Annotated in this window: 60 protein-coding genes (1 of these 60 cut by a window edge); 35 read left to right on the top strand and 25 right to left on the bottom strand. The window is 60.9% G+C overall.

From position 1 onward, the window contains the following. Window positions 1-298, top strand: partial view of a DinB family protein gene (locus tag QLG10_RS09980; protein ID WP_110750822.1) — the 3' portion only. The gene continues 296 nt to the left of window position 1, outside the view; the window shows 298 of its 594 coding nt (coding positions 297-594); its start codon lies beyond the left edge, outside the window; it ends in the stop codon at window positions 296-298. Here the strand turns inward: QLG10_RS09980 and QLG10_RS09975 are convergent. From QLG10_RS09975 to QLG10_RS09965, 3 genes are all read right to left on the bottom strand, one after another. Then, on the bottom strand, window positions 219-1,139 hold the full coding sequence (locus tag QLG10_RS09975; protein ID WP_110750821.1) for a LysR substrate-binding domain-containing protein: 921 nt from the start codon (window positions 1,137-1,139) through the stop codon (window positions 219-221). The two genes, QLG10_RS09980 and QLG10_RS09975, sit on opposite strands and share 80 nt — an antisense overlap. A gap of 165 nt (window positions 1,140-1,304) precedes the next feature. Beyond that, window positions 1,305-2,381 carry an RHS repeat-associated core domain-containing protein gene (locus QLG10_RS09970; protein ID WP_110750820.1) on the bottom strand — a complete coding sequence of 359 codons (1,077 nt, stop codon included), beginning with the start codon at window positions 2,379-2,381 and terminating at the stop codon, window positions 1,305-1,307. A 260-nt stretch (window positions 2,382-2,641) separates the two neighbouring features. After that, a complete protein-coding gene (locus QLG10_RS09965; protein WP_110750819.1) occupies window positions 2,642-3,538 on the bottom strand; it encodes a LysR substrate-binding domain-containing protein in 897 nt (298 codons plus the stop codon). Window positions 3,539-3,645: 107 nt separating this feature from the next. On the opposite strand from QLG10_RS09965, the gene QLG10_RS09960 reads away from it, so the two are divergent. The 3 genes from QLG10_RS09960 to QLG10_RS09950 are packed head-to-tail and all read left to right on the top strand — an operon-like array spanning window position 3,646 to window position 5,899. After that, window positions 3,646-4,662, top strand: a complete 1,017-nt coding sequence (locus tag QLG10_RS09960; RefSeq protein WP_282487223.1) for an aldo/keto reductase — start codon at window positions 3,646-3,648, stop codon at window positions 4,660-4,662. Between the two features lie 2 nt (window positions 4,663-4,664). After that, on the top strand, window positions 4,665-5,462 hold the full coding sequence (locus QLG10_RS09955) for an SDR family oxidoreductase (RefSeq protein ID WP_110750817.1): 798 nt from the start codon (window positions 4,665-4,667) through the stop codon (window positions 5,460-5,462). 26 nt (window positions 5,463-5,488) lie between these two features. Next, window positions 5,489-5,899: an SRPBCC family protein gene (locus tag QLG10_RS09950; protein ID WP_110750816.1), complete on the top strand. Its 411-nt coding sequence runs from the start codon at window positions 5,489-5,491 to the stop codon at window positions 5,897-5,899. A 226-nt stretch (window positions 5,900-6,125) separates the two neighbouring features. Here QLG10_RS09950 and QLG10_RS09945 read toward each other — a convergent pair whose 3' ends face one another. Continuing rightward, window positions 6,126-7,520 carry a HAMP domain-containing sensor histidine kinase gene (locus tag QLG10_RS09945; protein ID WP_282487220.1) on the bottom strand — a complete coding sequence of 465 codons (1,395 nt, stop codon included), beginning with the start codon at window positions 7,518-7,520 and terminating at the stop codon, window positions 6,126-6,128. Then, window positions 7,498-8,181 carry a response regulator transcription factor gene (locus tag QLG10_RS09940; protein WP_020796732.1) on the bottom strand — a complete coding sequence of 228 codons (684 nt, stop codon included), beginning with the start codon at window positions 8,179-8,181 and terminating at the stop codon, window positions 7,498-7,500. Before QLG10_RS09940 ends, QLG10_RS09945 begins: the two co-directional genes overlap by 23 nt. 278 nt (window positions 8,182-8,459) lie before the next feature. On the opposite strand from QLG10_RS09940, the gene QLG10_RS09935 reads away from it, so the two are divergent. Next, on the top strand, window positions 8,460-9,389 hold the full coding sequence (locus tag QLG10_RS09935) for a hypothetical protein (RefSeq protein WP_282487218.1): 930 nt from the start codon (window positions 8,460-8,462) through the stop codon (window positions 9,387-9,389). A 221-nt stretch (window positions 9,390-9,610) separates the two neighbouring features. On the opposite strand, the gene QLG10_RS09930 is transcribed toward QLG10_RS09935, so the two are convergent. Continuing rightward, on the bottom strand, window positions 9,611-10,222 hold the full coding sequence (locus QLG10_RS09930) for a glutathione S-transferase (protein ID WP_282487216.1): 612 nt from the start codon (window positions 10,220-10,222) through the stop codon (window positions 9,611-9,613). 362 nt (window positions 10,223-10,584) lie between these two features. Here QLG10_RS09930 and QLG10_RS09925 point away from each other — a divergent pair, with 362 nt between their 5' ends. The 3 genes from QLG10_RS09925 to QLG10_RS09915 all read left to right on the top strand — a co-directional run bounded on the left by QLG10_RS09925 (window position 10,585) and on the right by QLG10_RS09915 (window position 13,152). Beyond that, on the top strand, window positions 10,585-10,989 hold the full coding sequence (locus QLG10_RS09925) for a TraR/DksA C4-type zinc finger protein (RefSeq protein ID WP_007935965.1): 405 nt from the start codon (window positions 10,585-10,587) through the stop codon (window positions 10,987-10,989). Between the two features lie 228 nt (window positions 10,990-11,217). Beyond that, window positions 11,218-12,822 carry a methyl-accepting chemotaxis protein gene (locus tag QLG10_RS09920; protein WP_110750807.1) on the top strand — a complete coding sequence of 535 codons (1,605 nt, stop codon included), beginning with the start codon at window positions 11,218-11,220 and terminating at the stop codon, window positions 12,820-12,822. A 120-nt stretch (window positions 12,823-12,942) separates the two neighbouring features. Then, window positions 12,943-13,152, top strand: a complete 210-nt coding sequence (locus tag QLG10_RS09915; RefSeq protein ID WP_110750805.1) for a hypothetical protein — start codon at window positions 12,943-12,945, stop codon at window positions 13,150-13,152. A gap of 2 nt (window positions 13,153-13,154) precedes the next feature. Here QLG10_RS09915 and QLG10_RS09910 read toward each other — a convergent pair whose 3' ends face one another. The 3 genes from QLG10_RS09910 to QLG10_RS09900 form a co-directional block, all read right to left on the bottom strand. Next, entirely contained in the window at window positions 13,155-13,394 is a 240-nt protein-coding gene (locus tag QLG10_RS09910; protein WP_110750803.1) for a DUF2789 domain-containing protein, read from the bottom strand. A gap of 140 nt (window positions 13,395-13,534) precedes the next feature. Next, window positions 13,535-13,765, bottom strand: a complete 231-nt coding sequence (locus QLG10_RS09905; RefSeq protein WP_008064250.1) for a hypothetical protein — start codon at window positions 13,763-13,765, stop codon at window positions 13,535-13,537. 151 nt (window positions 13,766-13,916) lie between these two features. Continuing rightward, entirely contained in the window at window positions 13,917-14,165 is a 249-nt protein-coding gene (locus tag QLG10_RS09900; RefSeq protein WP_110750801.1) for a hypothetical protein, read from the bottom strand. A gap of 409 nt (window positions 14,166-14,574) precedes the next feature. Here QLG10_RS09900 and QLG10_RS09895 point away from each other — a divergent pair, with 409 nt between their 5' ends. The 4 genes from QLG10_RS09895 (at window position 14,575) to QLG10_RS09880 (ending at window position 16,924) form a co-directional block, all read left to right on the top strand. Continuing rightward, window positions 14,575-15,045 (top strand): hypothetical protein, encoded by a 471-nt coding sequence (locus QLG10_RS09895; protein WP_110750799.1) that lies wholly within the window; start codon window positions 14,575-14,577, stop codon window positions 15,043-15,045. After that, on the top strand, window positions 15,045-15,248 hold the full coding sequence (locus QLG10_RS09890) for a hypothetical protein (RefSeq protein WP_188264856.1): 204 nt from the start codon (window positions 15,045-15,047) through the stop codon (window positions 15,246-15,248). Before QLG10_RS09895 ends, QLG10_RS09890 begins: the two co-directional genes overlap by 1 nt. A 118-nt stretch (window positions 15,249-15,366) precedes the next feature. Further along, window positions 15,367-16,380 carry an ABC transporter substrate-binding protein gene (locus QLG10_RS09885; RefSeq protein ID WP_188264857.1) on the top strand — a complete coding sequence of 338 codons (1,014 nt, stop codon included), beginning with the start codon at window positions 15,367-15,369 and terminating at the stop codon, window positions 16,378-16,380. 106 nt (window positions 16,381-16,486) lie between these two features. Then, window positions 16,487-16,924, top strand: coding sequence for a DUF3995 domain-containing protein (locus tag QLG10_RS09880; RefSeq protein WP_020796720.1), 438 nt, complete (start codon window positions 16,487-16,489; stop codon window positions 16,922-16,924). Window positions 16,925-17,089: 165 nt separating this feature from the next. Here the strand turns inward: QLG10_RS09880 and QLG10_RS09875 are convergent, their stop codons facing one another. The 7 genes from QLG10_RS09875 to QLG10_RS09845 all read right to left on the bottom strand — a co-directional run bounded on the left by QLG10_RS09875 (window position 17,090) and on the right by QLG10_RS09845 (window position 24,401). Continuing rightward, window positions 17,090-17,452, bottom strand: a complete 363-nt coding sequence (locus QLG10_RS09875; RefSeq protein ID WP_008063389.1) for a Na+/H+ antiporter subunit G — start codon at window positions 17,450-17,452, stop codon at window positions 17,090-17,092. Further along, window positions 17,449-17,727 carry a K+/H+ antiporter subunit F gene (locus tag QLG10_RS09870; RefSeq protein ID WP_008063386.1) on the bottom strand — a complete coding sequence of 93 codons (279 nt, stop codon included), beginning with the start codon at window positions 17,725-17,727 and terminating at the stop codon, window positions 17,449-17,451. The genes QLG10_RS09875 and QLG10_RS09870 overlap by 4 nt, the downstream gene beginning before the upstream one ends. Next, window positions 17,724-18,212: a Na+/H+ antiporter subunit E gene (locus QLG10_RS09865; RefSeq protein ID WP_110750795.1), complete on the bottom strand. Its 489-nt coding sequence runs from the start codon at window positions 18,210-18,212 to the stop codon at window positions 17,724-17,726. Before QLG10_RS09865 ends, QLG10_RS09870 begins: the two co-directional genes overlap by 4 nt. Then, window positions 18,209-19,894, bottom strand: coding sequence for a monovalent cation/H+ antiporter subunit D (locus tag QLG10_RS09860; protein WP_110750793.1), 1,686 nt, complete (start codon window positions 19,892-19,894; stop codon window positions 18,209-18,211). The genes QLG10_RS09865 and QLG10_RS09860 overlap by 4 nt, the downstream gene beginning before the upstream one ends. Next, window positions 19,891-20,235 carry a Na+/H+ antiporter subunit C gene (locus QLG10_RS09855; protein WP_007986256.1) on the bottom strand — a complete coding sequence of 115 codons (345 nt, stop codon included), beginning with the start codon at window positions 20,233-20,235 and terminating at the stop codon, window positions 19,891-19,893. The genes QLG10_RS09860 and QLG10_RS09855 overlap by 4 nt, the downstream gene beginning before the upstream one ends. Continuing rightward, entirely contained in the window at window positions 20,235-23,153 is a 2,919-nt protein-coding gene (locus QLG10_RS09850) for a monovalent cation/H+ antiporter subunit A (protein ID WP_282487206.1), read from the bottom strand. The genes QLG10_RS09855 and QLG10_RS09850 overlap by 1 nt, the downstream gene beginning before the upstream one ends. Window positions 23,154-23,396: 243 nt before the next feature. Further along, entirely contained in the window at window positions 23,397-24,401 is a 1,005-nt protein-coding gene (locus QLG10_RS09845; RefSeq protein WP_282487270.1) for a DMT family transporter, read from the bottom strand. A 15-nt stretch (window positions 24,402-24,416) separates the two neighbouring features. Here QLG10_RS09845 and QLG10_RS09840 point away from each other — a divergent pair, with 15 nt between their 5' ends. From QLG10_RS09840 to QLG10_RS09790, 11 genes are all read left to right on the top strand, one after another. Then, window positions 24,417-24,980, top strand: coding sequence for an XRE family transcriptional regulator (locus QLG10_RS09840; protein ID WP_020800954.1), 564 nt, complete (start codon window positions 24,417-24,419; stop codon window positions 24,978-24,980). A gap of 157 nt (window positions 24,981-25,137) precedes the next feature. Continuing rightward, window positions 25,138-26,340: an SfnB family sulfur acquisition oxidoreductase gene (locus QLG10_RS09835; protein WP_110750787.1), complete on the top strand. Its 1,203-nt coding sequence runs from the start codon at window positions 25,138-25,140 to the stop codon at window positions 26,338-26,340. A gap of 10 nt (window positions 26,341-26,350) precedes the next feature. Then, window positions 26,351-26,803: an acyl-CoA dehydrogenase gene (locus QLG10_RS09830; RefSeq protein ID WP_110750785.1), complete on the top strand. Its 453-nt coding sequence runs from the start codon at window positions 26,351-26,353 to the stop codon at window positions 26,801-26,803. Further along, on the top strand, window positions 26,803-28,206 hold the full coding sequence (locus QLG10_RS09825) for an LLM class flavin-dependent oxidoreductase (RefSeq protein ID WP_282487202.1): 1,404 nt from the start codon (window positions 26,803-26,805) through the stop codon (window positions 28,204-28,206). The genes QLG10_RS09830 and QLG10_RS09825 overlap by 1 nt, the downstream gene beginning before the upstream one ends. Window positions 28,207-28,396: 190 nt before the next feature. Continuing rightward, window positions 28,397-29,302 (top strand): AMP-binding protein, encoded by a 906-nt coding sequence (locus tag QLG10_RS09820; protein ID WP_282487200.1) that lies wholly within the window; start codon window positions 28,397-28,399, stop codon window positions 29,300-29,302. Then, window positions 29,299-30,075: an ABC transporter ATP-binding protein gene (locus QLG10_RS09815; protein WP_020800960.1), complete on the top strand. Its 777-nt coding sequence runs from the start codon at window positions 29,299-29,301 to the stop codon at window positions 30,073-30,075. Before QLG10_RS09820 ends, QLG10_RS09815 begins: the two co-directional genes overlap by 4 nt. Beyond that, on the top strand, window positions 30,075-30,956 hold the full coding sequence (locus tag QLG10_RS09810) for a branched-chain amino acid ABC transporter permease (RefSeq protein WP_110750780.1): 882 nt from the start codon (window positions 30,075-30,077) through the stop codon (window positions 30,954-30,956). The genes QLG10_RS09815 and QLG10_RS09810 overlap by 1 nt, the downstream gene beginning before the upstream one ends. A gap of 4 nt (window positions 30,957-30,960) precedes the next feature. After that, window positions 30,961-32,010: a branched-chain amino acid ABC transporter permease gene (locus QLG10_RS09805; protein ID WP_282487195.1), complete on the top strand. Its 1,050-nt coding sequence runs from the start codon at window positions 30,961-30,963 to the stop codon at window positions 32,008-32,010. 26 nt (window positions 32,011-32,036) lie between these two features. Continuing rightward, window positions 32,037-33,377, top strand: coding sequence for an ABC transporter substrate-binding protein (locus QLG10_RS09800; protein WP_110750776.1), 1,341 nt, complete (start codon window positions 32,037-32,039; stop codon window positions 33,375-33,377). Window positions 33,378-33,380: 3 nt separating this feature from the next. Further along, complete coding sequence (locus QLG10_RS09795) at window positions 33,381-34,148, top strand: ABC transporter ATP-binding protein (protein WP_282487192.1); 768 nt, start codon at window positions 33,381-33,383, stop codon at window positions 34,146-34,148. A 14-nt stretch (window positions 34,149-34,162) separates the two neighbouring features. Beyond that, window positions 34,163-35,608 carry an FAD/NAD(P)-binding protein gene (locus QLG10_RS09790; protein WP_248678608.1) on the top strand — a complete coding sequence of 482 codons (1,446 nt, stop codon included), beginning with the start codon at window positions 34,163-34,165 and terminating at the stop codon, window positions 35,606-35,608. A gap of 77 nt (window positions 35,609-35,685) precedes the next feature. Here QLG10_RS09790 and QLG10_RS09785 read toward each other — a convergent pair whose 3' ends face one another. The 3 genes from QLG10_RS09785 to ppnN all read right to left on the bottom strand — a co-directional run bounded on the left by QLG10_RS09785 (window position 35,686) and on the right by ppnN (window position 39,102). Further along, on the bottom strand, window positions 35,686-35,898 hold the full coding sequence (locus QLG10_RS09785) for a hypothetical protein (protein WP_020800966.1): 213 nt from the start codon (window positions 35,896-35,898) through the stop codon (window positions 35,686-35,688). Window positions 35,899-36,003: 105 nt separating this feature from the next. Further along, window positions 36,004-36,744, bottom strand: coding sequence for a response regulator (locus QLG10_RS09780; protein ID WP_110750769.1), 741 nt, complete (start codon window positions 36,742-36,744; stop codon window positions 36,004-36,006). 984 nt (window positions 36,745-37,728) lie between these two features. Then, window positions 37,729-39,102, bottom strand: a complete 1,374-nt coding sequence (gene ppnN, locus QLG10_RS09775; RefSeq protein WP_020801060.1) for a nucleotide 5'-monophosphate nucleosidase PpnN — start codon at window positions 39,100-39,102, stop codon at window positions 37,729-37,731. 236 nt (window positions 39,103-39,338) lie between these two features. Between ppnN and QLG10_RS09770 the strand changes: the two genes are divergently transcribed. Both QLG10_RS09770 and QLG10_RS09765 read left to right on the top strand, forming a co-directional pair. Continuing rightward, window positions 39,339-39,866 carry a DUF3087 domain-containing protein gene (locus tag QLG10_RS09770; protein ID WP_282487186.1) on the top strand — a complete coding sequence of 176 codons (528 nt, stop codon included), beginning with the start codon at window positions 39,339-39,341 and terminating at the stop codon, window positions 39,864-39,866. Between the two features lie 49 nt (window positions 39,867-39,915). After that, on the top strand, window positions 39,916-41,469 hold the full coding sequence (locus QLG10_RS09765) for a sensor domain-containing diguanylate cyclase (RefSeq protein ID WP_110750765.1): 1,554 nt from the start codon (window positions 39,916-39,918) through the stop codon (window positions 41,467-41,469). 3 nt (window positions 41,470-41,472) lie between these two features. Here the strand turns inward: QLG10_RS09765 and QLG10_RS09760 are convergent, their stop codons facing one another. From QLG10_RS09760 to dapA, 3 genes are read right to left on the bottom strand one after another with little or no spacing between them, the layout of a single operon-like run. Then, window positions 41,473-42,390, bottom strand: a complete 918-nt coding sequence (locus QLG10_RS09760; protein WP_282487183.1) for a LysR family transcriptional regulator — start codon at window positions 42,388-42,390, stop codon at window positions 41,473-41,475. Window positions 42,391-42,414: 24 nt separating this feature from the next. Continuing rightward, on the bottom strand, window positions 42,415-42,789 hold the full coding sequence (locus QLG10_RS09755; RefSeq protein ID WP_282487181.1) for a DUF2784 domain-containing protein: 375 nt from the start codon (window positions 42,787-42,789) through the stop codon (window positions 42,415-42,417). 60 nt (window positions 42,790-42,849) lie between these two features. After that, window positions 42,850-43,725: a 4-hydroxy-tetrahydrodipicolinate synthase gene (dapA, locus tag QLG10_RS09750; RefSeq protein ID WP_282487179.1), complete on the bottom strand. Its 876-nt coding sequence runs from the start codon at window positions 43,723-43,725 to the stop codon at window positions 42,850-42,852. A gap of 408 nt (window positions 43,726-44,133) precedes the next feature. On the opposite strand from dapA, the gene QLG10_RS09745 reads away from it, so the two are divergent. From QLG10_RS09745 to QLG10_RS09735, 3 genes are all read left to right on the top strand, one after another. Continuing rightward, complete coding sequence (locus QLG10_RS09745) at window positions 44,134-44,832, top strand: AzlC family ABC transporter permease (protein WP_020801067.1); 699 nt, start codon at window positions 44,134-44,136, stop codon at window positions 44,830-44,832. Further along, window positions 44,832-45,143, top strand: a complete 312-nt coding sequence (locus tag QLG10_RS09740; protein WP_177411632.1) for an AzlD domain-containing protein — start codon at window positions 44,832-44,834, stop codon at window positions 45,141-45,143. The genes QLG10_RS09745 and QLG10_RS09740 overlap by 1 nt, the downstream gene beginning before the upstream one ends. 68 nt (window positions 45,144-45,211) lie before the next feature. Continuing rightward, window positions 45,212-45,355 carry a hypothetical protein gene (locus tag QLG10_RS09735; RefSeq protein WP_177411630.1) on the top strand — a complete coding sequence of 48 codons (144 nt, stop codon included), beginning with the start codon at window positions 45,212-45,214 and terminating at the stop codon, window positions 45,353-45,355. A gap of 116 nt (window positions 45,356-45,471) precedes the next feature. Here QLG10_RS09735 and QLG10_RS09730 read toward each other — a convergent pair whose 3' ends face one another. Further along, window positions 45,472-45,741, bottom strand: coding sequence for a hypothetical protein (locus QLG10_RS09730; RefSeq protein WP_282487266.1), 270 nt, complete (start codon window positions 45,739-45,741; stop codon window positions 45,472-45,474). 179 nt (window positions 45,742-45,920) lie between these two features. Further along, window positions 45,921-46,604 (bottom strand): SOS response-associated peptidase family protein, encoded by a 684-nt coding sequence (locus tag QLG10_RS09725; protein ID WP_282487175.1) that lies wholly within the window; start codon window positions 46,602-46,604, stop codon window positions 45,921-45,923. A 199-nt stretch (window positions 46,605-46,803) separates the two neighbouring features. Here QLG10_RS09725 and QLG10_RS09720 point away from each other — a divergent pair, with 199 nt between their 5' ends. The 3 genes from QLG10_RS09720 to QLG10_RS09710 all read left to right on the top strand — a co-directional run bounded on the left by QLG10_RS09720 (window position 46,804) and on the right by QLG10_RS09710 (window position 49,096). Then, entirely contained in the window at window positions 46,804-47,751 is a 948-nt protein-coding gene (locus tag QLG10_RS09720) for an ABC transporter substrate-binding protein (protein ID WP_110750755.1), read from the top strand. Between the two features lie 95 nt (window positions 47,752-47,846). Continuing rightward, complete coding sequence (locus QLG10_RS09715; protein WP_282487172.1) at window positions 47,847-48,746, top strand: polysaccharide deacetylase family protein; 900 nt, start codon at window positions 47,847-47,849, stop codon at window positions 48,744-48,746. 110 nt (window positions 48,747-48,856) lie between these two features. Further along, entirely contained in the window at window positions 48,857-49,096 is a 240-nt protein-coding gene (locus QLG10_RS09710; protein ID WP_282487170.1) for a DUF1652 domain-containing protein, read from the top strand. A gap of 91 nt (window positions 49,097-49,187) precedes the next feature. On the opposite strand, the gene QLG10_RS09705 is transcribed toward QLG10_RS09710, so the two are convergent. Continuing rightward, entirely contained in the window at window positions 49,188-50,084 is an 897-nt protein-coding gene (locus QLG10_RS09705) for a LysR family transcriptional regulator (RefSeq protein ID WP_110750870.1), read from the bottom strand. 127 nt (window positions 50,085-50,211) lie between these two features. Here QLG10_RS09705 and QLG10_RS09700 point away from each other — a divergent pair, with 127 nt between their 5' ends. The 4 genes from QLG10_RS09700 to QLG10_RS09685 all read left to right on the top strand — a co-directional run bounded on the left by QLG10_RS09700 (window position 50,212) and on the right by QLG10_RS09685 (window position 53,827). After that, entirely contained in the window at window positions 50,212-51,357 is a 1,146-nt protein-coding gene (locus tag QLG10_RS09700; RefSeq protein WP_188264900.1) for a muconate cycloisomerase family protein, read from the top strand. A 10-nt stretch (window positions 51,358-51,367) separates the two neighbouring features. Further along, the gene (catC, locus tag QLG10_RS09695) at window positions 51,368-51,658 is read left to right on the top strand and encodes a muconolactone Delta-isomerase (RefSeq protein ID WP_008029082.1); all 291 of its coding nucleotides are present in this window, start codon (window positions 51,368-51,370) and stop codon (window positions 51,656-51,658) included. 54 nt (window positions 51,659-51,712) lie between these two features. After that, complete coding sequence (gene catA, locus QLG10_RS09690; protein ID WP_033041573.1) at window positions 51,713-52,642, top strand: catechol 1,2-dioxygenase; 930 nt, start codon at window positions 51,713-51,715, stop codon at window positions 52,640-52,642. 225 nt (window positions 52,643-52,867) lie between these two features. Next, on the top strand, window positions 52,868-53,827 hold the full coding sequence (locus tag QLG10_RS09685) for an AraC family transcriptional regulator (RefSeq protein ID WP_110750747.1): 960 nt from the start codon (window positions 52,868-52,870) through the stop codon (window positions 53,825-53,827). Window positions 53,828-53,938: the final 111 nt, after the last annotated feature.

Below are 53,938 nucleotides of genomic sequence, written 5' to 3'. Positions count from 1 at the left end.
ACGGCAAACCGATGCCTCGCTGGACAAACCCTTGAGGTTCACTTTCGTTTCCGGCGAAAGCGGCACCATGACGGCCGGCGCGATGTTGCTGCACGTGGTCAATCACGCCAGCTATCACCGTGGCTGGGTGATCCAGATGTACTTCGAAATCCCGGCCATGCCGCCGATGACGGACCTGCCGATCTACCTGCGCGAGACCGACCCGCACTTCAACGCGCTCAATGCCCCGGCAGTGGCGCCGACATGTGCTCCACTATTCGCGAGCGCAACCAACGTTCTGCCGGATCGTTATCGTTGACGCCGTTCCACACCATGGACAGTTCCGACGGCACGATCTCGAAGGGCGGGTCGTCGGCGCGCAGCTGGCTGCTGCCATCGATCAGCGCACAGGCCGCATAGTCGGGCACCGAGGCCAGCATGTCAGTGCCCGCCAGCAAGGCGCGCAGGCCCGAGAACTGTGGCACTGCCAGGACCACACGCCGGGAGCGGCCGATGCGCGCCAGGTCATTGTCGATAGCGCCGCTCAAGTCCCCGGAAAACGACACCAGCGCATGGGGACGCTCGCAAAATTCATCCAGGGTCAGGGCGCCCGGCCGGTCATCGCCACGCAGCACCTTGACGCTCAGGTCCCGTAGCTTCTTGCGCTTGGCGTTGGCCGGCAGCTCCGTGGTGTAGCTGATGCCCACGGAAATCTCACCGCTGGCAAGCATCGACGACATCAACAGGTAATTGACCCGGCGCACCACCACCACGACGTTCTGCGCTTCATCGCGAATCTGTTTGAGCAATGGCGGAAACAGGCCGAACTCGGCATCGTCGGACAGGCCGATGCGAAACACATCGCGGCTGATGGACGGGTCGAAATCCTTGGCCCGGCTCACCGCGCCGGAAATGGTGTCCATGGCCGGTTGCAACTCCTTGAGAATCACCAACGCCCGCGGTGTCGGCTCCAGCACACGCCCGTTACGCACCAGCAGCGGGTCGTCGAACAGATCGCGCAACCGCGCGAGTGCCGCACTGACGGCAGGCTGGCCGAGGAACAGCTTCTCGCCGGCCCGAGTGAGGTTCTTCTCGAACATCAGCGTTTCGAAAATCACCAACAGGTTCATGTCCACGCGTCGCAGGTCGTTGCGGTTCATGGTGGATTCTCACAGGTTGCATAATCTTTTCAGTAAAGCACTAAACCTTTGGCGAGAGGGTTGGTAAGCGCTCGACCGTGCCCTGACTGTAAATCGTTCGAGCGCGGTATCAATGATGTCTTGCCCTCCGGTTTGCGTGTTCAAAATTCCCCAACGATACAAAAACTAAATGCGCTCAAAGTGGGCGTGTCTGATTTGATTCGCTTTAAACCTAAATGCTTCGGCATTCGGATTTTTATGGGTTGCAACGATTGCATGAAAAGCATCCAGGTACTGTAAAATTGTTGATTGAGCTTGTTGGAGGCCGATTCCATTTGGCCGGGCGTCGGGGAGTTCCTGTTTCGATAGGCGAAGAAGCTCATTGCTTGCGAAATTGCCACGCATAGGGGTTGTGGTTGAATCGTTTATTTTCCTATACAGGTGTTCGACCAGCCAGCGACGCTCATTTTGGCTGGGAGAGCGTTGTGCTGGTGGAATATTCAGTTCTTTTTGTAATGCAATGTTTTGAGCAAGGCTTGTAGAGGTCTCATACTGCAGGGCGTTAATTTGCGAATGAGCTTTTATGGCTTGTTCAGGAGACACACCCGTTTTTAATATATGTGGCGAGGGAGTAGTTTCTCGGTGTAAGTCGAATATGCCATTGCGCTTTAATACTTTTGTTTTCGCCCGTCTTGCCCACTGTAAGGCTTTCAGGCCCGGACCTAACGCTATATGCCCGTCGGGATCTGTTTTGTTAACTGGATCCCCGGCGCAGTATGCATACGAATTCAATCCACCCTTGTCAAACGGGCTCAGATTGTCCGGACTGTTAAATCGCATCAAGAAAGGATTGAATGCCCGATACCCATTCCCCAACAGGTAACGCCTGGTGACCGGGTCAGGTCGCTCGCCGTTGAATCCAAGCAGGCTGGTCAATTCGCTCTCATCAGGGCGATGACCGTAAGGTGTGTAAGCAATGGCGTATCGGTGATTGTCCGGAGCGAACGTTTGCAATACCGAGCGCTGCTGATCAATGGCTAGCAGCGTGGTGCTGTCTGAGCCGCCCTCGCTCTGCTGTTGTGCCAGCAACAACTCACCATACTGGACAATGGAATGACGAAACGTTTCTTGTATCTCGGTAACCAGGCGGCTTTTGCAATAGAACCGTTGATGCTGTGCTTCGTTCGCTGGCGCATGACCGATCAATTGGTCGAGAGCGTCATAGTGATACTGGCATAGCAGGGATTCGTCTGGCGATAGCATGGGTGAGTGCTCCAAAGGCCCAACAGGCAGGTGCTCAGTATTGGTTTTTACGCAGCGAGTTGGAACTATCAAAACTGCTAGGTTTTTTTCGGCCAATGATTCCCCGTGGGCATGGCGCAGAGGCCAGCAGATTGGCGATTTCTTCTTCGGAAAAATCAAACGCCAGCAATACCGCCCGAATGCTCACCCTTGTCGATGCGGGAGACGCGAGGACAGGCGTTGCATTGATCGCGATCGCGAGCAGGCCCACTCCCACAGTTTTATGCGCTGGGTTCAGAGTCCGTCAGCACCTTCCTGAAATTCTCCACCAACGGCCGCAGATTGATTCGGTGCCACGCCGCCCATAGCGGCCGGGTGAGGGGAATCCATGGCACTTCCCGCAGCACCACGCCCGGCGGTGCGTTACGGCTCAAGCCTTTCTGAATCATGGCGATGCCCAGCCCTGACGCTACCAGCGCCATCGCAGTGAAAGGGCCGGTGGCTTCCATGCGGATATCAGGGGTGAAGCCTGCGCGGATGCAGGCGCTGACGAAGTTCTCGCGGCCGGTGACATTCTGGTGCTGAACGCCGATCCATTCCTGTTCGGCGAGGTCGGTGGCGGCCAGTTGTGCCTGTCTGGCCAGCGGGTGATGTTCGGGCAGGGCCAGCAACATTGGGTCATCCAGCACCTGGAAACCCAGCAGGTCGGGGTCGTCATCGGTCGGCGGCTCACTGACCAGGGCGATATCCAGACTACGCTGACGCAGGCCTTCGAGTTGTTCGGCGGAGCTCTGGTTGTACAGCGCGACATGCACATTCGGGCGGCTTACACGCAGCACGCGCAAGGCATTGGGCAAGATGCCGGCGTGCATGGCGTTTTCGATGTAGCCGATGCACAGGCCGCCTTCTTCGCCACGCCCCAGGCGTTTACCGAGGGATTCCAGGCGATTGGCGTGGGTCAGCAGGGCGCGGGTTTCGGCTAGGAAGGTCTGGCCGTCGCGCGTCAGACGGATGCGTTGCTGGCTGCGCTCGAACAGGGTCAGGCCCAGGCGTTCCTCGAGCTGGGCGATCTGCCGGCTCAGGGGTGACTGGGACATATGCAAGCGTTCGGCGGCGCGACCGACGTGTTCTTCCTCGGCGACGGCGACGAAGTAGCGCAATTGACGGATGTCAATCATGTAAGACCTCCAGGGACTCAAGTGCTGCATATTATGTCTTGGACGGTCCGAACGTCGCAATCTAGGATCTGCTCCTACAGGTTTTCCTGATTCGAGAGGTTTCACTTATGAGCTTGAAAGACAAACTGCCCGGCGCGCTGGGCTTCGGTACCGCCCCTCTGGGCAATATGTTCCGCGCCATCCCTGAAGAGGAGGCGCAAGCCACCGTGCACGCCGCCTGGGATGCCGGCGTGCGTTATTTCGATACTGCGCCGTTCTACGGTTCGGGCCTGTCGGAAATTCGCCTCGGCCAGGCGCTGTCGCGCTACAACCGCGATGACTATGTACTGAGCAGCAAGGTCGGCCGGGTGATTCTCGACGAGGTCGAAGACGCCGCCGCCCGCGATCTGGGGGAGAAGAGCGGGGTGTTCGAGCATGGTCGCCCGAACAAGATCGTCAACGACTACAGCGCCGATGCGACCCTGCGTTCGATCGAAGACAGCCTCAAGCGCCTGGAAACCGATCGCCTGGACATCGTCTGGGTGCACGACATCGCCCAGGACTTCTACGGCGATCAATGGCTGGAATACTTCAACCAGGCCCGCACTGGTGCCTTCAAGGTGCTGACCCGCTTGCGCGAAGAAGGCGTGATCAAGGGCTGGGGCCTAGGGGTGAACAAAGTCGAGCCGTGCGAATTGACCCTTGATCTGAGTGAAGCGCAGCCGGACGGTTTTCTGTTGGCCGGTCGCTACACTCTTCTCGACCATGATCGTGCCTTGCAGCGTCTGATGGACGCGGCACTGGCGCAGAACGTCGAAATCGTGGTTGGCGGGCCATACAGTTCGGGCATTCTGGCGGGTGGCGAACACTTCGAATACCAGAAGGCCAGCCCGGCGATTGTCGCCAAGGTCGAGCAGATCAAGCGCATTGCGCTGGCCTATGGTGTCGACATCAAAGCGGCAGCATTACAGTTTTCGTTGGCCAACCCGGCCGTGGCAGCGGTGATTCCAGGCGCCAGTCGCCCGCAGCGGATTGCCGAAGATGTGGCCGCACTGTCGGCGGTGATTCCCGCCGCTTTCTGGCAAGCGTTGCGCGACGCGAAGCTGGTGTCCGAGCGCGCACCGTTGCCGATCACTGGAGCTTGAGCATGAAAATCGATCTGAGTGGAAAACTGGCCATTGTCAGCGGCAGCACTGCCGGCATTGGTCTTGGCATCAGCAAGGCACTGGCTGAATCCGGCGCCACGGTGGTGGTGATCGGCCGCGAGGCGGCCAAGGTCGAGCAGGCGCTGGCGAGCATTCGCCAGCAGGTGCCCGGCGCACAAGTGCGCGGGCTCACGGCGGATCTCGGGACGGCTGAAGGCGCGGAAAAACTGTTCGCCGCCGAACCGCGGGCAGACATTCTGGTGAACAACCTGGGGATCTATGCCGCAGTGGATTTCTTCGACACACCCGATAGCGAGTGGGCGCGCTTCTATGAGGTCAACGTGATCTCCGGTGTGCGCCTGGCACGGCATTACGTGCCGGACATGGTCAAGCAGGGCTGGGGGCGGGTGATTTTCCTGTCTTCGGAATCCGGAATCGCGATTCCTGCGGACATGCTCAACTATGGTGTGACCAAAAGCGCCAACCTGGCGGTGTCCCACGGACTGGCCAAGCGGCTGGCGGGCACCGGGGTAACGGTCAATGCGATCCTGCCGGGCCCGACATTGACCGACGGCGTGGAGCTGATGCTCAAGGATGCCATTGCCGCGTCCGGGCGCAGCGTCCAGGAAGAAGCCGACGCCTTTGTACGCAAGGAGCGGCCGACGTCCATCATCCAGCGCGTGGCGAATGTCGAGGAAGTGGCCAACCTGGTGGCGTATATTGCTTCGCCACTATCCTCGGCTACCACAGGCGCGGCGCTTCGAGTCGATGGCGGTGTCGTCGACAGCCTGGCCATCTGACCCCGACAATCAAGAGAGAGCATTACATGGCAACTGCATCAGCATTCATCGACATCCCGGCCTCGGCCGATCAGGTCTGGCACTTGATCGGCGGTTTCAATTCGCTGCCGGACTGGCTGCCGTTCATTCCCAAGAGCGAGCTCAGCGAAGGCGGGCGGGTGCGCAGCCTGCAGACGGCGGACGGCGCGGTAGTGATCGAACGTCTGCAAGCGTTCGACAACGATGGCAAGACCTACAGCTACTCGATCTTGCAGGCGCCGTTTCCGGCCACTGATTATCTGGCGACGATCCGCGTTGAAGCGCAGGGGCAGGGCGCCCGGGTGACCTGGTCCGGTCGGTTTGAGCCGGTGGGTGTGAGCGATGAGGAAGTGGTGGCGTTGTTTACCGGGATTTATCAGGGCGGGCTTGAGGCCCTGCGGGCCAATTACCCGGCCTGACAAACACTACAGATCCGCTGTGGGAGATTCTATGGTTGAGGGGAAGCCCTCAACCATAGAATGTGGCGAGGGGATTTATCCCCGTTCGGCTGCGAAGCAGTCGCAGAGCCAGCCAACTCGGTATGCCTGAAGGAATGCCGGGGCCGCTTCGCTGCCCAACGGGGATAAATCCCCTCGCCACACAAGCCCGCTCCCACAGGTCCTGTGTCAGTTCTGCAGATTTGTATCAGGTCGGGGCAATCAGGCTCTCCCGACAATCGATCGCCAACCGTGCGCCACCCAGTTCGCTGGTGCCGACCTCCAGGGTAAAGCCGTGCAGGCCGACAATCGCCGCGACGATCGACAGCCCCAAGCCGAAACCGCTTTTCTGATTGCCCGCCTCTGCGCGGTAGAAGCGCTGGAACACCGCCTCGCGTTCAGCCTCCGCAATGCCGGGGCCGGAGTCGAGTACTTCGATCCGGGTGTGCCCGTTCTCATTGACCCCACGCAGAATCACCTGGCCACCGGGTGGGGTGAATTTGATCGAGTTACTCAACAGATTGGCCACCGCTTCGAACAGCAGGGCGCGATCGCCATTGAGCGAAGGCAGCGATGTGGGCAGTTGCAGTTCAAACGTCAGGCCATCGTCCTCGGCCAACGGCAGATAAAACTCATGCAGTTCCTGTAGCAAGGACACCGCGTCCAATTGCACGAAACCGGACCGGCGCTGGCGATCCTCCAGTTCGGAAATCCGCAGCAGCCCGCGAAAACGCGCCATCAGGGTATCGGCCTCGGCCAACACCGCGTCCAATTGCGTCGCTTGCGGCGAACCTTCGCCGGCCTGTTGTTGCATGCGATAGAGCTGCGCGCGCAGGCGGGTCAGCGGGGTGCGCAAGTCATGGGCGATGTTGTCGCACACGCCCTTGACCTCGTTCATCAAGCGCTCGATGCGTTCGAGCATGGCGTTGACGATGGCGGCCAGCATGTCCAGTTCATCGCGGCGGTTGGACAGCGGCAGACGCCGGGTAAGGTCCCCGGCGACGATGGCTTCGGCGCTGCCCTGGATCGCGCGAATCCGCCGTAGCGGTCGGCGGCGCAACAGGTGCCAACCGACGATGCCCGGCAAGATGGTCAGGGTCACGCCCCAGAACAAGGCATGGAGGATGATCCGGGTCACGGCAAACAACGAACCGTTGTCCCGCACCAGGATCAGCCAGCGACCATCTTTCGTCTGGGTTGCCACCGCGTCGCAGCTGTCGACGGGCAGGGTCGGGTCGTCGGACTCGGCGCAGTCGTTGAGCATGTGAATCTTGCCGTCCAGCGGCAGGCCTTTGGGAATGTGGCGCAGGGCGCCACTGAGATAACGATGTTCGGCATCGAACAGGCCGTAGGCGTCAATGCCGCGGATGTCGAAGGTCATGCTGACGGCAAGGGCGTCCGTCAGTTGATCACCCTGGAAGTGCGAGAACAGATGCTGGCGTTGCATCAGCGAGTGCTTGGCCAGGTTGTCGAGGTAAGCGGACACCTCGTAATACATGACCCCCATGAGAATCCCGCTCCAGGCCACGAACAACGCACTGTAGAGGGCCAGCAGGCGACTGGTCGAAGAACGCCAGCCTTTAGACGGGTTCGGCAATGACATAACCCGAGCCTCGCACCGTTCGAATCAATGGAACATTGCCAGGTGGGTCGATTTTCTTGCGCAGGCGGCCGATATGCACGTCGATCAAATTGGTGCCGGGGTCGAAGTGATAACCCCAGACCTCTTCGAAAATCATCATCCGCGAGAGGATCTGCCCGGTGTTGCGCATCAGGAATTCCAGCAGTTTGTATTCGGTGGGCAGCAGGGTGAGCAACTGGCCGTCGCGGCTGGCTTCGTGGCTGATCAGGTTCAGCTCCAGGTCTGCCACCCGCAGCGTGGTCGCCTGGGCCGTCACGGTGTTCTGCCGGCGCAGCAGGACTTCGACCCGGGCGGCCATTTCATCGGTGGCGAAGGGTTTGGTCAGGTAATCGTCGCCCCCGGCGCGCAAGCCGCGTACACGTTCGTCGACGTCGGAGAGGGCGCTGATCATCAGGATAGGCGTGGCCACGCCCATGGTGCGCAAGGTGGTGACAATCGCCAGGCCGTCGAGCTCGGGCAACATGCGGTCGAGGGTGATCAGGTCATAGTTGCCGCTGACCGCACGCTCAAGTCCCTCTCGACCGTTGTCGACCCAATCGACGTCGAGCCCGTGGCTGCTCAGTTCGGCGACAATTTCCCGTGCGGTCACGGCGTCGTCTTCGATGGTCAAGATGCGGGTCATAAGGCAGGCCTGATTAGGTATTCACAACGTAGTGCAGCATTTTGCCAAGAAATGATCGAAGGCTTACTAAATAAAAGTTCATGGACAAATCCATCGTCGGTCAATGCATAAAACCCGCTGCATCCAGCCGTTCATTGCAATTTGCATGGGGTTGGGAAGTTCAAAGTTTCTAAGCTGTTGAAATAAAAGGATTTATTGAAAGCCCGCGACTGGCACGGCGACTGCAATTGCTCTTTCGAGACTTGTAACACCATCTTTCTGCCTGGAGCGATACAACAATGAATAGATCCTCTGAGGGTTTCTATCCCGCCACGGATGAATCGAGCACAGTGTCGGGCGTGTCCTGGGGGGCGATCTTCGCCGGGGCCGCGGCGGCGGCGGCGTTGTCGCTGATCCTGGTACTGCTTGGATTCGGCCTTGGTTTTTCGGCAGTTTCGCCGTGGGCCAATGAAGGCATGAGCGCCAAGGGCCTGGGCATATCGACGATTGTCTGGCTGGCTGTCACGCAAATCGTCGCTTCCGGCGCCGGTGGCTATATCGCCGGTCGGCTGCGGGTGAAGTGGGCTTATATGCACGGCGATGAAGTTTATTTCCGCGATACCGCCCACGGTTTTCTCGCCTGGTGCGTGGCGACGCTGGTGACGGCGACGTTGGTCGCCGGTTCGGTCAGCAGCATCGTCAGTGGTGGCGTGCAGGCCGGGGCGCAGGTCGCCGGTGGCGCCGCCACTGCCATGACAGCAGCAGCGGGCACCGCGGCAGCCAACACTGACAGCGATCAGTACGGCTACTACATCGACAGCCTGTTTCGTAATGACCAGCCAGCCGCCCTCAGCGACGACGCCGCCCGAGGCACAGTGACGCGCATTTTCGTGCGCTCACTGAAAGACGGTCAGTTGGCCGCTGAAGACCGAACTTACCTGGCACAACTGGTGGCGCAACGGACCAACATGACACAAGCAGATGCTGAACGTCGTGTCGACGAAGTCTATGCCCGCACGCAAAAAGCCGTGGCAGACGCCAAGCTGGCTGCGCAACAAGCGGCCGACACCGCCGCCAAAGTAGCAGCCTGGACCACCTTGTGGATGTTCGTCGCCCTGCTGGCCGGTGCGTTTTTCGCCAGCCTCGCTGCCACCTTCGGCGGTCGTCGTCGGGATGCCGTGGTGTATCTGGAAACCGACACTTACGTCACCACCGCACCGATTCGTTAACCCAGGAGAAACATCATGCGTTCATTACTACTGTTCTTTCTCGGCGTACCGATCCCGATCATCATCCTGATCGCCTTGTTCATGCACTGATAGTTCCTGGCCTCGTGCCTGTGCCGCTTCTGCCTTTTTGGCAGAAGCGGCGTTTTTGCTGGTGGATGTAAGGTGTGAAACGCACCTGTAGGAGCCGGCTTGCTGGCGATGCGATGGTGGCCGTAACGCCGTCAGTCAATCGGCGTGTCGATAAACACCTCAAGCCCCTCGGCATAGCGGGTGAACGCAGCGATTTTTGCGAACCGCTCAACCGGAACCTGATCCGGCACCACATACTGGGTAAAGCTCCACGCAACAGCGAGGGTAATACCAGCCTGGTCAATCGAGCCGTCATTTTTCAGCGGCTGCTTTTCCAGCTCTCGTTCCAGCGCCGAATAGGCGGCTGCCAATTGCCCCTCGACCCGTTTAACCCAAGGCTCGTATTGAATCTCTGCCGGGCGTAGGTTGCGTTCATAATAAAGCTGCACCGACTTTTCGCTGGCAGCCAATGCCAGGCCAATCAGGCGCAGTGACCGCAGGCGATGTTCGATACCCGCAGGCATCAAGCTGCGATCCGGGCCGGCCAATGCTTCCAGGTAATCGATGATCAGCGTCGAATCCATCAACACTTCACCGTCATCCAGTATCAGGGTCGGCGCCTTGACCACCGGGTTGATTTGCCGAAATTGCTCGAAGGTCCTGAACACCGACACCGATTCGTGCTCCAGGGCGATGCCCAGGCGCTTGGCAGAAATGGCGACGCGTCGCACGTAAGGTGAATCCAGCATGCCGATCAGCTTCATTTACCGCTCCTTGAGATAGCCATTACGCGAGCGACAACCTTAGCTGAGCCCGGTCGACCTGCAAACCGGGGCATGCAGCTCAGCGGTTTGTCTTTTATATAAGCTTCGCAGGATTGAATTTCTTGCTATAAACGCACTCCGATATCCGCCTGGATGCCTGTCTTAGAGCATTTTCGAGGCTTTGTCGGACAAATTCGCTGTCTTTTCAGTTGCTGAGGCCTCAAGTCGGCCTTAGACTGCCGCCCCTCGTAAATTGAGTGCCGGGTGGCGCTTGGTATAGACGGCGCCGTTGCGATGACCTTCGATGGTCCGCCGCAACGCTCCCTAATTCGCTTAATGCACGTTTTTTTATAGAGATATCAATGACAAAGGACAAGTTGCTGGCCATGCCGGCGGATGACTACATGAATGCCGAGCAACATGCTTTTTTCTCTGAGCTGTTGCAAAACATGAAAGTCGAAACCCATGAGCGCATCGAACAGAACCGCATCGCCATCGAAAGCCTGGACACCCCAGCCGACCCGGCGGACGCCGCTTCCGTCGAAGAAGAGCGCACTTGGCTGGTGAACGCGATCGATCGTGATCAGCGCATGCTGCCTCAGTTGGAACAAGCCCTGGAACGCATCAAGGAAGACAGCTTCGGCTGGTGCGATGACAGCGGCGAGCCTATTGGCCTCAAGCGCCTGCTGATCAGCCCGACCACCAAGTACTGCATCGAAGCTCAAGAACGTCACGAGCAAATCGACAAGCACCAGCGTCAGGCCTGATTCTGTTGGGTAGCCCACTTAACCTGGGCTGCCTGGAAAAGATCGCAGCCGTCGGCAGCCCCCTGTAGGCGCTGTCGCAGGCTGCGATCTTTGCTTTTCGACGTCTACACAATCCCCCCGAACTTCTATTGATCTGCTGCAACGTCCCCGACTAAAGGCTCATGGATAATGGCCTTGTGCTGGCGTTTAATGCGAAGACAACAACTAGAAATTGGCGGGGTGATAACGATGACGAGAGACGGATCTCGGGTGGCGGCCGTGCCTGCACCCACGCTTTTGCCGAACAACCGCTGGTTGACGCCGACACTGCAAAGCATCGCCCTGATGCTGCTATTGTGTGGCATGACCCTGGGCGGCTGGTCGCTCTACCTTGGCCTGCCGATGGCCGTGCTGATCATTTGGCTGCCACGCCTGCGCTCGCGCGCAATGCCTGAAGCCGTGCCTGCCGATACGTCCGGCACACTCTCGGCGTTAACCCGCGAACTGTCCTACACCACCAGTCATAACGCGTTGTCCGCCGCTGGCGTGGCCTTTTCAGTCAAGCAACTGGCCGACAAGTTGCAATCGCAACTGGGGGCGGCAGCACAAATCGTTGGCAATGCCGAAGTCATGATCGCGACCGAGCAGGCCACCTCGGCCCTCAGTCACCAGGCCCTGAGTGCCGCGAGTGAAGCGCATCAAAGCGGCGTGGCCGGGCGTACCGAGTTGATCGAATCCATTGCCCGCATGCACCAACTCAGCCAGCGGGCCAATAACAGCCGTGAGCTGATCGAAGCCCTGAGCTTGCGCAGCGATGACATTCAGCGGGTCACATTGGTGATCCAGTCCATTGCCAGCCAGACAAACTTGCTGGCCTTGAACGCGGCCATCGAAGCGGCGCGAGCCGGTGAGCACGGTCGTGGCTTTGCGGTGGTGGCCGATGAGGTTCGCGGGCTTGCCGCGCGCACGGCCACGGCCACCGGAGAGGTCGGCGACATGGTGGCCGATATCCAGCAGCGCACCGCACAAGTGGTCGAGCAGATCCGCCAGTTGTCCAGCGACCTCGACACCGGCGTAGGCCAGGTCGAACAGACGGGCCAGCACCTGGAAAACATTGCCCGCCTGGCTGCCGGTGTCGAAAGCCAGGTCGGGGCAATCGCTCGCGGTGCCGAAACCAACCGTGAACAACTCGATAGCCTGTTTCACGCCATCGAGCAGATGCGCAGCGACCTTGCGATCAGTGACCAACAGACCCAGCGCCTGGCCTTGGCAGCGGTGCAGATGGAAGGCCAGGCCGAGACCATCAGCGAGCGCCTTGCCGAAGTCGGCCTGGATGACTATCACCAGCGGATCTATGACCTGGCCAGGGAAGGCGCGAGCCAGATTGCCGCGCGCTTCGAAGCAGATATCGATGCGGGGCAGATCAGCCTCGAAGACCTGTTCGACCGGCATTACCAGGCGATTCCCGATACCCACCCGGCCAAATACCGAACGCGCTTTGATCGTTACACCGATCAGGTCCTGCCGGCGATCCAGGAGCCGCTGCTGCCACGCCACGAAGGCCTGGTATTCGCCATTGCCTGTACCCAGCAGGGCTATGTGCCGACGCATAACCAGGCGTTCAGCCAACCACTGACCGGCGATATACAACACGATACCCTGCACAACCGCAGCAAACGCAAGTTCGCCGACCGGACGGGGATCCGCTGTGGCAGTCATCAGCAAGCCGTGCTGTTGCAAACCTATACCCGTGACACTGGAGAGCTCATGCACGACCTGTCAGTGCCGATCATGCTCAAGGGGCGTCATTGGGGTGGTTTGCGCCTGGGCTACAAACCGCAAAACCCTCGATAATGGATTGCGACTGTTACAGTTTTGGTAACGAATCTGTACAAAGCCGATATTGTTTGCGCGCCCACGGAGTCGTTACCATACCTCTATTAGTTAGGTTGCTAACGGAGTTGGAGGCGCAACATGCACAGTAAAGTTGATGTCGCGGTCATGATCGGGAGCGGAGTACCCGCCAGTTTGCGGGCGTTGGGGCAAAGTATCTGCTGGGTGGTGCTGCTCAATGGCGAACGCCGTGGCACGGCCTATTCCAGTCGCAATGAAGCTGAAGCGTGCAAGGCCGCCTGGCTGGCGCAATTGCACGCCGAATCGCCAGGCAACCTGCACTGTGCCTGATCCTAGTGAACCTGATGCATGCGCAGGTTCAGGTCGTCGACCACTCGCGCCCAGTCGGCGTCTTCACGCAATTGTTCTTTGAGGAAGCCTGCCTGCTGGGGGGTCCAGAACTCGGCATCGATGAGTTTCTTGTCGTCGGGCAGGGGAGAATGGCTGGCAATGAAATCGTCAATGGCTCGCTGGCTCGAATCCAGCCCGAGCTGGTCGAACAAGCCTTTCAGGTCGTGGGTCGGTGATTCCATCTTGATCTCCTTGCAGGTCATCTGTCGTGTCGAGTGATAGAGATGAAGAACGTCTCTGTTGCATCTGAGGGAGCCGTGCTTCATTAAGTTCGAAAACGATGTTCCAACGCAGCAGTGAGCATAGACCGCAATGGCGCGTGTCAGGTTTTCAAGGCGCCTGCATCGACGGCCGCCTTCAGTTCCTTGGCCGACTCCTGCGCGGCAAGGGCGGCGATGTCGGAGGACTTGAACCAGCGATCTTTCTCGACCTGATGATAGGTCACGGTTTTCAGCGGTGGCTTGGCGCGCATCACGATCACGGCCTGGAACTCGCCGTCGATCTCTCTGGCTTCGCCCCTGATGAAAAACTCGCCGATATCAAATTCCGTCACGTTACGGCCTTCCCATGAAATATTGTTGTTTAGCGCGCCCGCCACGGGAAGGCGCGTTTGATTGGTCGGGGAGTATGGCAGTAGTTGGAGGCCGGCGGCTGAGTAAAGTCGCCGGCTTGACGAAACCTTCCGGGAAAACGGGATGAAAGTGTCACCTATGTGACTCGAGCGCGCGGGCGAGGGCACAGGCCTGGTTATGATCGCCGCGGAAACCTCTTACGTGCCCCGTGGAAGTTTCTTTGATATGAAAGAAGGCGATACCCGCCAGAACCACATGAAATCGTGGTGGCGAGGGGCAGCGGGGAGCGTCTTCGGTCGCAAGGAACTCGGCGGGGTGCAGGGAAGGTGGGGTGTTGGAGTAAGATGCCTGGGGATGGGCAAAGTGTGTCAGTGTGCACATATGAAGTCCTTTTCTTGGGTTAGCCGACGTAATGTACGTCGTAATGGGTAGTCTCGGTGAGCATCGCTGCTCTAGAATCAGCGTCACTGGTGGGTGGACAAGGCTTATCTAAAGCAATTTCTGGCTGGCGATATGTAAGAAAAGTGCTTTTTTATAAGAGTTTTTTCCCTAAAGTTGATAGTCCGTATTTCTCTGGCGGTTCCAAGGGTGTTTTCCTTCAGCCTTTGTCGAACGCCGGGCGAGACGACGTGAGCAGCATCCAGTAATCTGCTCAAGCTTCGAGAGGGATGAGCGCTCTGCGCATCCAGGATCTCAACCCGGGTTATCTGGCTTCACCTCGGCATTGCCGCTTTTTTGGCCGTGCGCTTTTTTCGCGTGCGGCGTCATTTTCAGATGTGGGGATGTTTCCTTGGCAGTAAGTAATCTCGATATGCATGCTTTGTTCGTGCTGGGCGATTTGCGCGCAAAGCTGGTTAAACAGTTTCAGTCACGTTTTGTTTACATTACCGAGCAGAGCGCCGAAGGCATTTACATTGCCGAGATCGACACCGAGTCAGCGCTCGTGGTGGACGATAAACCGGGGCTCAAACTCAAGGTCGGCGATCATTTCAGCGCGTCGGTGTTGCCCAGCCGCGAAGGTGGCAAACTGGAAATCAAGTTCCGCGACATCAAGCTGACAGTCTACGGCCTGGGCGATTACGCCTTCGTGACCACGGCCGACGGCCAAGCCATCCTGTTCAAGGAAGGGCACAACGTGGTGACGGTATTCGCCGCCCACCAGCAGCTGCAGGAAGGCCTGACCAAGACCCTCAAGGCCGTGACCGGCAAGGCCGCCAAGTGGCGCAAGGGCGAACTGGTGACGTTCAAGGCCAGTGAATAGTGGTCCTGCCCCGTGCCGATTTCCACCAACAGCACCAGGCCCGTGCGCAAGCCGAGGCCCAGCGTCTGTTTGAGCAAAAGGCGGTCCTGCAGGGTGCCTGGCTGAACTGGGTGGCCTCGCAAATCTACGCGTTGCAACCGGCGGCGTACGCCAGCATGGTCAGGAGAGAGCTGGCCTGCCTGCAGCAAACCTGTGAAAAGTGATCCGCGTCCCTCGAAAGCAGGAACCTCTACTACAGTCAGTTGACTGAGTATTCAGAGGCTTTGCGGTCTTCTGCCAGGCCATCCTGCTATTGCTGTGAACAGCACGAGGTGCACAAGCATGAAAGGCATTCGCCGGTTGCTGGCCGCTGTCGTGGCCACGTTCGGATTGTTGGCGTCACCCGCTGCGGTGCTGGCTGCCAGCGCGCCGATCCACTTCGCCGACCTCAATTGGGAAAGCGGCAGCCTGATCACCGATGTCCTGCGGATCATCGTCGAAAAAGGGTATGGGCTGCCGACCGACACCTTGCCAGGCACTACCATCACCCTCGAAACCGCACTGGCCAACAATGACATCCAGGTCATTGGCGAGGAGTGGGCGGGGCGCAGCCCGGTCTGGGTCAAGGCGGAGGCGGAAGGCAAGGTCGTGAGCCTGGGCGACACGGTCAAGGGCGCCACGGAAGGCTGGTGGGTGCCTGAGTACGTGGTCAAGGGCGACCCGGCCAAGGGCATCAAGGCGCTGGCGCCGGACTTGCGCAGTGTCACCGACCTTCCCAGGTACAAGGACGTGTTCAAGGACCCTGAAGCGCCGAACAAGGGACGCTTTCTCAACAGCCCTATCGGTTGGACCTCGGAAGTGGTCAACAAGCAGAAGCTCAAGGCCTACGGGCTCGATGCCAGCTATGTGAATTTTCGCAGCGGTTCGGGCGCTGCGCTGGATGCGGAGATCAGCTCGTCGATTCGCCGGGGTAAACCGGTGTTGTTCTATTACTGGTCGCCCACGCCGCTGCTCGGTCGCTTCAAGCTGATCCAGCTGGAGGAGCCGCCCTTCGATGCGCAGGCCTGGAAAACCCTGACCGACGCCGACAACCCCAATCCGCAACCGACCCGCTCGCTGCCCTCGAAGCTGTCTATCGGCGTGTCCACGCCGTTCCAGAAGCAGTACCCGCAGATTGCCGAGTTCTTTGCCAAGGTCGATTTTCCCATCGACCCGTTGAACCGGGCGCTGGCCGAGATGAGTGAAAAGCACACGCCACCGCGTCAGGCCGCCGAAGCGTTCATGAAGGCCCATCCGCAGGTCTGGAAGGCCTGGTTGCCCAAGGATATCGCGGACAAGGTATCAGCCGCCTTGTAGGCAGCGGCTGCAAACGCGTTGGTCGGGTCGTTGGCTTGAGCGCGTGCACGGCGAAAAAAGCCAACTAGGATGAGTCTGTTCAAATCCCTTTCAAGGATTTCAGACCATGACCTTCGTGTTGGCTCAATGGCTGGCGACGGTAATTGCGGCAATCGCCCTGGCACACGTGTATTGGGCGTTGGGTGGTAAATGGGCCGTCGTGGCGGTGGTGCCGCAGGTGCCGGTGGAGGGCGGAGCGCGATTGCAGCCGGCCTTCAAGCCCCGTGGCTGGATGACGATGCTGGTGGCGGCGGCGTTGCTGACCATTGCCCTGTTGGTGTGCTTGCGGGTTGGCTGGTGGCTGCCGCAGGTGGATCATCGCGGGTTGCAGTGGGTGATCAGCGCCATTGCGCTACTGCTGTTTGCCCGGGCCATTGGCGACTCGGAGCTGGTGGGGTTTTTCAAGGAGGTCAAGGGGTCGCGGTTTGCCCGGCTGGACACCTGGGTCTACTCGCCCTTGTGTGTGGTGCTGGGGGCTGGGTTGTTGGCGGTGGCCTGGGTTTAGGATCAGCTTTGCTTCTCGTTGACGCCTCGGCGCGGGCGGATGTCCCCGATCCCCCACTGTAGGAGCCAGGCTTGCCGGCGATGGCGTCCTGGCAGGCGATAATTGTCTTTCATGTGTACATATCCGTTACCGCAGCAATGGATATGTACGCCAAAGCTCTTTCAATCAACCCCCACTCTCCGTACGCCGACTAGAAACCTCCGCCGGCACATCATCCCCCGCCATGCGTTTACGAAACAACGCCGCCCGGGCCAGCAGCAAGGTGGTCACCGGTACGGTGATCGCCAGCAGGATCGGTATCAACCAGGCGTGCAGGACCGGCCCGGACTTGAGCGCAGAAAAGAAGATGATCGAAGCCAGGGCCACGCACCATGCGCCCAGGGTCGAGGCCAGGGCCGGTGGGTGCATGCGCTGGAAGTAATCCTTCATCCGCAACAGGCCAGTGGCGCCAATGAGGGCAAACAGGCTGCCGAGCACCAGCAGGATGGCCACGGGTATTTCCACCCACAAGGACAATGGCGCACTCATTCGATCACCTCGCCGCGCAGGAGGAATTTCGCCAGGGCGAACGAGCCGACGAAGCCAAACAGCGCGATCAGCAACGCGGCCTCGAAGTAAGTGTCACTGGCATAGCGAATGCCCAGCGTCAGCATCATCAGCATCGCCACGATGTACAGGTAATCCAGGGCCAGGACCCGGTCCTGGGCCGATGGACCCTTGAACAGGCGGATCAGGGTCAGGATCATCGCCACGCAAAACAGGAACAGGCTCAGCAGGATGGCGTTGGACAACAAGCTGCTCATTCGAAAATCTCCATCAACGGGCGCTCGTAGGTCGCCTTGAAGTGCTGGATGAACAGCACTTCGTCATCCAGGTCGAAGACATGCAGCAGCAGGATGCTGCGATCCAGCGCCAGCTCCGACCAGACCGTGCCCGGCACCACCGTGCAGATCATCGACAGCGCGGCCAGGCCATTGGCGTCGCGCAGGTCCAGCGGCACCTTGACGAACCCTGAGCGTGGCGGTCGGCGGCGAGCATTGAGCACACCGAAGGCGACCGCCAGGTTGGACACCAGCACATCGCGACCGACCAGCAGGAACAGACGCAGGATCACCCCGGGCCGACGAATGCGAATCGGCAGCGGACGCAGCTTGCGCATCATTAAAGGCGCGCAAAGCCCCAACAGGGCGCCCAGTAACAGGTTGCCGGGACTGAGCGACAGGTTCAGCAGCAACCACAACAGGCACAGGGCCAGCGACAGCCATGGCGCAGGCAGCAGGCGCTTCATGGTTGCACCTCCAGCAGCGCTGCACTGGCCTGCGGGCCTGGCACCACGCGGGTGCCGAGCACGGCCATCACATACTGCTGCGGGTTGTTCAAGGCGTTGGCGGCCGCTTGGGTGTAGCGCAGCAGCGGTTCGGCCTTGAGCGTGAGCAGGATGCTCAAACCCAGCAGCGCGAAAATCGGTACGCATTCCAGGCGCCGCAGCGCAGGCGAGGGGCGTTCTGCCGGTGTCCAGAAACGCTGGACGCCGACGCGGGCAAAGGCGATCAACGACGCCAGTCCCGAGAGGATCAGCAGCGTCAGCAAGCCCCACGCGGCATTCGAAACCGGCGCGTCGCCAGCGTTGCCCAGGCCCATCGGATTGAGCAAGGCGCTGAGCAGGCTGAGCTTGCCGATGAAGCCTGAGAGCGGTGGCATGCCGATGATCAGCAGGGCGCAGGCGATGAAGCTCAAGCCGAGGAACGCCATGGTCCAGGGAATCACCTGGCCGACCACGGCTTTCTGGTCGTCGTCGAGGTTGATGCCCTTGATCGGATACAACGATTCGAGCGGCCGAGGCAGCATCTCGTTTTCATCCTCCAGGGGCATTTCGTTGGCCGAGCGCGAGCGTTCGATCAACTCCGCCAGCAGGAACAGCGCGCTCAGCGCCAGGGTCGAGCTGACCACATAGAACAGTGCCGCAGCGATCAGGTTCGGCTGGCCGAACCCGATCGCCGCCAGCAGAATCCCCGCCGACACCAGGATGCTCAGGCTGGCCATGCGCTCCAGGCGTTGGGCCGCGAGGATCGCCACGGCCGCGCAGACGATAGTGGCCATGCCGCCGTAGATCAGCCAGTCGCCACCGAAGTACGCCGAGGCGCCGGCCTGACCGGAAAACAGCAGGGTCCACAGGCGCAGCAAGGTGTAGATGCCGACCTTGGTCATGATCGCGAACATCGCCGCCACCGGCGCGCTTGCCGAGGAGTACGCTGGCACCAGCCAGAAATTCAGCGGCCACATCCCGGCCTTGGCCAGGAACGCCACCGCCAGGATGCCCGCGCCTGCATGCAACAGGCCGCGATCGGCTTCGGGCACCAGCGGGATCTTCAGCGCCAGGTCGGCCATGTTCAGGGTGCCGGTGACGCCGTAGATCAGCGCCGCGCCAATCAGGAACAGGGTCGAGGCCAGCAGGTTGATCGAGATGTAATGCAGCCCCGACGACACCCGCGCCCGGCCCGACCCGTGCAGCATCAGGCCGTAGGACGCGGCCAGCAGCACTTCGAAAAACACGAACAGGTTGAACAGGTCCGCTGTCAGGAAGGCGCCATACAGGCCCATCAGCTGGATCTGGAACAGCGCATGGAAGCTCGAACCGGCGCTGTCCCAGCGCGCCATGGCGAACAGCAGCGCACAGACGCCGATAATGCCGGTCAGCACCAGCATCAGCGCCGACAGGCGATCGACCACCAGCACCAGGCCGAACGGTACCTGCCAGTTGCCCGGCAGATACACGCCAATGGAACCGGCGATGCCGGTGGTTTGCGTCCATTGCAACAGCAGAACTGAAATACCCAGCCCCAGCAGGCTGGAGAACAGGTTGATCTTGGCCTTGAGCGGGCGATGTTTCTCGCCGAGCATCAGCATGATCGCGGCGGTCAGCAGCGGCAGCAGGATGGGCGCGGCGATCAGGTGCGACATCGGATTCATTCTTTAGGCTCCCGGCCATCCACATGGTCGGTGCCGGTCAAGCCCCGGGACGCCAGCAAGACCACCAGGAACAGCGCGGTCATGGCGAAGCTGATGACGATCGCAGTCAGTACCAGCGCTTGTGGCAGCGGGTCGGTGTAGTGCAGCAGATCCTGGGGCACGCCGTCCTTGATGATCGGCTCCTTGCCGATGAACAGGCTGCCCATGCTGAAGATGAACAGGTTGACGCCATAGGACAGCAGGCACAGGCCCATGACCACCTGGAACGTCCGTGGACGCAGGATCAGCCAGACGCCGGACGCGGCCAGGACGCCGATGGCGATGGCGATGACTTCTTCCATCAGACAGCCTCCTTGATGACGACAAGTTTGGGCTGGGCCGCGGTCTTGTGACCCCGCACCGATTGGTGGGCAAGGGCGGTCAGGATCAACAGCGTCGAACCGACCACCACGGCGTACACGCCGACGTCAAAGAACAGCGCGCTCGCCAGGTGAATGTCGCCCAGCAGCGGCAGGTCGAAATGCCAGGTGTGGGTGGTCAGGAACGGATAGCCGACGACCATCGCGCCCAGGCCGGTGACGGTGGCGAATAGCAGGCCGACGCCCATCCAGCGCAACGGGCGCAGGCTCATTTGCGCTTCCACCCATTGGGTGCCGGCGACCATGTACTGCAGGATGAACGCCACCGACATCACCAGGCCCGCGACAAAGCCGCCGCCCGGCTGGTTGTGCCCGCGCATGAACAGGTAGAACGAGACCACCAGGGCGATCGGCAGCAGCAGGCGCACCAGCACCGCCGGGACCATCATGAAGCCGAGCGCGGTGTCGCTGGCGTGACGCGGGTTGACCAGGTCGGTGACCACGTCCGGCGCGAGCAGGCGCTGCTGGGCCGGCAACTGCAGGCTTTCCTTCGGCGGACGGAAACGACGCAGCAGGGCGAACACGGTCAGGGCCACCGCCACCAGCACGGTGATTTCACCCAGGGTGTCGAAGCCGCGGAAATCCACGAGCATCACGTTGACCACGTTGCTGCCGCCGCCTTCGGGCAGGGCGCGGCTCAGATAGAACGAGGAAATGTCGTTCGGCGTCTGTCGGGTCAGCATCGCATAGGCCAGCAATGCCATGCCGCCGCCGACCACGGCCGACAGCAGCAAGTCGCGGACGCGGCGGATGCGCGCCTTGCGCAGGCTGCTCGGCAGCGGCGAAACCTCTTCGATTCGCCGTGGCAGCCAGCGCAGGCCCAGCAGGATCAACACCGTGGTCACCACTTCGACCACCAGTTGCGTCAACGCCAGGTCCGGGGCCGAGAACCAGACGAAGGTCACGCAGGTCATCAGGCCGCAGACGCTGACCATGGTCAGGGCGGCCAGACGATGGTACTTGGCCTGGTATGCGGCGCCGAGGGCGCAGGCAATCGCCAGCAGCCAGAGGATGACGAACACGATCGAGCCCGGGATCTTCGGCCGGTCGCCCCAGTGCAGGCTGCTGTGCAACATCGGGATCAACCCGGCCAGGACCGCGGCGAGCACCATCAGGAACAATTGCATCTGCAGGCGCCGGGTACTGATCAGTGGCTCCAGGCGTCGGGCCAGGCGCATCATCAGCACCAGGCTGCGTTCGAACAGGCGCTTGCCGTTGAAGCGGCCAATCAACGGCGGGTAATGGAAGCGACCGAGCTTGAGCTGCTTGCGCAAAAGCAGGTACAGCACGATGCCACCGGACATGGCGATCAGGCTCATGATCATCGGCGCGTTCAAGCCGTGCCAGATCGCCAGGCTGTACTCGGGCAAGGTGCCGCCCACGACCGGTTGCGCGGCGGCGGCGAGCAACGGGCCGACCACTTGCGCCGGGAAGATCCCCACCACCAGGCAGGTGAACACCAGCAGCTCGACCGGCGCGCGCATCCAGCGCGGCGGCTCGTGCGGGGTGTGGGGCAGGTCGGTGGCGGTCGGGCCGAAGAACACGTCAACGGTGAAACGCAAGGAGTAGGCGACGCTGAAGGTCCCGGCGATGGTCGCGACGATCGGCAGGGTGGCTTCGATCCAGGCCGTGGCGTTGATGAACACGGTCTCGGCGAAGAACATCTCCTTGGACAGGAAACCGTTGAGCAGCGGCACGCCGGCCATGGAAGCGCTGGCGACCATGGCCAGGGTCGCGGTGAACGGTATCAGCTTGAACAGGCCGTTGAGCCGGCGGATGTCGCGGGTGCCGCTTTCGTGGTCGATGATGCCGGCCGCCATGAACAGCGAGGCCTTGAACGTGGCGTGGTTGAGGATGTGGAACACCGCGGCGACGGCGGCCAGCGGGCTGTTCAGGCCCAGCAGCAGGGTGATCAGGCCCAGGTGGCTGATGGTCGAGTAAGCCAGCAGGCCCTTGAGGTCGTTCTGGAACATCGCGCAATACGCGCCGAGCAGCAGGGTGGCGGCGCCGGCTCCACTGACGATGTAGAACCATTCTTCACTGCCCGAGAGCGACGGCCACAGGCGAGCCAGCAGGAACACCCCGGCCTTGACCATGGTTGCCGAGTGCAGATAGGCCGAAACCGGTGTCGGCGCGGCCATGGCGTGGGGCAGCCAGAAGTGGAAGGGGAATTGCGCGCTTTTGCTTAGCGCGCCGATCAGGATCAGGGGCAGCAGGATAGGGTAGAGGGCATGAGCACGAATCAGGTCGCCGGCGGCCAGGACCTTGTCCAGGTCATAGCTGCCGACCACATGGCCAAGCAGCATGACCCCCGCCAGCAGGCACAAGCCGCCCGCGCCGGTGACCATCAGCGCCATATATGCACCGCGTCGCGCGTCGGCCCGGTGGTGCCAATAGCCGATCAACAGGAACGAGAAGAGGCTGGTCAACTCCCAGAAAAACACGATCTGGATCAGGTTGCCGGAGATCACCAGCCCGAGCATGGCGCCCATGAACGCCAGGAAAAACGCGAAGAAACGCGGTACCGGATCGTCCGGTGACATGTAGTAGCGGGCGTACAGCGACACCAGCGTGCCGATGCCCAGCACCAGCATCGAGAACAGCCAGGCAAAACCGTCCATGCGCAGGATGAAGTTCAGGCCAAGGCTGGGCAGCCAAAGGAACTCTTCGCGGATCACGCCGCCATGGGCGATTTGCGGGTACAGCAGGGCGACCTGGACGGTGCCGATCAAAGCGACCAGGCCAGCCAATAACGATTCGGTATTACGCGCGTTGTGAGGCAGCACCGCTGCCAGACAGCTGCCTATGAAAGGCAGAAGCAGTAGAACTATCAGGGACATAGGCTTCTAATCTGCGGAAGTTTGTAAAGCATCATACGTGCCAGCTCCCGGATCGCCAAACGCCAAGCTGTCGCAGAATCCTACAAGGTAGACGGAAAAGTCTTGCTTCACATTGTTTCGAAGCCTGCGTTCAGCAGGTCCGGCCTCTTCGCGAGCAGGCTCGCTCCCACAGGAGAATGCATTTCAACTGTGGGAGCGAGCCTGCTCGCGAAAGCTATCTTCCAGACGTTGCAGATTTTGCGGTTAACCCTGGGTTTCCCGCTCCAACGCTTCCTCAGCCACAGCGGCCTTACCCTTGGTCTTCAACTCACTGACAATCACCGCCGCCACGATCAACCCCGCCCCCAGCAACGCAATCGCCGGCAGCCGTTCCCCGGCGATCCTCCCCACAATCCCCGCCCACACCGGCTCACCGGCATAAATCAATGTGGCCCGGGTTGGCGAAACACTTTTCTGCGCCCAGTTCATCGCCACCTGGATCGCCGCACTCGCCGCGCCCAGCCCAAGGGCACTGCACAACAGCACCCAGGAGAAATCAGGAATCTGTTCCTGGGTCGGCACCACCATCAGGAAAGACAGCAGCGAGGTGACTGCCAGTTGCACCACCGTCACCCGTTTCACATCGACCTGACCGGCAAAGTTGCTGATCAGAATGATCTCCGCCGCAATGGCAATGGCGCTGATCAAGGTAGCGATTTCACCGGGGCTGAAGTTCAATGCCGTCCCGGAAGGGCCCGACAGCAGCATCAACCCGGTAAATGCCAGCATGATGCCAATACTCGGCATCAGGCCCGGACGACGCCCCAATACCAGCCATTGCAGCAATGGCACGAAAGGTACGTACAACGCGGTAATGAACGCCGACTGGCTGCTGGGAATGCTTTGCAGCCCGACCGTCTGCAGGCCGTAGCCGAGCATGATCGCCACGCCGATGAAGGCGCCGGCCTTCAATTCGAACAAGGTCAGCTCCCGCAGGCTGCGCCAGGAGAACAGCGCGACGATGATCGCGGCGGCGGCAAAGCGCAGGCCGACGAAAAACATCGGGCCGCTGACGGTCATCGCATGCTGGACCAGCAGAAAGGTCCCGCCCCAGACCATGGTGATCAACACCAGCACGCACTCGGCCTTGCTGAGTCGCAGGAAACGGGAGGGAGCCTGGGAGGAGTTCACCGACGTCATGATCTTGCACACTGTTTGAGGGGGACGCACAATGCGCCCGAAGTTGGGCAGTATACTGCGCAACACCATTAAGTGAGCAATATAGTGCACAAAGATTCCTCACCCCGGGCTTCGGTCCTGCAGCACGTCAGCCAGAACATTCGGCGGTTGCGCCATGCCGCCGATATGAGCCAGACCGCACTGGCGGAAAAATCCGGTGTCAGTCGCCGGATGCTGGTGGCGATCGAGGCCGGCGAAAAGAACGTTAGCCTGACCACCCTCGACCGTGTGGCCGAAGCATTGGACGTGGCCTTCAGCGACCTGATCCAGGCCCCCGATGTGCGCGACCACAGCCGCATCAACGAACTGGCCTGGGCCGGTACGATCCCCGGTAGCAAGGCGGTACTGCTGGCCAAGGCCAATGCCACCCGTGAAGTCGAACTCTGGGAATGGCGCCTGGAACCGGGCGAGCATTATCCGTCGGAGCCTGACGCCGAAGGCTGGAGTGAACAGTTCTACGTGTTCGAAGGCTGCCTGACGGTGATGGTCGGCGAGGTGCCGCACAAGATCGCAGCCGGCGAGTTCTTCATGTTCGCCAGCAACCAGCCGCATTCCTATCGCAACGAGGGAGAAGTCGCGGTGCGCTTCGTGCGCAATGTGGTGATCTGAACTGTTGGCCGGTCAACACTGGATAAACATTTTGCTGTTCTGAAGCTAAAAGCTTTTCTCTAATAATTCGTTAACATATTGATAAATAACGAATTTAAATTCAGGCACGACTCCTGCAAAAGCTCTGGTGCATTCACCCAGAAACCGGAGTCGGCCCATGACAGCCTCAGCCCAATCCCCCCGTACTGCCCATGTGATTCGCTCAGACGCTGAGGCGATTGCCGTAGCCCACAGGCTGGCTGCGCGTTTCGCCGTCGAAGCCAGCATTCGTGATCGCGAGCGCCGCCTCCCGGTTGCCGAGCTCGACGAGTTCTCCGCCAGCGGCCTCTGGGGCATCACCGTGCCAAAAGCCTACGGTGGCGCCGGAGTGTCTTATGTGACCGTCGCCGAAGTGATCAAGATCATTTCCGCCGCCGACTCTTCCCTGGGCCAGATCCCGCAAAACCACCTTGGCGTGCTCGACATCCTGGCGCAAACCGCCAGCGAAGAGCAGAAGCAATACTACTTCGGCAAAGTGCTGCAGGGTTACCGCTTCGGCAACGCCTTCTCGGAATCGAAAAGCAAAAACGCCGGGGCTTTTGAAACTCGTATTCACTTCAACGGCGACACCGCGCAAATCGACGGCGAGAAGTTCTACTGCACCGGCGCGCTGTTTGCGCACATCGTGCCGGCGGTGGCGGTCAACGAACAGAACCAGGCGTTCATCGCTTTCATCGAGCGCGACAATCCCGGTTTGACGGTGATCGACAGTTGGGACGGATTCGGCCAGCGCACCACCGCCAGCGGAGGCGTGACCCTGAACGCGGTGCAGGTCCCGCTCAGCGCGGTGATCCCGGCCCACAAAGCCTTCGATGAGCCAACCGCCGACGGCCCGATCTCACAAATCATCCAGGCCGCCGTGGACACCGGTATCGCCGTGGGTGCCCTGGAAGAAACCAAGCGCTACGCTCGTGAAGCGCGGCCATGGATCGACAGCGGCCAGGACCACGGCTGGCAGGACCCGTTCAGCATTGCCGCCATCGGCGATCTCGAATGGCGTGTGCGGGGTAGCGAAGCGATCCTGAAAAAGGCCGGCCAGGCCATTGACGCCGCGCTGCTCGACGCCAATGAAGACACGGTGGCGCACGCCTCGGTGGTGGTCGCCCAGGCGAAAGTACTGTCCACCGAAATCGCCTTGCTCACCAGCAGCAAGCTCTTCGAACTGGCCGGTACCCGCTCGGTGCTCGGCAAATACAACCTCGACCGTCACTGGCGCAACGCCCGCACCCATACGCTGCACGACCCGGCACGCTGGAAATACCACTTGATCGGCAACTACCTGCTCAACGGCGTAAAGCCTGCGCGCCACGCCTGGAACTGAGGAGCCCACCATGAACGCCTTGACCCAACCGATTGCTGCCGGGCAACAACCCCTGGCCAACAGCCGACATGACCTGCACAACGCGCGCAGTCTGCTCGATGCGACCTTGCGTTTCGTCCGCCAGCACAACCAGGCAACTGATGAGCCTCTGGTGATCAGCCGTCTTGGCGATGTGCACATCCGCATCGAAGTGGCCGCAGCGCTGCTGGAACGCGCTGAAGAATTTCTCGCCAGTGGCACTGACGACATCGAAGTCAGCATCGCCGAAGCCGAATCCCGTCTGGCCAGTGCCGAGGCATTGAGCACAGCCAGCAACGCCGAATTCGAACTCACGGGGCAGCGCACCGCGTTGCCGGGTTCGTTGCACGATCCGCTGCGCGGCAAGCTCCAGCTCATCGGCAACTTTCGCCTCAACGGCATTCACCCACCCAGCTTGCACACATCAACCAAGGGAGCCGTTTGATGGCCCGTGAAATCCGTCTCAATGCTTTCGACATGAACTGCGTCGGCCATCAGTCGCCGGGGTTGTGGGCGCATCCGCGGGATCGCTCCTGGCAATACAAGGACCTGGAATACTGGACCGATCTGGCGAAAATCCTCGAGCGCGGCAAGTTCGACGGCCTGTTCATCGCCGACGTGCTTGGCATCTACGACGTCTACCACGGTAACGGCGATGCGGCGATCCGCCAGGCGGCCCAGGTGCCGGTCAACGACCCGCTGCAACTGATCCCGCCGATGGCGCTGGTGACCGAACACCTGGGCTTTGGCCTGACCGCGTCGCTGTCGTTCGAGCATCCGTACCCGTTCGCCCGACGCCTGTCGACCCTCGATCACCTGACCAAGGGCCGCGCTGGCTGGAATATCGTGACCTCGTACCTGGAGAGCGGGGCGAAGAACCTCGGGCAGAAAACCCAGACTGAACACGACGCCCGCTACGACTTTGCCGAAGAGTACCTGCAGGTTTGCTACAAGCTCTGGGAAGGCAGTTGGGAAGAGGGCGCGATCCTGCGCGATCGCGAGCGGCGGATCTTCAGCGACCCGAGCAAAATCCACGAGATCCAACATGTCGGCAAACACTTCCAGGTGCCGGGGATTCACCTCTGCGAGCCCTCGCCGCAACGCACTCCGGTGTTGTACCAGGCGGGCGCGTCAAGTCGCGGCAAGCAGTTCGCCGCCGAGCATGCCGAGTGTGTGTTCGTCGCCGCACCGTCGAAAGTGCTGCTGAAGAAAACCGTGGCCGATATCCGCAGGCGTGCGGCGCAGGCGGGGCGTGATCCGTCGAAGATCCTGATTTTCAACCTGCAGACGGTGATCCTCGGCGAGACCGACGCCAAGGCCAAGGCCAAGTTCGAGGAATACAAGCGCTGGGTCAGTTATGAGGGCGCGATGGCGTTGATTTCCGGCTGGACGGGCATCGATTTCAGTCAGTTCAAACCGGATGAACCGCTCAAGCATGTGCACACCAATGCCATTCAATCGGCGGTGGAGGCGTTCTCCACGGCCGATCCGAACAAGGTCTGGACCCCCAATGAACTGGCCGACTGGGTAGGCATCGGTGGCTTTGGCCCGTTGTTTGTCGGGAGCCCGGAAACCGTTGCCGATCTGTTGCAGGAATGGGTCGAGGAGACCGATGTGGATGGCTTCAACCTGGCTTATGCACTGACCCACGAAACGTTCATCGATGCCGTGGAGTTGCTGGTGCCGGAGTTGCAGAAACGCGGTGTGTACAAGACCGAATACGCGCCGGGGACCTTGCGCGAGAAGCTGTTCGGTGAGGGGCCGCGCTTGCCGCAGATTCATCCGGGCAGCGGTTATCGCGATCTGGTGGGGTTGCGGCAGCAGGAGAAGAAGGTGGCTAGCGCCTGAAAACCTGCGCACACCACAGATCCCTGTGGGAGCGGGCTTGCTCGCGAAAGCGGTTTAACAGACGAAAACGCTGTTGGATTCGCCGGCCTCTTCGCGAGCAAGCCCGCTCCCACATGGGATCGCGGTCGTTGCATAGATCACAGCCCAGCGGACCACCGCACGCTTTTGCCCATGACATAGAGGTCAACCCATGAGCGTGCACGAACTCAAGCGTCCGCCGGTTGCGGACATCAAGGAATGGCAGGTCAGCGCGCCCAAGGCGCTGGAGCAATTGCGCCATTGGGCGCAAGTCCGCCCGTTACAGCCGGCATTGCGCCACAAGCGTCACGGGCAATGGTTTGCCTGGCGCTGGATAGATGTCTTGCGCGATGTCGAGCGCCTGGCCGATGGTTTGCGCCAGCAAGGATTCGATGAGGGTTCGCGGCTGGCCGTCAGTGGCGCCTTCGAGCCGAACCTGTTGCTGCTGGCCCTGGCGGCTCAGCACATCGGCGGCGAGGTGCTGGCCATCGCCGACAACCTCGACGCCCCCGCCTTGCACCACGTCCTGTGGCGCAGCAACCCTGGCCACGCCTTCGTGCAGGGCCGGCAGGCGCGGCAACTCTGGCTCAACCAGGGCCAGTCGTTGCTCGACTTCGCCGAGCTGCTGGGCCCGACAGAGCATCCGCAACGGCTTCGCCTCGGTTTGAACGCCGAGCAGTTATGGAGCGAGGAGGGTACCGAGTGGCAGGACGGCCTGGCGGTATTGTTCAAACAATGGCTCGGTGTCGGGCAAACCCTGGCCTTCCCGGAAAGCCCCGGCAGTGCCAGTCGTGATCGCCGCGAGGTGGCGCCTGCGGGCCTGCTGCTTTCCGCCGAGCGCCTGCAAGCGCTCGCCGCGGAAATCGATAGACGGCTCGCGTCACCGGGCACCTGGCGCCGCCGCCTGTGCGACTGGGCCATTGCCCAGCCGCAAAAGCCCCTGCAACGCCTGATCAAGAGCCGCGTGCGCCGCCTGCTGGGCTTTCACAACCTGCACTTCATCTGGCAAGCCACGCGCACCGCGCAAGCGCAACCCACGCCTGCCTGGCTCGCCGAATTCAAACGGAACATCGCATGATCTCGACCGATTCCATCCTGCAAGTCAGCGGTATTTCCCTGTCCTTCAAAGGCGTCAAGGCGATCAACGACCTGTCGTTCGATGTGCGCCGTGGCGAGATCTGCGCGTTGATCGGCCCCAACGGGGCGGGCAAGAGTTCGTTGCTCAATGTGCTCAACGGCGTGTACCGATTCGATGCCGGTTCGATCGTGTTCGAGCAGCAGTCTTTCAAGCGCATCGATCCCTTGAGCGCTGCGCGCCGGGGCATCGGCCGCACGTTCCAGAACAACGCGCTATTCAAGAAAATGAGCGTGATCGACAACCTGCTGACCGGCCTGTCGCGGCATCTGCGCAGCAGCTTCATCGAGCAGGCATTGGGTTTGCCGCGAGCCCGGCTTGAAGCCGAACAGTTTCGCCAGCAGGCCCAAGGCATCCTCGAATTCCTCGAACTGCAAGCCCAACGCGATGTGCCGGTGGGCAATCTCGCCTATGGCCTGCAAAAGCGCGTCGAGCTGGGCCGCGCCCTGATCGCCGGCCCGAGCCTGTTGCTGCTCGACGAGCCAATGGCCGGGATGAACGCCGAGGAAAAACAGGATATGGCCCGGTTCATCGCTTACATCAACCGTGACCTTGGCACCACGGTGGTGTTGATCGAACACGACATGAGCGTGGTGATGGGCCTGTCCGACCATGTGGTGGTACTCGACTACGGGCGCAAGGTCGGCGATGGCACGCCTGCCCAGGTGCAGGCCAACCCCGAGGTGATCGCGGCGTATCTGGGAGTGGTGCACTGATGACGTTCTTCTTCGAAACCCTGCTCGGCGGCTTGCTCGCCGGAACCCTGTATTCGCTGGTCGCCATCGGCTTCGTGCTGATCTACAAGGCCAGCGGTGTGTTCAATTTCGCCCAGGGCGCAATGCTGTTGTTCGCCGCGCTGACCTTCGTCAGCCTGCACGATCAGGGTGTGCCGTTTGCGCTGGCACTGCTGTTGACAGTGCTGGTAATGATCGTTGGCGCGCTGTTGATCGAGCGGCTGGTGCTGCGACCCTTGGTCAATCGCTCGCAGATCACCCTGTTCATGGCCACCCTCGGCCTGTCCTTCATCATCGAAGGCCTGGCGCAAGGCCTGATGGGCTCGCAGGTCCGGGCGCTGGACCTGGGCATCGACGACGTGCCGCTGTTCATCGGCGCGATGATGGTCAGTCAGTTCGACCTGATCGCCGCCGCTGCGGCCATCGTGCTGGTGACGGTGCTGGCACTGCTGTTCAACAAGACCCGCATCGGCATCTCGTTGCGGGCGGTGGCGGACGACACCACCGCCGCGCTGTCCATCGGCATCAACCTCAACCGCATCTGGCAGATCGTCTGGGCCGTGGCCGGGGTGGTCGGACTCGTGGCCGGGTTGCTCTGGGGGGCGCGACAAGGGGTGCAGTTTTCCCTGTCGCTGGTGGTGCTCAAGGCGTTGCCGGTGTTGATCATCGGCGGTTTCACCTCGATTGGCGGGGCGATCGTCGGCGGGCTGATCGTCGGGGCGGCGGAGAACCTCGCCGAGGTCTACATCGGCCCGCTGATCGGTGGCGGCATCACGCCGTGGTTTGCTTATGTCCTGGCCCTGGCCTTCCTCTACATCCGTCCCGCCGGCCTGTTCGGCGAGCGCGCCATCGAGCGAGTCTGAACCCATGTCGATTTCCCTTACCCGTGAAACCGCACCGGCGGTGTTGGTCCGGCGCCGCGTGCCGTTCGGTCTGGTCGGCTTGTTGCTGATCGCGTTTGTCGTCGTTCCACTGACCGGCAACGACTATTGGTTGAACGCCATTCTGATTCCATTCCTGGTGCTGTCCCTGGCCGGACTTGGCCTGAACCTGCTGACTGGCTACACCGGGCAAACCTCGGTGGGTGCGGCCGGGTTCATGGCGGTCGGGGCGTTTGCCACGTACGGTTTTCTGTTGCGCTTGCCTGAACTGGGTCTGCCAGTGGCGTTGCTGGGTGGCGGTTTGATCAGTGCGGTGGTGGGTTTTTTCTTCGGGCTGCCGAGTTCGCGGATCAAGGGCTTTTACCTGATGGTCACCACCCTGGCGGCGCAGTTTTTCCTGGAGTGGCTGTTCGTCAAATTCCCCTGGTTCTACAACTACGGCTCGTCCGGCACCATTACCGCACCGAAACTGGCGCTGTTCGGCCATGACCTGAACACGCCGCTGGGCCGCTATTGGCTGACCCTGACCACTGTGCTGCTGCTGACCTGGGTCGCGGTGAACCTGGTGAAAAGCCAGATCGGCCGCCACTGGATGGCGATCCGCGACATGGACACCGCCGCTGCCGTCATCGGTATTCCCGTGGCGCGCTACAAGCTCCTGGCATTTGCCGTCAGCTCGTTTTACCTGGGCATCGCCGGCGCCTTGTGGGCCTTTGCCTACCTGGGCACCGCCAGTGCCAGCAGTTTCGATATCAATCGATCATTCCAGATCCTGTTCATCATCATTATCGGTGGCATGGGCAGCATCGCCGGCAACTTCATCGGCGCGGCATTCATCAGCCTGTTGCCAATCCTGCTCAGCCACCTCGGCCAAGCCTTGCTCGGTGGCGCGGTGGATGCCGGGCAGCTGCAAAACCTGCAAAAAATCATCTTCGGCGTGCTGATCATCCTGTTCCTGATCAAGGAACCGGAAGGCTTGATCCGCCTGCTGGGCAATCTTCGTGAACGGCTGGGCCACTGGCCGCTGCGCTTCTGAATCCTTCCCACTACTAGAGAAACAACATGCGCGCATCCTTGAAACGCTCCCTGCTCGGCGCCGCTTTGGCGCTGGCGGTTTTCGGCAGTGCAGTACCGATGGCCCAGGCCTCGGCGGACCAGCAGTTCTTTCCGTTGGCCACTTACCGGGTCGGCGCCTACGCCTCCAGCGGCGTACAGGTGTGGGCCGGGATGATCGATTACCTCAACTACATCAACGAGGTCGAAGGCGGGATCAATGGGGTGAAACTGGTTTGGCAGGAATGCGAAACCGAGTGGACGGCGGAGAAGGGCATCGAGTGTTACGAGCGCTTCAAGAATGGCCTGGATGGCGCGCCCGTGGCGGTCTATCAACCTAACGGCGCGCCGGCGGCCTATGCCCTGAGTGAACGGGCGGAAGTCGACAGGATTCCGCTGATCACCCTGGGTTATGGCCGCACCGAAGCCACCGACGGCACGGTGTTCCCGTACAACTTCCCGGTGATGCTGACCTTCTACAGCGAAGCCTCCAGCCTGATCAACTACATCGCCCAGCGAGAGGGTGGCTTCGACAAACTCAAGGGCAAGAAAATCGCCACGGTCTACCACGACTCCGCATACGGTCGCGAAACCCTGGGGCCGCTCAAGCTGTTGGCCGAGAAGTACGGGTTCGAGAACATCCAGATTCCGGTGGCCGATCCGGGCAATGAGCAATCGGCGCAATGGCGGCAGATCCGTCAGCTCAACCCGGACTGGGTGTTCCTGCGCACCTGGGGCGTGTCGACCCCGGTGGCGGTCAAGACCGCTGCGCGTTTCGGCTTCCCGGTGGACCACATCGTCGGCGACATCTGGGCCAGCTCCAGCGAAGACGTGCTGCCCGCTGGCGCTGCCGCCAAAGGCTACCTGGCGCTGACGCCGTACCCGGCCGGCACTGACTTCGAGATCCACAAGCGCCTCAAGCAATACATCCTCGACAAGGGCAAGAGCGACCTCAAGGACCTGAAGAATTTCGGCAGCGTCTACTACAACTCCGGGCTGGTGAATGCCGCCGTCGCCGTGGAAGCGATCCGCACCGCCCAGGGCAAATTCGGGAAGCGCCCGCTCAACGGTGAGGAAGGGCGTTGGGGCCTGGAACATCTGAATATCGACGATGAGCGGCTCAAGGACATGGGTTACTTGGGCCTGATGCAAAACCTCAAGCTGTCTTGCAAGGATCACGAGGGCGGCGGTTCGGCGCGGGTGCAGCAGTGGGACGGCGCCAACTGGACGCTGATCAGTGACTGGATCGCCGCCGACCGCGCGTTGTTGCGGCCGTTGATCGACGAGAAATCCGCCGCGTTCGCCAAGGAAAAAGGCCTGACGCCACGCACCTGCACTGCAGAGGAATAAGCCATGAGCCATGCCGCCAGCGACATTGCCGTCAACGATCTGTTGCGGGTGAATGACATCGAAGTGATCTACGACGGCGCGATCCTGGCCGTGGCCGGCGTCTCGCTGACGGTGCCCAAGGGCGGCATCGTCGCGTTGCTCGGGGCCAACGGTGCGGGTAAAAGCACCACGCTCAAGGCGATTTCCGGGCTGGTGCGGGCCGAGCGGGCCGAGGTCAGTCGTGGCAGCATCGAGTTCCTGGGGCGCGATACCGCAGGCGTCGATCCGAGCCTGCGGATGCGCGAAGGGATGGTCCACGTACTGGAGGGCCGGCACGTCTTCGCGCAATTGACGGTGGAGGACAACTTGCGCAGTGGTGGATTTGTCCGCGGCTTGAGTCGCCAGGACATGGCCCGGGACCTGGAGCGCATCTACGCCTGGTTTCCGCGCCTGAAGACCAAGCGCAAGACCCAGGCCGGCCTCACGTCCGGTGGCGAACAGCAGATGGTCGCCATCGGCCGCGCATTGATGACACGTCCTACTTTGGTACTGCTCGACGAACCTTCCATGGGTTTGGCGCCTATCATCGTCCAGGAAATTTTCGAGATCGTCGCCCAGCTCAACCGCGAGGCACAGGTGAGCTTCCTGATTGCCGAGCAAAATATTAATGTGGCGCTCAAGTACGCTTCCACGGCCTATGTCCTCGACACCGGCCGGGTGGTGTTGTCCGGCAGCGCCAGCGAGCTGCTGGCCCGGGGCGATCTGCATGACTTCTATCTAGGTAAACACTGAGCAGTGAGAACGGCATGAGTGAAACCCAAAACGGACAGGCGAGCGACGTCGTCCGTCACGCGGACATCCTGATTATCGGCGGCGGCCTCAGCGGCACGATGTTGGCGGCGCAACTGTTACGCCTGCCGGGCAAACGCCAGGTGCTGGTGATCGAACCGCGCGCCGAGCTCGGGCGCGGCGAGGCCTACAGCGCCGTGGAGCTGGGGCATACGCTTAACGGCAACGCGGCGCGCATGAGTGTCGATCCGGACAACGCCGATGACCTGACCCAATGGTTGACCGACTACATTGCGGCCGGCGGCTGGCCGGAGTCGGATGAGCAGCATGTACCGATCAGCGAGTTGTTCCCGCCCCGGGGGATTTTCGGTCTGTACGTGCAGCAACGCCTGGCCGAGGCGCAAGCGGTGGGGGCGCTGAACGGCTCGACGGTCGAGCATGTGCGCGCCGAGGTGGTGGATTTGCAAACCGATGCGCAGTCGGTGCGCTTGAGCTTGAGCGACGGCCAGCGACTGCAGGGTTCCTTTGCCGTGCTCGCCACGGGGATGTTCCCGGCCGCGCGCACGCCGCAGACGCAGTCCAGCGGTTTGAACGCGGCGGCGCTTGACCCGTGGGATGTTGCTGCGATGCGCCAGCTCGATCCGCAATCGACGGTGCTGATCATCGGCTCGGGGCTGACCATGGTCGATGCCGTGGTGTCGCTGGAACAGGCTGGGCATCGCGGGCCGATCAACGTATTTTCCCGTCACGGCCTGTTGCCCCATGTGCGGCGCCAACCACCGGCCTGGGTGGATTTCCTGGCCGAGGATCAGAGCATTCGCACGCCCCGACAGCTGGTGCGTGAATTACGCCGGCATTGCCGCGATGCCATCGCCCAGGGCATTGACTGGCAGGCACCGCTGGACACGGTGCGGGCGCACATCGGGCGTCTGTGGAGTCAGGCCACCGACCTGCAGCGTCGGCAATTCGTGCGCCATGTACGGCCGTGGTGGGAAAGCCATCATCACCGCTCACCACCGTTGAGCGCCGAACTGGTGGAACGCCTGCACAAGGAAGGGCGGTTGCAGATTCAGGCAGCGTCGTTCAAAGGGCTGGAGCCTTCTTCGGGCAATGAGGTGAGTATTCGAATTCGCCGCCGAGGTGAAACGCAAACCGTTGTCGTCAGTGGCGCGGCGTTGATCAACTCCAGCGGCATCGAATATGACTGGCGACGGGTGGCGCGACCATTGCCCCGGCAATTGCTGGCGCGCGGGCTGATTCGCCCGGGACACCTGGCGCTGGGCATTGCAGCCGAGGTCGACGGTGCGGTACTGGATGCCGACGGTCAGGCTGCGAGCCGTCTGTTTGCCATGGGCCCGCCGTTGCGCGGGATGTGGTGGGAAAGCACTGCGGTGACGGATGTGGCAAGCCAGGCCAAGGCACTGGCCGCGCGATTGGCAACAGTCGGAACGTTACACAAATGAACAAATACCGCATTTGTGGCGAGGGGATAAATCCCCTCGCCACAGGTTTGTTGTTTCAGGCAGACCAAGGCTGTTGATCAATAGCGCTGATACTTTGAACCGAACTCAGGGCGGTTTTCCGCGACGTAGAGTTTGTCTTTCTGGTCGGCGCTGACGGTGTTCACGTTGAGTGTCGCCGGTTGGCTGACTTTCGCCGCAGCAACCAATGGGGTAGTGGCGTGTGGGGCGGCGATGGCGCTAGTGGCGCCAAGCACCGAAAGGGCGAAGCCGAGACCGATGAGGCTTTTCATGATGTTGCTCCAGAGCGTGGGGAGAAGATGTGGCCACTGTAGTGCTGGAGCGTCGCGATGAAAAAACACCCTTGCGCATAGTCGTTATCGAGGGTGTTGATCTATTCAGGCCTGTGCATCGAGCATTTCCACCGGGTAGGAGAACACGTACCCCTCGCTGCGCACGGTCTTGATGTAGGTCGATTCCCGTGAGTCGTCCTTGAGTCGTTGGCGCAGGCGGCTGACCAGCAAATCAATCGAGCGGTCGAACAGATCGGCGTCGCGGCCCTGGGTCAGGTTGAGCAACTGGTCGCGACTCAGCACCCGTTGCGGGTGATCGAGGAACACCCGCAGCAGGCGGTATTCGGCGCCACTGAGGGCCACCAGGGTGCCGTCTTCGTCGAGCAGATGACGGGCGGTGGTGTCCAGGCGCCAGCGGCCAAAACCGAGCATCCGACCGCTTTCGCTGATCAGCAGATTGGGGGGCAGCATGCGGGTACGGCGCAATACGGCGTTGATCCGCGCCAGCAGTTCGCGGGCGGAGAAGGGTTTGGTCAGGTAGTCGTCAGCGCCCATTTCCAGGCCGAGGATACGGTCGGTTTCATCGTTGCGAGCGGTGAGCATCAGGATCGGCGTGGCTTTGTGCTTGCCCGCGCGAAGTTCGCGGCACAGGACCAGGCCATCGTCGCCGGGCAACATGATGTCGAGCACGATCAGGTCGACCTGGTTGGCTTCGAGGAAGCTGCGCATGTGCCGGCCGTCGGCAACCACGGTGGTGCGCAGGCCGTTTTTCTTCAGGTAGTTACCAACCAGTTCGCGAATCTCGCGATCGTCGTCGACGATCAGGATGTGGTTGACGTGGTCCATCGATCGATCCTCTTTTTTTGCAACGATACATTTTGTAGGCGCTGGCTTGCCAGCGATGGCGGCCTCATAGCTCTCGGATGTACCCGATCTACTGATCTACTGATTTACTGTAGGAGCCAGGCTTGCCGGCGAAGGCGCCCTTACAGTCAACCAATTCTCTTTCAGGTGTACATATCCATTCCAGCGGTAACGGCCACCTATGGTTTCGCTCTTACAGCGAGTCACTTTGAAGAGCGGAACGCCGCCCGGCGCAAAGTAACCAAACGCTCTTGCCCCTGGCGTTCGGTGCCTCGCTCCGGTCCTGCTCCGTGGGCCCGCCGCGATCGACCATCCATGGTCGTGCGCGGCTAACCCGGCATCCATGCCGGGTTGCCCACTACGCAGAACCGGAACGAAGCCTCTCGATGGGGCAAGAAAATCAAAAGCCAAAGCAGAGCAAAAGCAAAGCGAGGCGGCCTGACAGCCGACCTGATTGCAGGACTGTCCGCAATCCCATTGTGGGAGCGGGCTTGCTCGCGAAGGACGTCCAGACAACGCGATCATCCAGACAGGGCGCGTTATCGTTGACGTCCTTCGCGAGCAAGCCCGCTCCCACAGGAGATTGGGGTATCTGCAATAGTCAGGTCGGCTGTCAGGCCGCCTCGCTTTTGTTTTTGATCTGGGTGCCCCGTTAACCACGATGGCCGGAGAGAGGGCATGCCGAGCGCTAGCGAGGCACCGAGTGGTGGGGCAAAGCCTTTTGGTTCCTTTTTGCTGGGCCGGCACTCCGGCGTTTGAAAAAGGGACTCGCTGTAAGAGCGAAACTATAAGTGGCCGTTACCGCCGCAACGGATATGTAGTCAGACAACATCTCCCACAGGCTTTGACGCGGCATGGATCAACATTGGTAGAGGCGCCGCTAGTGCGATCCGACTCACCTCTCCCAGAAAGCAACAAGCCGAAGCATTGGCTTCGGCTCGCACTTAACAATTTACATTAACTTGCTTACGCAACCACTCGATAACACGGCACATACGCCGCACCACCCGGCAGCTTCATCCGGTGCTGGGCGACGAAGGCCTTGAGCAGTTGATCCAGGGGCTGCATGACGGCCGCATCGCCACGGATCTGGTATGGCCCGTGTTTTTCGATCAGGCGGATGCCCTTGTCCTTGACGTTGCCGGCGACGATGCCGGAGAACGCACGGCGCAGGTTGGCGGCCAGTTCGTGGGGTGGCAGGTCACGGCTGAGCTTGAGGTTGGCCATGTTTTCATGAGTCGGGTCGAACGGGCGCTGGAAGCCTTCGTCGATCTTCAGCAGCCAGTTGAAATGGAACGCGTCGTTGCGTTCGCGACGGAACTGCTTGACCGCCTTGAGGCCCTGGGTCATCTGCCGGGCGACTTCTGCCGGGTCGTCGATGATGATCTCGTAGTGCTTCTTGGCATCTGCGCCCAGGGTGGCGCCGACGAACGCGTCAAGCTGTTCCAGGTAGGGCGCCGCATGTTTCGGACCCGTGAGGACGACCGGGAAGGGCAGGCCTGCGTTGTCCGGGTGCATCAAAATGCCCAGCAGGTACAGGAACTCTTCGGCGGTACCGGCGCCACCCGGGAAGATGATGATGCCGTGGCCAACGCGGACGAAGGCTTCCAGGCGCTTCTCGATGTCCGGCAGGATTACCAGTTCGTTGACAATCGGGTTCGGCGCTTCGGCGGCGATGATTCCCGGCTCGGTCAAGCCCAGGTAGCGCCCGCCGTGGATGCGCTGTTTGGCATGGGCGATGGTGGCGCCTTTCATCGGGCCTTTCATCACGCCGGGGCCGCAACCGGTGCACACGTCCAGGCTGCGCAAGCCCAGTTCGTGGCCGACTTTCTTGGTGTATTTGTATTCTTCGGTATTGATCGAGTGACCGCCCCAGCACACCACGATCTTCGGCTCCACGCCCGGGCGCAGCGTGCGGGCGTTGCGCAGCAGGTGGAACACATAGTCGCTGATACCCTGGGAGGTGCTCAGGTCGATGCGTTGGCTGTCGAGTTCATTCTCGGTGTAGACGATGTCGCGCAGGGCGCTGAACAGCATTTCACGGGTGCTGGCAATCATTTCGCCGTCGACGAAGGCGTCGGCCGGGGCGTTCAGCAGTTCCAGGCGTACGCCACGGTCTTGCTGGTGGATGCGGATTTCGAAGTCCTTGTAGGCTTCGAGGATGGTCTTGGCGTTATCGACGTGGGCGCCGGTGTTGAGGATGGCCAGGGCGCACTGGCGGAAGATGTCGTAGGTGCTGCCGGATCCAGCTTCGCTCAGTTGCTGGACTTCCCGTTGGGAGAGTGTTTCCAGGCTGCCTTTCGGGCTGACCGAAGCATTGATTACTTGTCGTTGGGTCATTCAATGATCCTTAAAACGATGTCATTCACGCGCAAACAACGAATGGCATCCGAATAGAGAGTATCCATGAAAGAAGATGGCACGAACGGCGCGGTCTCGCCATGTCCTCCTTTTGATGATGTATAGATGAAAAGGAGCCCCAGCATAGCTAAATCCGTCGCAGAGGCGATAATGGCCCGCGGTCTTTTTGCCCAGCGACCTATTTTTTGCCATTGAAGCCAAGGAATCCCGACGTCATGTTCGAAATCCAGCCGATGAACGCCGACGACTATCGGCAACGGACGCGGCGCAGCACGCTGATGATCGCGCTGATCTTTCTCGCGCTGGCGATGGCCCTGTCCACCGCGGCGGTGACGTTGTTCGGCGAGCCGGGTGGGGACAATCTACGCTTCAATATCGGCGGAGTGTTTGCCGCGGTATTGGTCATGGCCGCGTTGATGCGCAAGCTGTTCTGGCACCAGCAATGGATGGCGCCGGCGGTCTACAGCTGGCAACTCAAGCGCAGCCTGATGAGCATCACCAACGTTATGCACCACCTCAAGGCGGCCGTGGAATCGGGGGATCCGGACGCCATGAAGCTGTTGCGCTTCTATCACCTGGGATTGAGCCAGATGCACCAACTGGACGGTAACTCCAGCGATGATGCGCAACTACACCGGGAAATGGAGCAACATCAGGCGCGGATGCAAGCGCTGGGCATCGATATCCGGCAGACGCGGCTGGACCCGGCCTGGCTGGACGCGCTGAGGCGCACAGTGCGATAGGCCCATGGAGCAGCAAGGGCCTTTTCATTCGATTCAAGGAGCGAACGTCATGGGGCAGCCGTCCATTCACGATCCTGTGGAACAAAACCGGCAGGGTGTCGCCCGGCTCAAGACGCGCTCTGCCGTCACCCTTTTGATTGCAGTCTGCCTGTCGATGGCGGTGATCGTGATCTGGGAAACCTGGAGCTCGCGCCAGTACCATCTGCATGACAAGGAAGTGGCGATGTCCAACCTTGCGCAGACCCTGGCCTCGCAGGCCCAGGCGGCGATCAAGCAAGCTGACACGCTGCTGTTCACCCTGGTCGACCGCCTGGAGAACGACGGTATGGAGCCGGGTCGGCTCAATCGCCTGCAACGCTTGCTCGGCGCACAGCGCCGTGAGTTGAGCCAGGTGCATGGGCTGTTCGTCTATGACGAAACCGGCAAATGGATTGCCAACTCCAACGGCGCCGAGGTGGGGGTTGCCAACAATTCCGACCGCGAGTACTTCATCTATCACCGCGATCATCCTGACCGCGGACCGCACATCGGCCCTTCGATCAGGAGCCGCTCCAGCGGCGAATGGATCATGACGGTGTCGCGCCGGATCAATCACCCGGATGGCCGTTTCGCCGGCGTGGCGCTGGCCACCCTTTACCTCAGCCATTTCCTGCAGCTTTACGATGGCATCGACATGGGCCGCAACGGTGTGATCAACCTGATCGCCGACGATGCCAGCATTATCGTGCGCCGGCCGTTTCACGAGGCTGACATCGGCACCAGCCTGGCCAAAAGCCCATTGTTCACCCGGCTGCTGCCACAGGGCAGTTCGGGGACGGCTACCGTCCGGTCCATGCTGGATGGCGTGGAGCGGGTGGTGGGCTATCGCCGTGTCGAAGGTTATCCGTTGATCGTCTTTGCCGCGCTCAACAAGGAGGAAGTGCTGGCGGGCTGGCGCCAGGAGTCCTGGCTCAGTGCGGGTATCGTCGCGCTGTTGCTCGGGGTGCTGGGGGTGCTCGGCTATCGCCTGATCAAGTTGATGAAGAAGCAGGACCGCATCCAGGGCGAGTTGCTCGGCACTCAGGAGCGGCTGCTCGAACTCAATCGCAACCTTGAGTTGCTGGCGCTGGAAGACGCGCTCACGGGCCTGGCCAACCGGCGCCAGTTCGATCTGTTCATCCAGGCGGAAATGGGCCGCGCCCGGCACAACATGACGGGGCTGGCCCTGTTGATGATCGATGTCGATCACTTCAAGCCATTTAACGATCGCTACGGCCACCTGGCCGGTGATGAGTGCCTGCGCAAGATCGCTGTGCTGATTACCGAGCACATCAGGCGCCCCGGCGATCTGGCTGCGCGCTTTGGTGGTGAGGAGTTTGCCGTGGTGCTACCGGGAACGGACTACGTCGGAGCATTTTTGCTGGCGGAAAAAATCCGCCACGCGGTCCAGGCCGCCGGCCTGCCGCACACTGAAAGCCCTGATGGCAAGGTGACGGTCAGCGTGGGTGTGTGCGGGTATGATCCGGCATCGGAGGCCCAGACCAGTGAGTTGATCGGGGCGGCCGACAAAGCGCTGTACGTGGCCAAGGCCAGCGGGCGCAACATGAGCGTGATAGCCAACTGAGGCTCAGGCAAACCGGTCGCTGCCTTGTACCAGCCGGGTGCACAGGTGCGGTTGCTTGAGCTTTTCCAGCCACCAGCCCAGCGCCCGCCCGTCGTGATCGCCGCGCCAGCCGGCATACAGAATGTTCGGCTCGCGCGGATCGGCCATCTGTTTTTCCACCAGCGAGCCATTGTCCAGTAACGAGGTGACGCGATGCCTGGGCAGCCAGCCCACGCCGAGACCGTCGCATTGGGCGAGGATTTTTGCGCGCATGGTCGGCACCGCCAGCACCGATTGGCCACCGGAGACCCCGTAGGTACTGCCTTCGCTGGCCCGGGACGAATCCGCCACGACAATCGCCCGGTGCTGCGCCACCATGGCGCGGGTGATCGGTTCGCGGGCCTTGGCCAGCGGATGCCTGGACGAGACGGCGAACACCCACTGCATTTCCCCCAGTTGCATCCAGCGCAATGACGCGATGGCCGGTGGCTCGTTGGTGGCGCCGATGACCAGGTCCGCGCGGCCTTCACGCAGGGCCTCCCAGACACCCCGCAGCACTTCCTGGGTGATGCGCAGCGGTACGCCAGAGCCCAGCGCATCGAACTCGTGGATCACCGGGAGCAGGGTTTCGAATTCCAACAGTTCATCGGTGACGATCCACAAACGACTTTCCCAACCATTGGCCACTTGCTGCACCCGTTGGGTCAGGCGCGAGACGTCTTGCATCAGTCGCGCCGCTTCATTGACCAGCAATTCTCCGGCCGGAGTGAGTTGCAGGCGGTAGCGCCGGCGATCGAACAGCAGGGCATCGAAGCGTTCTTCCAGTTGCCGCGCGGCATAGGACACCGTAGAAGGCGCCTTGCCAAGATAGGCCGCGGCCCGCGACAGGCTGCCGGTTTCGCGAATCGCTTGCAGCAGCGCCAGGTCTTCAGTCGACAGCATTGGCCGAACCCTCGTGTTTGACGGTTACAATTGCCGCCGCCGTTTCCTGAGCCAGATCAATCGAAGATAGACCGCAGCGTTCAGCACCAGTACCAGGCTGCCCAATCCCAGCTGGATGGCCGGTGTCAGCCCCGCCGGGTAAATGACCGGCCACACGTAATGTTCGATGAAGCCGGCGCCGTAACCACCTTGCCCGGCGGCCTGGCGCATCAGGTTTTCCCAGTGCGTCAGTGGGCAAGGCAAGTGGAACACCTCCACTGCCACGCCCCAGACTGCGGCGGGCAGGTGCCACAGGATCAAGTGGGGCCATTTGAGAACCAGCAGCCCGCCGAACACTACGAACACAATGAATGCCAGGTGCAACAGCATCAGCCCCTCGGCAGCGATTCGGTAGAGCATGTCGCCCCCCTGGCGCGTCAGTCGAATCGCTCCATCGTACTCGCGCGGGTGCCTGGCACTCTATCGATTGTCGCTGCCCAGCACGCCGAGCACCTCCTTCAAGCGCCCGACCATGGCATCGCTGCTGCGTTGCATCGGTGCACGCAACTCATCAGTGATCAAGCCTTGCAGAGCCAGCGCGGTTTTTACCGGTGCCGGGTTGGGCTCGATGAAGAGGCTCTGGATCAGTGGCAGAAGCTGGAAGAATGTTGCTCGACCGGCCGCCAGCTGGTTGTCGCGAATCTGTCGGTACAACGCCACGAAAAGGTGCGGATGAACATGGGCCGACGCGGCAATCGCACCTTTGGCACCCAGGCACAGGGCATTGAAGATCTGGTTGTCTTCACCGCACAGCACATCGACCTTGCCGCTGGCCAGCAAGGCCAGGGTGTTGCCCAGGTTGCCACCGCAGTCCTTGATCGCGACGATGCGCTCATGGGCGACGATATTCAGCAAGGTCGACTGGTCGAAGGCTACGCCGGTGCGGTAGGGGATGTCGTACAGGATCAACGGCACGCTGGAAGCGTCGGCGACCGTCTGGAAAAACGCTTCGAGCCCCGCCTGGGAGGGCCGGATGTAATAGGGCGGTGGCACCAGCAGGCCGGCCAGCGGGCGCTTTAGAATTTCCTCCTGAAAGTGCAGCAGTTCGATCAGGTTGTTGCCGGCCAAACCCATGACGACCTGCCGGGCCGGCACTTGCTCCAGCACCGCATCGAGCACCGCCAGCTGCTCGTGCTTGCCCATGGCTGCCGGTTCGCCTGTGGTGCCACAGACGATGAGGCCGTCGACACCTGCTTCGAGCAGATGGCTGACCAGCCGGCGCAATCCGACGAAATCGATGGCGCCATTGTGGAACGGTGTGACGAGGGGAACCCAGATACCTTGAAACGATGACATGCACTTTCTCCTGATGGTCGACCGATTTCGTCACCGTCAGAAGCGTAGTAGGAAGTAAGCAAGGGGAGGGTGGTCCGTCGCGCTCAATGTCCTGTCAGCTCATCTGACGGGACAGCGCGCCCCGGTCACATGAGCGACTGTTTCTTCGATTTGAGGGTGCGCGCAACGCGAACTTGCGCCTTGGCAGTCAAGCCAATAACGGAAGTGTCGAGATTGAAGGTTGCGGACATCTTTGCTTACACCCTGAATGAGGTGCCCAGTTTTAAAAGCCAGCGCGTTGTTTGTCAATGTCGAACATCGGCAAAGATGCGGCGCCCGACTGTAAATGGCCAAAGTGCGCAAGATTATTCAAGCCATCGCCTGCGACTGCTGGCACAGTCTCAAGTCTTTTCCTGGTTGCAGAGCGTTATGTCCAATTCACACTTGCCGCGCAGCGCATTCTTGCGGGGCGCCGTGGCGATCATGCCGTTATCCCTGGCGACAGCCCCTTGGGGCCTGCTGGCCGGCTCCATGGCCATCGAAGCCAACCTCACCCCCCTGCAAGGCCAGGGCTTGTCGAGCATCGTGTTCGCCGGCGCCGCGCAGTTGGTGGCCATTGGCATGCTCAAGGGCGGGGCCGGGATCTTTTCGATCCTGCTGACCACCTTGTTGCTGACCTCCCAGCATCTGCTCTATGGGATGAGCATGCGTTCGGTGATCTCGCCATTGCCGGGTCGCTGGCGAGCGGGGCTGGGCTTTTTGCTCACCGATGAGCTGTTCGCCCTGACCAGCCAGCACGACAAACAGCAGTTCGATCGCTGGTACGCTTTGGGTGTCGGCTTGACGTTCTACGTGGCCTGGAACCTCTTCACCCTGGCAGGCATCGTGCTGGGCAGCAGCATCCCGGGCCTGGAACACCTGGGTCTGGACTTTTCCATCGCTGCCACCTTCATCGCCCTGATCACCCCGGTGGTGCGCAACGTCCCGACGGTGGTCTGTGTCGCGGTCTCGCTGTTCTGCTCGGTGCTGTTCAGCTATTGGCAATGGGGCTCGGCCCTGGTGCTGTCGGGACTTGCCGGCATGACCGCGGGTTTTATCTGCAACAAATTCCAGGGAGCGCGCACATGATGGTCTGGGCAGTGATTATCGGCATGGGCGTCCTGGTGTTTCTCAACCGCTATGTGTTCCTGGAACCGCGCCTGCCGCTGCGTTTGAGCAGCAATGCCCGGCAGTTCCTGGGGTTCGCCGTGCCCGGCATGTTGACGGCGATTTGCGGTCCGATCGTGTTCATGCCGGACAAACAACTGAACCTGCAATGGGACAATCCCTACCTGATCAGTTCGCTGGTGGCCGTCGGCCTGGTGCTGTACACCCGCAACACCTTGCTCAGCATGCTGTTGAGCATGGGCTTTTTCTTTTTGCTGCGTGCATGGCTGTAAGCCGGGCACGGCAAATTGTTCTACGCTTAAAGTTGATGACCGATCCCTTCAGGAAGAGAGGTGAAACCATGGCAATAGAGCAAAAACAGCCGGACCCCGAGGACGACATGGATGAACCGACGGAAGAAGAAATCGAAGAGCAAAAACATTCAGAGCAGACGTGGAAGCATGACGACAGCAGAGAGTTGTCGGAGCCTGATCGCAAGTTCTGAGCTTCTTGCGAACACCCTGACTGTAGGAGCGAGCAGGCTCGCGATGGTCGTCAACGATAACGCGTTTTTGCTGGTGTAACGCGGCGTTCTTAAGTCCATCGCGAGCATGCTCGCTCCTACAGCGGCAGGTCGGGGAAGTCGGGATGAGTGGCCCGATAACCCAGCTTCCTGTCGATCCACGCATTCAACTCGTTGACCATGACCGGGGATTTACCCGGATAGCGTTCGAGGATTGAACCCAGGACTTGCTTGATATTGGGAATTGAAAGCAGGTTACGGGTCTGTATGTACTGCCCGATGAAATGGTCGAGTTGGTAGTGCTCTGTCTTTGTTAGATAAATGCACGCCAGACTCGCGACTTGATCATTGGTGAAATCGTCGCGCAATTGAGTTCTCTGCAAGGGCTTGATGTATGGAATTCGTTTGTTGCTGACTCTTTGGTCAACTTGGTATGCCACTGGCAACATGGCGCGAATCCTAGCCGCAGCATTGGCAAATGTATGTAAGCCCCTGACGATGTCTGACAAGCGGTGAGGAGCATCAAAGTGCCATGTTTTTAGAGGGATCATGCGTTCAATGCGTCAATCAACCCGGCCCCCTGATTCCTCACATTGCCCACGGCCTTGTCGACCCGGTACCACTCAAAAGCATCACTGCCTTCCCCCTGTAGCAGCACCATTTGTTCGGCACGCTCCCTGGGCGTCGCCGGGTCCAGCCATTCGCGGGCCAGTTCCGGGCTGAACACCACCGGACGGCGATCATGAACGTCCAGCATGCCGCCGGCGCTATCGGCCGTGATGATGACAAAGCCGTCGTCTTCCCTGGGGGCTGCACCGCCCATCGGGAATTGCCCGATTGCCGCACAGTAGACCGGCCCTTGGTCACGTCGGCGAATCAGCCAGGGTTGCCGCGTGCCGTCCCCGGCATCCACCCATTCGAACCAGTTGTCGACCGGGCAGATAGCGCGATGGGGCCAGATGGCTCGAAAGAACGGGCCGTGGGCGACTTTCTCGACCCGGGCATTGATCGGCGCCGCACGATCCTTCGCCCAGTGCGGCCGCCAGCCCCAGCGCTGCGAGTCGGCGTGCAAGCCATCGCTCTCAAGATGCAACAGCGCCAGCTGGGTGGTGGGCGCAGCGTTGTAGCGAGCCAGTGGCTGATCGCCAACGTGGTTGATCAAGGCATCGGGAATGCTCAGCACCGCCACGAAGTCGTGAATGCCCCGGTATTGCGACAGGCGTCCGCACATCGATTAAACCCTCCGGCTGGTGTGTTCAGCATAGAGGTTTGAACCTTGGGTCGGGTGTCCGGCAAAAGGCATTCTGTCGAGTCGCTGTTGCTGCGCAAACACTGTGTGCAACGGGTCATGAGCTTATGCGTAAAGGGTATTTAAAATTTCTTATTAAGGCCTTTATGGTCTAAAGAAATGAACCTCAAGGAGCCTCCGGATGAACCTGTCCCGATTGCTGCGCGGTCTGTTGACCAGCGCTCTGTTTGCCGCGCCACTGGCCTACGCCAGCGAACCTGTCGTCCTGCATGTCGGCGATCAGAACTACTACAACATTCGTGCTTCGGTCGAAGCGTCCGGCGTGTTGAAAGGGGCGCCCTATACCGTCGACTGGAAACACTTCCAGGCTGCCGCGCCGCTAGCCGAAGCCTTGAGTACCGGTGCATTGGACCTGGGCTTCCTGGGCGATTCGGGCTTTCTGTTCCTGGCCGCCAAACAGGCGCCGGTCAAGCTGATCGGGGTATCGCGACAGAACCCGGACACCATCGCCTTGCTGGTGCCCAAGGACTCGCCGGTGAAAACCATCGCTGATCTCAAGGGTAAGAAAGTCGCCTACTGGCCGGGTGCGTGGAGCCAGCAACTGACCTTGCGCGCGCTGGAACAGGCGAACCTGCCGCAGGACTATGTCGATTTCATCAAGCTGATGCCGATCGATGCGGCCGCCGCGTTGCCCCAAGGCAGCATCGACGCCTTCCCGGTGTGGGAACCGTACATTTCCCAGCAGATCCTGTTCTCCGGCGCGCGGCCCATCCTCACCGCGAAGAACCTGATGCCCGGCCTGAGTGCCATCGCAGCGTCTACCCCTTCGATCGACAGCAAGCGTGAAGCCATCGCCGATTTTCTCGGGCGCCTGAAAAAGGCTCGGGCCTGGGTCGATAACCACACTGACGAATACGCTGACCTGTGGGCGAAGAAGGCCAATCTCGACCAGAACGTGTCCCGCCACTGGTTGCGCCAGGCCCACCTGACCGTCGGCCCGGTGGACGCCCAGGCTGCCGGGGATCTGCAGCACACCGCTGACTTCCTGTTCAAGGTCAAGGCACTGCCGGCCGAGCTTGCCACCGCACCGATCATCGATCATTCGTTCCAGCAGGCACTGGCGAACTGAACCACCGCCTTGGCGAGCGCCGGAACCAAACACTGTGTACCTTATCCAACCTCGGCCCGCGGCTGCGCGGGTCACGGTCTGGTGCAAGGCAAAACATGAAACAGTTGTTCAAGGTTCTATCGGTGTTAGCCATGGCAGTCGGCCTGCTGGGCTGTATCGCCGCACCTATTGAAATGACCGCGCAAACCGAACAGGCGTTGCGCACGCAACCACCGATCCGCTTTTTGCTGACGTTCGACGATGGCCCGAGCGCCTCGAGTTTCTGGAACCCGACCGAGACCGTGCTCGACAGCCTGGCGATCAATCCCGTGCAACCCGGCATCAAGGCGGTGTTTTTCGTGCAGACCCGTGCCTCGCGGGCTGGCGCCAGTGACATCGGGCGGGCGGTCATGCACCGCGAGCGCGATGCCGGGCACATCCTGGCCTTCCACACGGCCACGCCCTCGCACACCAATCATCGCTCGCTCAACGCGCAAGCGCTGGAGCAGGCGCTCACCGATGGGTGTGCCGACATCGCCGCGATCACCGGTGCGCCGCCGACCCTGCTGCGCCCGCCATTCTGGAGCTACGACAAACGCACCTTCGCCGCTTACCAGCAGCATGGCCTGCATGTGCTGCTGACCGACCTGAGCGCCAATGACGGCAAGATCTGGGGCTTCAATGCCAGCCCCCGGCGCCGCGCGCACATGTTGCGTTCGATGTCCGAGGTTCGCGAGCGCATTGCCCGGGGCGAGCTGCCGGTGGTAGACGGAGTGATTCCGGTGGTGGTGACGTTCCACGACCTCAATCGCTACACCGCACGGCATACCCGTGAATACCTGCAGATCCTTCTCGACAGTGCCCGGGCGACGGGGGTCAGGACTGCCCCAATAGCGTTTTATGACGATACCGCCGCGCTGCAACGGGCCGCCATGGCGCGTACGTTGCGCGACAGTTCACAGCCGGCGCAGTTGCCCGGGATCTGGAACTGGATCTGGAAAGACAATAGCCATTGAGCAAAGGCCGAAAATGCGGGGCAGTTAACAGTATCGACTGGCGCGGAATTAGCCAATTGCATCTATTCTCATTGGGTCCGTCCCGTTCAACTGCCACGGAGGCATCGGCCGTGATACCCATTTCAGTCCTTTGCAACATTGTAGAGTCCGGTTTCGAGCCCCTGGCCTGCGAATGCACGGAGCGCGGCGGGCTGCTGCGCATCGAGGTCTTTGATCCCGCCAGCGGACAAGTCAAGCTGCTGATCGCCGGTGTGTCGACCGAGCAGTTGACCAGCGTGCGTGCCATCTCTGACTTCATCGGTGAATTGCGCACCGAGATGAGCGCCGGTCGCCGGGCCTTTGCCGGCTGAACACTCCCGAGCCTCTGTAGGAGCTGCCGCAGGCTGCGATCTTTTGATCTTGCTCTTGAAAAAGTCAAAAGATCGCAGCCTGCGGCAGCTCCTACAGGGGCTTGATTGTTTGTGGCAGCAACTCGTCGATCATCCGCAAGCAATGGTTCAACCCCGGTGACACGTCGCCCACCCGCCGACTGAGAATGATCGGCGAGGTGGCGTTGTCTTCCAGCAGCGGGGTGAAACCGATGTCGTCGCGGTGCAGCAATTGCACCGAGGCCGGCACCAGCGTGATTCCTATCCCGGCACCCACCAACCCGATCGCCGTCTGCAGCTCGTTGGTCCATTGCGCGATATGGATGCTCACTCCATAGGACTCGAATAGCGCGATCACGTGGTCGGCATAGCTGGGGCGGGGGTTGCCGGGGTACAGCACGAAGGGCTCTTTGGCCAGGTCGCGCAGGCTGACGGGCCCGGCCAGCAGCGGGTGACCGGCGGGCAGGGCGGCCACCAGGCGGTCTTCGGTGAGCACGGTCTGGACGATGGCCGGGTCGTCGATGCGGATGCGCCCGAAACCGACGTCGATGCGCCCGGCCTTGAGCGCCTGTACCTGTTGCAGCGTCGTCATCTCCGACAGCCCGAGTTCCAGTTCCAGCGGCTCACCGCTGCGCAAGCGGCGAATCAGTTGCGGCAACACGCCGTACAGCGTCGAAGGCGCAAAGCCGATGCCCAGCCAGGTCTTTTCCCCCAGGCCGATGCGCCGCGTGTTGTCGCAGACCTTGTGCAACTGGTCGAGCAGGGCGGTGGAATGCTCATGGAAAAAACGCCCGGCATCGGTGAGCTTCAGCGGTCGGCCACGCTCGAGCAGCATCACCCCCAGTTCATCTTCCAGTTGCTGGATTTGCCGGCTCAAGGGCGGCTGGGCGATGTGCAGGCGTTCGGCGGCGCGGGTGAAATTAAGGGTTTGAGCCAACACCTGAAAGTAACGCAGGTGACGCAGTTCCATGGAGCCTCCGGATGTCGAGCGCTTGCATACCTTCAGGGTATCAAGCCAGACCAATTCTATATTGGCCGCCCGGAAAAAGCCGTATGAGAATCAGGCCCAGAACTTCAAGAACCTGACGGGTATCGAAATGCTTGCTACAGCCATTGAATCGATCGAGACGATCATCGTCGATCTGCCGACCATCCGCCCGCACAAGCTGGCGATGCACACCATGCAGAACCAGACCCTGGTGGTCATTCGCGTGCGCTGCGCCGATGGCATCGAAGGCATCGGCGAAGCCACCACCATCGGTGGCCTGGCCTATGGCAATGAAAGCCCTGACAGCATCAAGACCAACATCGACAAGCATTTCGCCCCGCTGTTGATCGGCCAGGACAGCGGCAATGTCAATGCCGCGATGTTGCGCCTGGAGCGCAGTATCCGTGGCAATACCTTCGCCAAGTCCGGTATCGAAACCGCACTGCTCGACGCCCAGGGCAAGCGCCTTGGCTTGCCGGTCAGCGAATTGCTGGGCGGCCGCGTGCGTGACTCGCTGCCCGTGGCCTGGACCCTGGCCAGCGGCGACACCGAAAAGGACATCGCCGAAGCGGAAAAAATGCTCGACCTGCGCCGCCACCGCATCTTCAAGCTGAAAATCGGTGCTGGCGAGGTCAATCGCGACCTGGCCCACGTGATTGCGATCAAGAAAGCCCTCGGCGATCGCGCCAGCGTACGGGTTGACGTCAATCAGGCCTGGGACGAAGCCGTCGCGTTGCGTGCCTGTCGCATCCTCGGCACCAACGGCATCGACCTGATCGAACAGCCGATCTCGCGCAACAACCGCGCTGGCATGACCCGCCTGAATGCCATGAGCCCGGCACCGATCATGGCCGACGAGTCCATCGAGTGCGTGGAAGACGCGTTCAACCTGGCCCGCGAAGGCGCGGCCTCGGTGTTTGCCCTGAAGATCGCCAAGAATGGCGGACCGCGCGCCGTGCTGCGCACCGCTTCCATTGCCGAAGCGGCCGGTATCGCCCTGTACGGCGGCACCATGCTCGAAGGCGGAATTGGCACCATGGCTTCGGCCCAAGCCTTTGTCACCCTGAACAAACTGGCGTGGGACACCGAGCTGTTCGGCCCGCTGCTGCTGACCGAAGACATTCTCAGCGAACCGCTGGTTTATCGCGATTTCGAGTTGCATGTGCCCAAGACCCCGGGTCTGGGCCTGAGCCTGGACGAAGAACGCCTGGCGTTTTTCCGCCGCGACAAAACATCCACCATTCATCAAGCCTGAGGAGAGCATTATGCTGTTCCACGTAAAGATGACCGTGAATTTGCCGGTCGACATGAACCCCGAACGCGCCGCGCAGCTCAAGGCCGACGAAAAAGCCCTGGCCCAGCGACTGCAGGACCAAGGCAAGTGGCGTCACCTGTGGCGCATCGCCGGGCTCTACGCCAACTACAGCGTGTTCGATGTCGACAGCGTCCAGGAACTGCACGATTTACTCATGCAACTGCCGCTGTATCCGTACATGGCGATCGAAGTCACCGCGATGTGCCGGCATCCTTCGTCGATTCGCGAGGATGACCGCTGAACCCAGCCCGTTCAGCTCGCCATGCCAATAATTACAAGATGAGGAACCTGTAAAATGAACGTCAAGATTTCCCACACTGCCGAAGTTCAGAAATTTCTCGAAGAGGCCAGCGGCCTGCACAACGATGCCGGCGATCCACGGACCAAAGCCCTGATCTACCGCATCCTGCGCGATTCGGTGAACATCATCGAAGACCTCGCCGTGACCCCGGAAGAGTTCTGGAAAGCGGTCAACTACCTCAACGTGCTGGGCGCGCGCCAGGAGGCTGGACTGGTGGTGGCTGGCCTGGGCCTGGAGCACTACCTCGACCTGCTGATGGACGCCGAAGACGAGCTGGCCGGTAAATCCGGTGGCACACCACGCACCATCGAAGGCCCGCTGTACGTGGCCGGTGCACCGCTGTCGCAAGGCGAAGCGCGTCTGGATGACGGCGTCGATCCGGGTGTGACCCTGTTCATGCAAGGCCGGGTGTTCAACACCGCTGGCGAACCTTTGGCTGGCGCCATTGTTGATGTGTGGCACGCCAACACTGGCGGCACTTACTCGTACTTCGATGCTTCCCAGTCGGAATTCAACCTGCGTCGCCGCATCGTCACTGACGCCGAAGGCCGCTACCGTTTCCGCAGCATCGTGCCGTCGGGCTACGGCTGCCCACCGGACGGTCCGACCCAGCAACTGCTCGATCAACTGGGCCGTCACGGCCAGCGTCCGGCGCACGTGCACTTCTTCATCTCCGCACCGGATCATCGTCACCTGACTACCCAGATCAACCTGGACGGCGAAAAATACCTGCACGACGATTTCGCCTACGCCACCCGTGACGAGCTGATCGCCAAGATCACCTTCAGCGATGACCAGGAGCGTGCAGCGCAATACGGTGTCAGCGGTCGCTTTGCGGAAATCGAATTCGACTTCACCCTGCAGTCGACCGCCCAGCCTGAAGAACAGCAGCGCCACGAGCGGGTTCGTGCGCTGGAGGACTGATCCCTGCTGAACGGCTCGCGAACGGTGTTGACGACACACCGCTTTCGCGAGCAAGCCCGCTCCCACATTCGACCGTGTTTCTTCAGGCAGAATCCGGTCGAATGTGGCAGCGGGCTTGCTCGCGAAGAGGCCATAAGCCTCCACAGGTCAGTCCACCGATACACCGTTGCACGTACTGCCCTAGAATGATCAGATACACCCTATAACAACAACGAGAGTGACCCGATGATGCAAGCGCAACTGCTGAGTCAGCGCAGCACCATATTCGACCATGCCGACCCGTACGCGGTGTCAGGCTATGTCAATCAGCATGTCGGTAATCATTGCATCCTGATGCCTCGTGCCGGGCACCCCCTGGCCAGTCTCAATCACTGCAAATTCGCCAGCCTGGACCTGTGCCGTATCAGCTACGGCGGCAGCGTTCGCGTCACTTCGGGCGCGCTGGAAACCATCTATCACCTGCAAGTGTTGTTGCAGGGCAATTGCCTGTGGCGTGGCCATGGCCAGGAGCACTACTTTGCCCCCGGTGAGTTGCTGCTGATCAATCCCGACGATCCGGTCGATTTGACCTACTCTGACGATTGCGAAAAATTCATCCTCAAGGTTCCCACGTCCCTGTTCGAGTCCGTCTGCAACGAGCAGCGCTGGCGCTATCCGGGGCAGGGCGTGCGGTTTCTCGAGAACCGTTACCAGCTCAATGAGCTGGAAGGCTTCGTCAACCTGCTGGCGATGATTTGCCAGGAGGCCGAGGCAACCGAGCAGATTCCACGGGTGCAGGAACATTACGCGCAAATCATCGTCAGCAAGATGCTCAGCCTGATGAAGACCAACGTCAGCCGCCTCGAAATCGGCTCCCAGGCTGCCACGTTCGAAGCGATTGCCGACTACATTGCCAAAAATCTCAAGCAGGACATCGACAGCGAAGAGCTGGCGCGCCAAGCCAGCATGAGCCTGCGCTCGTTGTATGGCCTGTTCGAACGCAACGCATGCACCACGCCAAAAAACTACATCCGCCAGAAACGCCTGGAACGCATCAATGCGTGCCTGAGCGACCCGACCTGCAACGTGCGCAACGTTACCGAGGTCGCGATGGACTACGGCTTCCTGCACCTGGGACGCTTCTCCGACAGCTACCGCAAGCAGTTCGGCGAGCTGCCGTCGGATACCCTCAAGCGCCGGCATTGACCTGGAACATTAGTCGCCTGACATGGCCTCTTCGCGAGCAAGTCGAATCGTCGCACCGCCGCCTCCCACATTTGATCGCGTCCAACCTGAAGAAATACGGTCGAATGTGGG

It is taken from the genome of Pseudomonas sp. V98_8 (genome assembly GCF_029967975.1).
In the GTDB taxonomy this organism is placed as follows: Bacteria; Pseudomonadota; Gammaproteobacteria; order Pseudomonadales; family Pseudomonadaceae; genus Aquipseudomonas; species Aquipseudomonas umsongensis.
Note: the sequence above shows the minus strand (reverse complement) of the source record. Positions and strands in the feature narration are given on the sequence as shown.

Excerpts from the sequence above, each read along its gene's own strand:
- QLG10_RS09975 (WP_110750821.1), bottom strand. The coding sequence starts at position 1,139 with ATGAACCGCAACGACCTGCGACGCGTGGACATGAACCTGTTGGTGATT.
- QLG10_RS09970 (WP_110750820.1), bottom strand. The coding sequence starts at position 2,381 with ATGCTATCGCCAGACGAATCCCTGCTATGCCAGTATCACTATGACGCT.
- QLG10_RS09965 (WP_110750819.1), bottom strand. The coding sequence starts at position 3,538 with ATGATTGACATCCGTCAATTGCGCTACTTCGTCGCCGTCGCCGAGGAA.
- QLG10_RS09960 (WP_282487223.1), top strand. The coding sequence starts at position 3,646 with ATGAGCTTGAAAGACAAACTGCCCGGCGCGCTGGGCTTCGGTACCGCC.
- QLG10_RS09955 (WP_110750817.1), top strand. The coding sequence starts at position 4,665 with ATGAAAATCGATCTGAGTGGAAAACTGGCCATTGTCAGCGGCAGCACT.
- QLG10_RS09950 (WP_110750816.1), top strand. The coding sequence starts at position 5,489 with ATGGCAACTGCATCAGCATTCATCGACATCCCGGCCTCGGCCGATCAG.
- QLG10_RS09945 (WP_282487220.1), bottom strand. The coding sequence starts at position 7,520 with ATGTCATTGCCGAACCCGTCTAAAGGCTGGCGTTCTTCGACCAGTCGC.
- QLG10_RS09940 (WP_020796732.1), bottom strand. The coding sequence starts at position 8,181 with ATGACCCGCATCTTGACCATCGAAGACGACGCCGTGACCGCACGGGAA.
- QLG10_RS09935 (WP_282487218.1), top strand. The coding sequence starts at position 8,460 with ATGAATAGATCCTCTGAGGGTTTCTATCCCGCCACGGATGAATCGAGC.
- QLG10_RS09930 (WP_282487216.1), bottom strand. The coding sequence starts at position 10,222 with ATGAAGCTGATCGGCATGCTGGATTCACCTTACGTGCGACGCGTCGCC.
- QLG10_RS09925 (WP_007935965.1), top strand. The coding sequence starts at position 10,585 with ATGACAAAGGACAAGTTGCTGGCCATGCCGGCGGATGACTACATGAAT.
- QLG10_RS09920 (WP_110750807.1), top strand. The coding sequence starts at position 11,218 with ATGACGAGAGACGGATCTCGGGTGGCGGCCGTGCCTGCACCCACGCTT.
- QLG10_RS09915 (WP_110750805.1), top strand. The coding sequence starts at position 12,943 with ATGCACAGTAAAGTTGATGTCGCGGTCATGATCGGGAGCGGAGTACCC.
- QLG10_RS09910 (WP_110750803.1), bottom strand. The coding sequence starts at position 13,394 with ATGGAATCACCGACCCACGACCTGAAAGGCTTGTTCGACCAGCTCGGG.
- QLG10_RS09900 (WP_110750801.1), bottom strand. The coding sequence starts at position 14,165 with ATGTGCACACTGACACACTTTGCCCATCCCCAGGCATCTTACTCCAAC.
- QLG10_RS09885 (WP_188264857.1), top strand. The coding sequence starts at position 15,367 with ATGAAAGGCATTCGCCGGTTGCTGGCCGCTGTCGTGGCCACGTTCGGA.
- QLG10_RS09880 (WP_020796720.1), top strand. The coding sequence starts at position 16,487 with ATGACCTTCGTGTTGGCTCAATGGCTGGCGACGGTAATTGCGGCAATC.
- QLG10_RS09875 (WP_008063389.1), bottom strand. The coding sequence starts at position 17,452 with ATGAGTGCGCCATTGTCCTTGTGGGTGGAAATACCCGTGGCCATCCTG.
- QLG10_RS09870 (WP_008063386.1), bottom strand. The coding sequence starts at position 17,727 with ATGAGCAGCTTGTTGTCCAACGCCATCCTGCTGAGCCTGTTCCTGTTT.
- QLG10_RS09865 (WP_110750795.1), bottom strand. The coding sequence starts at position 18,212 with ATGAAGCGCCTGCTGCCTGCGCCATGGCTGTCGCTGGCCCTGTGCCTG.
- QLG10_RS09860 (WP_110750793.1), bottom strand. The coding sequence starts at position 19,894 with ATGAATCCGATGTCGCACCTGATCGCCGCGCCCATCCTGCTGCCGCTG.
- QLG10_RS09855 (WP_007986256.1), bottom strand. The coding sequence starts at position 20,235 with ATGGAAGAAGTCATCGCCATCGCCATCGGCGTCCTGGCCGCGTCCGGC.
- QLG10_RS09850 (WP_282487206.1), bottom strand. The coding sequence starts at position 23,153 with ATGTCCCTGATAGTTCTACTGCTTCTGCCTTTCATAGGCAGCTGTCTG.
- QLG10_RS09845 (WP_282487270.1), bottom strand. The coding sequence starts at position 24,401 with ATGGTGTTGCGCAGTATACTGCCCAACTTCGGGCGCATTGTGCGTCCC.
- QLG10_RS09835 (WP_110750787.1), top strand. The coding sequence starts at position 25,138 with ATGACAGCCTCAGCCCAATCCCCCCGTACTGCCCATGTGATTCGCTCA.
- QLG10_RS09830 (WP_110750785.1), top strand. The coding sequence starts at position 26,351 with ATGAACGCCTTGACCCAACCGATTGCTGCCGGGCAACAACCCCTGGCC.
- QLG10_RS09825 (WP_282487202.1), top strand. The coding sequence starts at position 26,803 with ATGGCCCGTGAAATCCGTCTCAATGCTTTCGACATGAACTGCGTCGGC.
- QLG10_RS09820 (WP_282487200.1), top strand. The coding sequence starts at position 28,397 with ATGAGCGTGCACGAACTCAAGCGTCCGCCGGTTGCGGACATCAAGGAA.
- QLG10_RS09815 (WP_020800960.1), top strand. The coding sequence starts at position 29,299 with ATGATCTCGACCGATTCCATCCTGCAAGTCAGCGGTATTTCCCTGTCC.
- QLG10_RS09810 (WP_110750780.1), top strand. The coding sequence starts at position 30,075 with ATGACGTTCTTCTTCGAAACCCTGCTCGGCGGCTTGCTCGCCGGAACC.
- QLG10_RS09805 (WP_282487195.1), top strand. The coding sequence starts at position 30,961 with ATGTCGATTTCCCTTACCCGTGAAACCGCACCGGCGGTGTTGGTCCGG.
- QLG10_RS09800 (WP_110750776.1), top strand. The coding sequence starts at position 32,037 with ATGCGCGCATCCTTGAAACGCTCCCTGCTCGGCGCCGCTTTGGCGCTG.
- QLG10_RS09795 (WP_282487192.1), top strand. The coding sequence starts at position 33,381 with ATGAGCCATGCCGCCAGCGACATTGCCGTCAACGATCTGTTGCGGGTG.
- QLG10_RS09790 (WP_248678608.1), top strand. The coding sequence starts at position 34,163 with ATGAGTGAAACCCAAAACGGACAGGCGAGCGACGTCGTCCGTCACGCG.
- QLG10_RS09785 (WP_020800966.1), bottom strand. The coding sequence starts at position 35,898 with ATGAAAAGCCTCATCGGTCTCGGCTTCGCCCTTTCGGTGCTTGGCGCC.
- QLG10_RS09780 (WP_110750769.1), bottom strand. The coding sequence starts at position 36,744 with ATGGACCACGTCAACCACATCCTGATCGTCGACGACGATCGCGAGATT.
- ppnN (WP_020801060.1), bottom strand. The coding sequence starts at position 39,102 with ATGACCCAACGACAAGTAATCAATGCTTCGGTCAGCCCGAAAGGCAGC.
- QLG10_RS09770 (WP_282487186.1), top strand. The coding sequence starts at position 39,339 with ATGTTCGAAATCCAGCCGATGAACGCCGACGACTATCGGCAACGGACG.
- QLG10_RS09765 (WP_110750765.1), top strand. The coding sequence starts at position 39,916 with ATGGGGCAGCCGTCCATTCACGATCCTGTGGAACAAAACCGGCAGGGT.
- QLG10_RS09760 (WP_282487183.1), bottom strand. The coding sequence starts at position 42,390 with ATGCTGTCGACTGAAGACCTGGCGCTGCTGCAAGCGATTCGCGAAACC.
- QLG10_RS09755 (WP_282487181.1), bottom strand. The coding sequence starts at position 42,789 with ATGCTCTACCGAATCGCTGCCGAGGGGCTGATGCTGTTGCACCTGGCA.
- dapA (WP_282487179.1), bottom strand. The coding sequence starts at position 43,725 with ATGTCATCGTTTCAAGGTATCTGGGTTCCCCTCGTCACACCGTTCCAC.
- QLG10_RS09745 (WP_020801067.1), top strand. The coding sequence starts at position 44,134 with ATGTCCAATTCACACTTGCCGCGCAGCGCATTCTTGCGGGGCGCCGTG.
- QLG10_RS09740 (WP_177411632.1), top strand. The coding sequence starts at position 44,832 with ATGGTCTGGGCAGTGATTATCGGCATGGGCGTCCTGGTGTTTCTCAAC.
- QLG10_RS09735 (WP_177411630.1), top strand. The coding sequence starts at position 45,212 with ATGGCAATAGAGCAAAAACAGCCGGACCCCGAGGACGACATGGATGAA.
- QLG10_RS09725 (WP_282487175.1), bottom strand. The coding sequence starts at position 46,604 with ATGTGCGGACGCCTGTCGCAATACCGGGGCATTCACGACTTCGTGGCG.
- QLG10_RS09720 (WP_110750755.1), top strand. The coding sequence starts at position 46,804 with ATGAACCTGTCCCGATTGCTGCGCGGTCTGTTGACCAGCGCTCTGTTT.
- QLG10_RS09715 (WP_282487172.1), top strand. The coding sequence starts at position 47,847 with ATGAAACAGTTGTTCAAGGTTCTATCGGTGTTAGCCATGGCAGTCGGC.
- QLG10_RS09705 (WP_110750870.1), bottom strand. The coding sequence starts at position 50,084 with ATGGAACTGCGTCACCTGCGTTACTTTCAGGTGTTGGCTCAAACCCTT.
- QLG10_RS09700 (WP_188264900.1), top strand. The coding sequence starts at position 50,212 with ATGCTTGCTACAGCCATTGAATCGATCGAGACGATCATCGTCGATCTG.
- catC (WP_008029082.1), top strand. The coding sequence starts at position 51,368 with ATGCTGTTCCACGTAAAGATGACCGTGAATTTGCCGGTCGACATGAAC.
- catA (WP_033041573.1), top strand. The coding sequence starts at position 51,713 with ATGAACGTCAAGATTTCCCACACTGCCGAAGTTCAGAAATTTCTCGAA.
- QLG10_RS09685 (WP_110750747.1), top strand. The coding sequence starts at position 52,868 with ATGATGCAAGCGCAACTGCTGAGTCAGCGCAGCACCATATTCGACCAT.